The 57,539-nt window shown below is 60.2% G+C and carries 55 protein-coding genes and 2 tRNA genes; 28 read left to right on the plus strand and 29 right to left on the minus strand.

What is annotated here, in order from left to right:
* The 3 genes from Q0025_RS06060 to Q0025_RS06070 form a co-directional block, all read right to left on the minus strand.
* A partial coding sequence (locus Q0025_RS06060; RefSeq protein WP_297297040.1) for an SDR family oxidoreductase occupies positions 1–534 on the minus strand: 534 nt, incomplete at its 3' end.
* Complete coding sequence (locus Q0025_RS06065) at positions 527–1,909, minus strand: AMP-binding protein (RefSeq protein ID WP_297297042.1); 1,383 nt, start codon at positions 1,907–1,909, stop codon at positions 527–529. The genes Q0025_RS06065 and Q0025_RS06060, both read right to left, overlap by 8 nt.
* On the minus strand, positions 1,896–2,141 hold the full coding sequence (locus Q0025_RS06070; RefSeq protein ID WP_297297044.1) for an acyl carrier protein: 246 nt from the start codon (positions 2,139–2,141) through the stop codon (positions 1,896–1,898). Before Q0025_RS06070 ends, Q0025_RS06065 begins: the two co-directional genes overlap by 14 nt.
* Positions 2,142–2,360: 219 nt before the next feature.
* On the opposite strand from Q0025_RS06070, the gene Q0025_RS06075 reads away from it, so the two are divergent.
* Both Q0025_RS06075 and Q0025_RS06080 read left to right on the plus strand, forming a co-directional pair.
* Positions 2,361–3,107 (plus strand): acyl-CoA acyltransferase, encoded by a 747-nt coding sequence (locus Q0025_RS06075; RefSeq protein ID WP_366939408.1) that lies wholly within the window; start codon positions 2,361–2,363, stop codon positions 3,105–3,107.
* A complete protein-coding gene (locus Q0025_RS06080; RefSeq protein WP_297297048.1) occupies positions 3,104–4,762 on the plus strand; it encodes a thiamine pyrophosphate-binding protein in 1,659 nt (552 codons plus the stop codon). Before Q0025_RS06075 ends, Q0025_RS06080 begins: the two co-directional genes overlap by 4 nt.
* Here the strand turns inward: Q0025_RS06080 and Q0025_RS06085 are convergent.
* The gene (locus Q0025_RS06085) at positions 4,759–5,634 is read right to left on the minus strand and encodes a branched-chain amino acid aminotransferase (protein WP_297297050.1); all 876 of its coding nucleotides are present in this window, start codon (positions 5,632–5,634) and stop codon (positions 4,759–4,761) included. The two genes, Q0025_RS06080 and Q0025_RS06085, sit on opposite strands and share 4 nt — an antisense overlap.
* A gap of 104 nt (positions 5,635–5,738) precedes the next feature.
* Here Q0025_RS06085 and Q0025_RS06090 point away from each other — a divergent pair, with 104 nt between their 5' ends.
* Positions 5,739–6,650, plus strand: a complete 912-nt coding sequence (locus tag Q0025_RS06090; protein WP_297297052.1) for an alpha/beta hydrolase — start codon at positions 5,739–5,741, stop codon at positions 6,648–6,650.
* On the opposite strand, the gene Q0025_RS06095 is transcribed toward Q0025_RS06090, so the two are convergent.
* Positions 6,645–8,429 carry a long-chain-acyl-CoA synthetase gene (locus Q0025_RS06095; RefSeq protein ID WP_297297054.1) on the minus strand — a complete coding sequence of 595 codons (1,785 nt, stop codon included), beginning with the start codon at positions 8,427–8,429 and terminating at the stop codon, positions 6,645–6,647. The two genes, Q0025_RS06090 and Q0025_RS06095, sit on opposite strands and share 6 nt — an antisense overlap.
* Positions 8,430–8,648: 219 nt before the next feature.
* On the opposite strand from Q0025_RS06095, the gene Q0025_RS06100 reads away from it, so the two are divergent.
* On the plus strand, positions 8,649–9,950 hold the full coding sequence (locus tag Q0025_RS06100) for an O-acetylhomoserine aminocarboxypropyltransferase/cysteine synthase family protein (protein WP_297297153.1): 1,302 nt from the start codon (positions 8,649–8,651) through the stop codon (positions 9,948–9,950).
* Entirely contained in the window at positions 9,947–10,933 is a 987-nt protein-coding gene (locus Q0025_RS06105) for a homoserine O-succinyltransferase (RefSeq protein WP_297297056.1), read from the plus strand. The genes Q0025_RS06100 and Q0025_RS06105 overlap by 4 nt, the downstream gene beginning before the upstream one ends.
* A 3-nt stretch (positions 10,934–10,936) precedes the next feature.
* Here the strand turns inward: Q0025_RS06105 and Q0025_RS06110 are convergent, their stop codons facing one another.
* Together Q0025_RS06110 and Q0025_RS06115 are read right to left on the minus strand one after the other, a co-directional pair.
* Complete coding sequence (locus tag Q0025_RS06110; RefSeq protein WP_297297058.1) at positions 10,937–11,560, minus strand: MarC family protein; 624 nt, start codon at positions 11,558–11,560, stop codon at positions 10,937–10,939.
* Between the two features lie 93 nt (positions 11,561–11,653).
* Positions 11,654–11,911, minus strand: a complete 258-nt coding sequence (locus Q0025_RS06115) for a GlsB/YeaQ/YmgE family stress response membrane protein (RefSeq protein ID WP_297297060.1) — start codon at positions 11,909–11,911, stop codon at positions 11,654–11,656.
* A gap of 580 nt (positions 11,912–12,491) precedes the next feature.
* Here Q0025_RS06115 and Q0025_RS06120 point away from each other — a divergent pair.
* The 3 genes from Q0025_RS06120 to Q0025_RS06130 all read left to right on the plus strand — a co-directional run bounded on the left by Q0025_RS06120 (position 12,492) and on the right by Q0025_RS06130 (position 16,274).
* A complete protein-coding gene (locus Q0025_RS06120) occupies positions 12,492–13,382 on the plus strand; it encodes a Ku protein (RefSeq protein ID WP_297297062.1) in 891 nt (296 codons plus the stop codon).
* 67 nt (positions 13,383–13,449) lie between these two features.
* Positions 13,450–16,032, plus strand: a complete 2,583-nt coding sequence (ligD, locus tag Q0025_RS06125; RefSeq protein WP_297297064.1) for a DNA ligase D — start codon at positions 13,450–13,452, stop codon at positions 16,030–16,032.
* A gap of 62 nt (positions 16,033–16,094) precedes the next feature.
* Positions 16,095–16,274 carry a hypothetical protein gene (locus tag Q0025_RS06130; RefSeq protein ID WP_297297066.1) on the plus strand — a complete coding sequence of 60 codons (180 nt, stop codon included), beginning with the start codon at positions 16,095–16,097 and terminating at the stop codon, positions 16,272–16,274.
* Positions 16,275–16,306: 32 nt separating this feature from the next.
* On the opposite strand, the gene Q0025_RS06135 is transcribed toward Q0025_RS06130, so the two are convergent.
* Complete coding sequence (locus tag Q0025_RS06135) at positions 16,307–16,444, minus strand: hypothetical protein (protein ID WP_297297068.1); 138 nt, start codon at positions 16,442–16,444, stop codon at positions 16,307–16,309.
* 536 nt (positions 16,445–16,980) lie between these two features.
* Between Q0025_RS06135 and Q0025_RS06140 the strand changes: the two genes are divergently transcribed.
* From Q0025_RS06140 to Q0025_RS06195, 12 genes are all read left to right on the plus strand, one after another.
* Complete coding sequence (locus tag Q0025_RS06140) at positions 16,981–17,973, plus strand: hypothetical protein (RefSeq protein WP_297297070.1); 993 nt, start codon at positions 16,981–16,983, stop codon at positions 17,971–17,973.
* Between the two features lie 173 nt (positions 17,974–18,146).
* Positions 18,147–19,706 (plus strand): glucose-6-phosphate dehydrogenase, encoded by a 1,560-nt coding sequence (gene zwf / locus Q0025_RS06145; protein WP_297297072.1) that lies wholly within the window; start codon positions 18,147–18,149, stop codon positions 19,704–19,706.
* Positions 19,707–19,720: 14 nt separating this feature from the next.
* Entirely contained in the window at positions 19,721–20,818 is a 1,098-nt protein-coding gene (gene tal, locus Q0025_RS06150; protein WP_297297074.1) for a transaldolase, read from the plus strand.
* Between the two features lie 85 nt (positions 20,819–20,903).
* On the plus strand, positions 20,904–23,252 hold the full coding sequence (gene pgi, locus Q0025_RS06155) for a glucose-6-phosphate isomerase (RefSeq protein ID WP_297297155.1): 2,349 nt from the start codon (positions 20,904–20,906) through the stop codon (positions 23,250–23,252).
* Positions 23,249–23,917: a ribulose-phosphate 3-epimerase gene (gene rpe / locus Q0025_RS06160; protein WP_297297076.1), complete on the plus strand. Its 669-nt coding sequence runs from the start codon at positions 23,249–23,251 to the stop codon at positions 23,915–23,917. The genes pgi and rpe overlap by 4 nt, the downstream gene beginning before the upstream one ends.
* Before the next feature lie 50 nt (positions 23,918–23,967).
* Entirely contained in the window at positions 23,968–24,984 is a 1,017-nt protein-coding gene (gene gnd / locus Q0025_RS06165) for a phosphogluconate dehydrogenase (NAD(+)-dependent, decarboxylating) (RefSeq protein ID WP_297297078.1), read from the plus strand.
* Positions 24,985–24,987: 3 nt separating this feature from the next.
* Positions 24,988–25,701, plus strand: a complete 714-nt coding sequence (gene pgl / locus Q0025_RS06170) for a 6-phosphogluconolactonase (protein WP_297297080.1) — start codon at positions 24,988–24,990, stop codon at positions 25,699–25,701.
* A 1-nt stretch (position 25,702) separates the two neighbouring features.
* Positions 25,703–27,796 carry a transketolase gene (gene tkt, locus Q0025_RS06175; RefSeq protein WP_297297082.1) on the plus strand — a complete coding sequence of 698 codons (2,094 nt, stop codon included), beginning with the start codon at positions 25,703–25,705 and terminating at the stop codon, positions 27,794–27,796.
* 38 nt (positions 27,797–27,834) lie between these two features.
* Positions 27,835–28,506, plus strand: coding sequence for an HAD family hydrolase (locus Q0025_RS06180; RefSeq protein WP_297297084.1), 672 nt, complete (start codon positions 27,835–27,837; stop codon positions 28,504–28,506).
* 55 nt (positions 28,507–28,561) lie between these two features.
* Positions 28,562–30,349 carry a glycoside hydrolase family 15 protein gene (locus Q0025_RS06185; protein WP_297297086.1) on the plus strand — a complete coding sequence of 596 codons (1,788 nt, stop codon included), beginning with the start codon at positions 28,562–28,564 and terminating at the stop codon, positions 30,347–30,349.
* Between the two features lie 164 nt (positions 30,350–30,513).
* Positions 30,514–31,062 carry a formaldehyde-activating enzyme gene (gene fae, locus Q0025_RS06190; RefSeq protein ID WP_297297087.1) on the plus strand — a complete coding sequence of 183 codons (549 nt, stop codon included), beginning with the start codon at positions 30,514–30,516 and terminating at the stop codon, positions 31,060–31,062.
* A 135-nt stretch (positions 31,063–31,197) separates the two neighbouring features.
* On the plus strand, positions 31,198–31,920 hold the full coding sequence (locus tag Q0025_RS06195) for a hypothetical protein (protein WP_297297089.1): 723 nt from the start codon (positions 31,198–31,200) through the stop codon (positions 31,918–31,920).
* Between the two features lie 45 nt (positions 31,921–31,965).
* Here the strand turns inward: Q0025_RS06195 and Q0025_RS06200 are convergent, their stop codons facing one another.
* From Q0025_RS06200 to mnmA, 10 genes are all read right to left on the minus strand, one after another.
* Positions 31,966–32,316, minus strand: a complete 351-nt coding sequence (locus Q0025_RS06200) for a hypothetical protein (RefSeq protein WP_297297091.1) — start codon at positions 32,314–32,316, stop codon at positions 31,966–31,968.
* A gap of 241 nt (positions 32,317–32,557) precedes the next feature.
* A complete protein-coding gene (locus tag Q0025_RS06205; RefSeq protein WP_366939409.1) occupies positions 32,558–33,424 on the minus strand; it encodes a lytic transglycosylase domain-containing protein in 867 nt (288 codons plus the stop codon).
* A 148-nt stretch (positions 33,425–33,572) separates the two neighbouring features.
* Positions 33,573–34,184 (minus strand): c-type cytochrome, encoded by a 612-nt coding sequence (locus Q0025_RS06210; protein ID WP_297297093.1) that lies wholly within the window; start codon positions 34,182–34,184, stop codon positions 33,573–33,575.
* Positions 34,185–34,230: 46 nt separating this feature from the next.
* Positions 34,231–34,971: a c-type cytochrome gene (locus tag Q0025_RS06215; RefSeq protein ID WP_297297095.1), complete on the minus strand. Its 741-nt coding sequence runs from the start codon at positions 34,969–34,971 to the stop codon at positions 34,231–34,233.
* A 5-nt stretch (positions 34,972–34,976) separates the two neighbouring features.
* A complete protein-coding gene (locus Q0025_RS06220) occupies positions 34,977–35,624 on the minus strand; it encodes a c-type cytochrome (RefSeq protein ID WP_297297096.1) in 648 nt (215 codons plus the stop codon).
* 54 nt (positions 35,625–35,678) lie between these two features.
* A complete protein-coding gene (locus tag Q0025_RS06225) occupies positions 35,679–36,794 on the minus strand; it encodes a cytochrome C (RefSeq protein WP_297297099.1) in 1,116 nt (371 codons plus the stop codon).
* A 561-nt stretch (positions 36,795–37,355) separates the two neighbouring features.
* Positions 37,356–37,432, minus strand: a tRNA-Met gene (locus Q0025_RS06230).
* A gap of 129 nt (positions 37,433–37,561) precedes the next feature.
* On the minus strand, positions 37,562–39,184 hold the full coding sequence (locus tag Q0025_RS06235) for an L-lactate permease (protein WP_297297101.1): 1,623 nt from the start codon (positions 39,182–39,184) through the stop codon (positions 37,562–37,564).
* 154 nt (positions 39,185–39,338) lie between these two features.
* On the minus strand, positions 39,339–40,076 hold the full coding sequence (locus Q0025_RS06240; protein WP_297297103.1) for a class I SAM-dependent methyltransferase: 738 nt from the start codon (positions 40,074–40,076) through the stop codon (positions 39,339–39,341).
* The gene (mnmA, locus tag Q0025_RS06245; protein ID WP_297297105.1) at positions 40,076–41,290 is read right to left on the minus strand and encodes a tRNA 2-thiouridine(34) synthase MnmA; all 1,215 of its coding nucleotides are present in this window, start codon (positions 41,288–41,290) and stop codon (positions 40,076–40,078) included. The genes Q0025_RS06240 and mnmA overlap by 1 nt, the downstream gene beginning before the upstream one ends.
* 396 nt (positions 41,291–41,686) lie before the next feature.
* Between mnmA and Q0025_RS06250 the strand changes: the two genes are divergently transcribed.
* Entirely contained in the window at positions 41,687–41,962 is a 276-nt protein-coding gene (locus Q0025_RS06250; protein WP_297297107.1) for a DUF1153 domain-containing protein, read from the plus strand.
* Positions 41,963–41,993: 31 nt separating this feature from the next.
* On the opposite strand, the gene Q0025_RS06255 is transcribed toward Q0025_RS06250, so the two are convergent.
* A complete protein-coding gene (locus tag Q0025_RS06255) occupies positions 41,994–43,046 on the minus strand; it encodes a UPF0104 family protein (protein WP_297297109.1) in 1,053 nt (350 codons plus the stop codon).
* A 204-nt stretch (positions 43,047–43,250) separates the two neighbouring features.
* A complete protein-coding gene (locus tag Q0025_RS06260; RefSeq protein WP_297297111.1) occupies positions 43,251–43,658 on the minus strand; it encodes a flagellar export protein FliJ in 408 nt (135 codons plus the stop codon).
* Between the two features lie 329 nt (positions 43,659–43,987).
* On the opposite strand from Q0025_RS06260, the gene ctrA reads away from it, so the two are divergent.
* On the plus strand, positions 43,988–44,689 hold the full coding sequence (gene ctrA, locus Q0025_RS06265) for a response regulator transcription factor CtrA (protein ID WP_297297112.1): 702 nt from the start codon (positions 43,988–43,990) through the stop codon (positions 44,687–44,689).
* A 52-nt stretch (positions 44,690–44,741) separates the two neighbouring features.
* On the opposite strand, the gene Q0025_RS06270 is transcribed toward ctrA, so the two are convergent.
* The 6 genes from Q0025_RS06270 to chpT all read right to left on the minus strand — a co-directional run bounded on the left by Q0025_RS06270 (position 44,742) and on the right by chpT (position 50,704).
* Positions 44,742–45,593, minus strand: a complete 852-nt coding sequence (locus Q0025_RS06270; RefSeq protein ID WP_297297114.1) for a protein-glutamate O-methyltransferase CheR — start codon at positions 45,591–45,593, stop codon at positions 44,742–44,744.
* Positions 45,590–46,195: a CheB methylesterase domain-containing protein gene (locus Q0025_RS06275; RefSeq protein ID WP_297297116.1), complete on the minus strand. Its 606-nt coding sequence runs from the start codon at positions 46,193–46,195 to the stop codon at positions 45,590–45,592. The genes Q0025_RS06270 and Q0025_RS06275 overlap by 4 nt, the downstream gene beginning before the upstream one ends.
* A gap of 118 nt (positions 46,196–46,313) precedes the next feature.
* The gene (locus Q0025_RS06280; protein WP_297297119.1) at positions 46,314–46,691 is read right to left on the minus strand and encodes a PleD family two-component system response regulator; all 378 of its coding nucleotides are present in this window, start codon (positions 46,689–46,691) and stop codon (positions 46,314–46,316) included.
* 47 nt (positions 46,692–46,738) lie between these two features.
* Positions 46,739–47,230: a chemotaxis protein CheW gene (locus Q0025_RS06285; protein ID WP_297297121.1), complete on the minus strand. Its 492-nt coding sequence runs from the start codon at positions 47,228–47,230 to the stop codon at positions 46,739–46,741.
* On the minus strand, positions 47,227–49,773 hold the full coding sequence (locus tag Q0025_RS06290) for a chemotaxis protein CheW (protein ID WP_297297123.1): 2,547 nt from the start codon (positions 49,771–49,773) through the stop codon (positions 47,227–47,229). The genes Q0025_RS06285 and Q0025_RS06290 overlap by 4 nt, the downstream gene beginning before the upstream one ends.
* Before the next feature lie 259 nt (positions 49,774–50,032).
* Positions 50,033–50,704: a histidine phosphotransferase ChpT gene (gene chpT, locus Q0025_RS06295; RefSeq protein ID WP_297297125.1), complete on the minus strand. Its 672-nt coding sequence runs from the start codon at positions 50,702–50,704 to the stop codon at positions 50,033–50,035.
* Positions 50,705–51,024: 320 nt separating this feature from the next.
* Between chpT and cysQ the strand changes: the two genes are divergently transcribed.
* From cysQ to Q0025_RS06325, 6 genes are all read left to right on the plus strand, one after another.
* Positions 51,025–51,879: a 3'(2'),5'-bisphosphate nucleotidase CysQ gene (cysQ, locus tag Q0025_RS06300; RefSeq protein WP_297297127.1), complete on the plus strand. Its 855-nt coding sequence runs from the start codon at positions 51,025–51,027 to the stop codon at positions 51,877–51,879.
* Between the two features lie 82 nt (positions 51,880–51,961).
* Positions 51,962–52,549, plus strand: a complete 588-nt coding sequence (locus tag Q0025_RS06305) for a DUF1134 domain-containing protein (protein WP_297297129.1) — start codon at positions 51,962–51,964, stop codon at positions 52,547–52,549.
* A 125-nt stretch (positions 52,550–52,674) separates the two neighbouring features.
* The gene (locus Q0025_RS06310) at positions 52,675–53,865 is read left to right on the plus strand and encodes a hypothetical protein (protein WP_297297131.1); all 1,191 of its coding nucleotides are present in this window, start codon (positions 52,675–52,677) and stop codon (positions 53,863–53,865) included.
* A 52-nt stretch (positions 53,866–53,917) separates the two neighbouring features.
* Positions 53,918–53,993, plus strand: a tRNA-Glu gene (locus Q0025_RS06315).
* Positions 53,994–54,115: 122 nt separating this feature from the next.
* Positions 54,116–54,457 carry a PadR family transcriptional regulator gene (locus Q0025_RS06320; RefSeq protein WP_297297133.1) on the plus strand — a complete coding sequence of 114 codons (342 nt, stop codon included), beginning with the start codon at positions 54,116–54,118 and terminating at the stop codon, positions 54,455–54,457.
* Positions 54,457–55,098 carry a hypothetical protein gene (locus Q0025_RS06325; protein ID WP_297297135.1) on the plus strand — a complete coding sequence of 214 codons (642 nt, stop codon included), beginning with the start codon at positions 54,457–54,459 and terminating at the stop codon, positions 55,096–55,098. The genes Q0025_RS06320 and Q0025_RS06325 overlap by 1 nt, the downstream gene beginning before the upstream one ends.
* A gap of 28 nt (positions 55,099–55,126) precedes the next feature.
* On the opposite strand, the gene Q0025_RS06330 is transcribed toward Q0025_RS06325, so the two are convergent.
* The 3 genes from Q0025_RS06330 to Q0025_RS06340 form a co-directional block, all read right to left on the minus strand.
* Positions 55,127–55,537: a hypothetical protein gene (locus Q0025_RS06330; protein ID WP_297297137.1), complete on the minus strand. Its 411-nt coding sequence runs from the start codon at positions 55,535–55,537 to the stop codon at positions 55,127–55,129.
* Positions 55,538–55,755: 218 nt separating this feature from the next.
* On the minus strand, positions 55,756–56,571 hold the full coding sequence (locus Q0025_RS06335) for a TIR domain-containing protein (RefSeq protein WP_297297139.1): 816 nt from the start codon (positions 56,569–56,571) through the stop codon (positions 55,756–55,758).
* Positions 56,571–56,792: a hypothetical protein gene (locus tag Q0025_RS06340; protein WP_297297141.1), complete on the minus strand. Its 222-nt coding sequence runs from the start codon at positions 56,790–56,792 to the stop codon at positions 56,571–56,573. Before Q0025_RS06340 ends, Q0025_RS06335 begins: the two co-directional genes overlap by 1 nt.
* Positions 56,793–57,539: the final 747 nt, after the last annotated feature.

The following is a 57,539-nucleotide window of genomic DNA, read 5'->3' on the forward strand; positions in this document are numbered from 1 at the left end:
ATTCACGGTGATGCCGACGCGGCCCAATTCGCGCGCCAGCGAACGGGTGAATCCGATCAAAGACGCCTTGGTCGCGGCATAGGCCGAGAGCCCGTTGAAGCCGCTGAAACCGACGATCGAAGCGATATTGACGATGCGCCCCGCGCCATCGGCTAGCATGGCGCGGGAGATATATTTGGTCAGTAAAATCGGAGACAGGGTGTTGATGCGGATCAGCCGCTCGATCTCGGAATCCGGCATGATTGCGAGCACGCCGGCGCTGCCGATCCCGGCATTGTTCACCAGCGCGTAGATCGGCCCGAATTCCTTACGTAGCTTCGTCGCCAGCGCGTGGATTTCATCTGTTTCCGCAAGATCGAAAGCCAAAAAGGCGATCTCGCCGACGCCGGATTTCCGGCATTCGGCGATCGCCAGCGCAAGCTCGTCGCTCTCACGGCGGGCGAGCGCGATGACGCGATAGCCGGACTGCGCCAAGCGCCGCGCAATGCCGAGCCCGAGGCCGCGGCTGCCGCCGGTGACGAGCACGTTATGCATTTTGCCGCACAAGCTTTCCAGCCGGCGTCATTTCGAGCGACGGCACGAATTTGACGGCAGCCGGAACTTTGTGCACGGGCAACGCGGCGCGGCAAAAGGCAAGAATGTCCTGCTTTAAGGCATCGCTCGCCTCGCCGAGCAGGGCCGGATCATGCAGAACGACATCGGCCACGACGATCGCCCCTGTGATCGGGTTGCGTCGCGCGCTGACCAAAGACATTTTCACCGCGGCGTGGCGATTGATGACCTGCTCGACCTCCTCGGGATGCACTTTCAGCCCACCGACATTGATGACGCCGCCGCGCCGCCCGACGAAATAACAGCGGCCATTGCGTTCCGTCACGAAGTCGCCGCTGTCGATGAATCCGTCCTCGTCCGTCAGAGCTTGCGACACGCTGCCGAGATAGCGGCTAGCGGTGCGGCGCGAGCGAATCCGTAAAGTGCCGTCGACGACTTTGAAAGCGGGATCTCCGTCACTGCGAAGCAGGGAGGCAGGAAAGCCTTCGAGCCCATCGTTGACCTCGAAACCGACGCCGGCCTCGGTCGAGGCATAGGCATGCCCGATCGCGGCGCGCGGATATTGGCGCTTCAGAGCGTCGAGAATGGTCTGATCGGCAATCTCGCCAGAGAGCCGCACGTAATGCGGCGCAATCGCATTGCAATCCGAGCTCATCAGTGCGCGACGCCAATGCGACGGCGTGCCGGATATGTGTGTCACCCCGCGGGCAGCGAGGCGGTGCAAATGATCGGACACGGGCTCGCCCGTCTCCGATAAAATCATCGAGCCATTGCCGAAGAGCGCACGGAGCAGAATCTGCAGGCCGCCGTAGCGCCGGATGTCATAGAACGTCGCCCAGATGGGCGGCGCGTCGCCGGCCCTCGGCGGTCTGATCGCTCCGGTCAACGCGGCCAGCGAATGCACCACCATTTTCGGCACGCCGGTCGTTCCCGACGTCAGCAAAACCCATTCGGTCACGATTGGCGCGGCCGCCTGGCTTGGCTGGAGCGGGCCTTTGCAAGCCATGCGGGGCGGTAGATCGTGACCCGCGAAATCCGTTTCTTCGCGATCGGTGACAATCGCATCGGCCTCGGCGTCAGCGGCGATTGCGGCGAGATAGGTTAGCGGCAGATCCGGCGGACAGAGAACGATGCGCCGTGCTGTGCCGTCGAGGGCGACAAGCGCCTGCGCCGCGGCAAGCTGATCATGCGTTGTAAGGACAATCGAGCGGCCGGCGATATCGGCTTGATCGAGCACTGTGCCGTCAAGGAGATCCGCCAAAGCGACGGCGTCATTGAGGCCCCACAGCATGCGCCGAGTATCCGCCGCGCCGGCAGCGAGACCCTGTCGCAGCGTCTGCGCTTCAGTGGCTGGCATTCTCGTAGAACCCGACGAAATCGCCCAAGGTCACGGGAAAACTGATATCGCCCGATGTGGCGAAGGGATCATAGCCGAGTTTGTCCTCAAGCCTTGCGACGAGAATGGCGAAGCAGAGCGAGTCGAGCCCGGATTCGGATAGCAAGAGTTCATCGCGCAGCGGCTGTATCTTGATCTTTTGTTCCGCGGCGATCTGCTCGATCAGCGAGAATATCGTTAACCTAATGGGCACAGATGTGACGCCTCCGCTTGGCCGTGGTTCGGCAATACATTAAACTCAAAACTGATACAATTCGCTAGGGACTTCATGGTGAATGCCTTTTCGCCGGCACGACCTGCGGCAATCGATTGTCGAGAGATTGGCGCGGAAGACGTCAACGCGATCGCGGATCTGCTGACGTGCGGCTTCCCTGGGCGGCAAAAATCTTATTGGCTACGCGGATTGGCGCGCATGGAGGCGCTCGGCGTGCCGGACGGCTATCCGCGATTCGGCTATATGATGCTGAGCGCAGGGAAGCCCGTCGGCGTCATCCTGACTCTTTATCGCGCATTCCTGAATAGCCAGGGCGAGTGCTCCGTGCGCTGCAATCTTTCGAGCTGGTATGTCGAGCCGGCGTTCCGCAGCTGTGCGTCGTTGCTGATTTCTCAAGCGCTCAAGCCGCGAGACGTCACCTACATCAATCTCACACCGGCGCCATCAACTTGGCCGATCGTCGAGGCGCAAGGTTTCCGGCGCTTCAGCGAGGGGCAATTCTTTGCGTTTCCGGCGCTGAGCTTCAAAGGCACAGGGTTCGGAGTCAGTACAATCTCCTCTGCCGAGACAGACTTGCCGCAAGCAGAGCGGGCCATTTTGGACGATCATGCGCGCTTCGGGTGCCTGAGCCTTGTATGCCGTACGCCGAAGGACGATGCGCCTTTTGTATTCGCACCCTTCAGCGTCAAAAGCGGACGCCTTTCGCTGCCATTCATGCGGCTCATCTATTGCCGTGATATGGCGAATTTCGTCGCATGCGCCGGTGCGCTCGGCCGCTTTCTGTTGCGGCGGGGGGTCATGTCGGTTTTGCTTGATGTCAAAGATAGCCGGCCGGCACTACCTGGTGTTTATTCGGAGAGATTGGGGCGCAAATATTTCAAAGGACCGAATCCGCCGCGCCTCGGCGATCTGACTTACAGCGAACTCGTCGTGTTCGGGCCATGACCATGCGCAGCGCAGCCAAGGTTTTGGTCGATCAATTGATCGGCAATGGTGTCACGCATGCTTTTTGCGTACCGGGCGAAAGCTTTCTGCCCGTGCTCGATGCTCTTCGCGACAGTCCGGTCGAAGTCATCGTCTGCCGGCAAGAAGGCGGCGCCGCAATGATGGCTGAGGCCGTCGGCAAGGCGACCGGGCGGCCGGGCGTCTGTTTCGTCACGCGCGGGCCCGGCGCGACCAATGCCGCGCATGGCATCCATATCGCGCAGCAAGACTCGACGCCGATGATCGTGTTCGTCGGCCTGGTCGAGCGCCCCGTGCGCGAGCGCGAAGCTTTTCAGGAATTCGATCTTCGCGCCGTCTTCGGCAGCATGACCAAATGGGCGAGCATGATCGACGATGCGCGGCGCGTGCCGGAGCTGGTCTCGCGTGCGTTTTACACTGCGACGAGCGGACGCCCTGGACCAATCGTTCTTGGCCTGCCGCGCGACATGCTGGACGAAGAGGTCGACGTCGTCGACGCGCCGCCGCTCGTCCCGGTCGAGACGGCGCCGGGGGAGGCCGAAGTCGAGCATTTTTATGAGGCGCTGTTGCGCGCCAGGCGGCCGATTTTCATTCTCGGGGGCAGCCGCTGGAACGAGGCTTCGTGGCAGACCATTCAGGATTTCGCGGCGCGCTTCGCGGTCCCGGTGGCGACGAGCTATCGCCGGCTGCCTCTGTTCGATTCGCTGCATCCGAGCTATGCCGGCGATCTCGGCATCGGACCCAATCCCAAGCTCATCGCGGCGATCAAGTCCGCCGACCTCGTCGTCGCGCTCGGCGGCCGGCTCGGCGACATTCCGAGTCAGGGCTATGCGCTTTTCGACATTCCCGCTGCAGAAAACCTCGTCCACGTTCATCCGGGCGCAGAAGAACTCGGCCGCGTCTATCGTCCCCAACTCGCTATTCATGCGACACCGGCGCGTTTCTGCGCAGCGCTCGCCGGGCTTGCGGCACCGAAGTCGATCGCCTGGCGCGGCTTTACGGAAGCCTTGCATCAAAATTATCTTGCCTGGAGCGATGTCGCGACGCCGCAGCCGGGCGGCGTCAATCTCGGCGCAATCATGGTCTGGCTGCGCGAGGCCTTGCCGCCGGACACAATTCTTTGTAATGGCGCCGGCAATTATGCGGCCTGGATTCACCGTTTCTATCGGTTCCGCCGCTTCGGCACGCATGTGGCGCCGGCATCCGGCTCGATGGGTTATGGCGTGCCTGCGGCCGTCGCCATGAAGCTCTTGAGGCCGGATCGGCTTGTTCTGTCGCTCGCCGGCGACGGCGATTTCCTGATGAACGGGCAAGAATTCGCGACTGCCGTGCAATATCACCTGCCGATCGTCTTCATCGTCTGCGACAATGCGAGCTACGGCACGATCCGCATGCATCAGGAGCGTGAATTTCCCGGCCGCATCGTCGGAACCGATCTCAAAAACCCCGATTTCGCCGCTTATGCTCGCGCCTTCGGCGGCTTCGGCGTGACGGTCGAAAAAACCGAACAATTCCCCGAGGCGTTCAATGCGGCGCGGGCGTCAGGCCTGCCGGCGATCGTTCATCTCAAAATTGATGTCCATGCGATCGCGCCGGCGATCAGTTTGAGCGGAATCCGGGAGCGGGCCCGCTCCTAGCCACCGTGTGCGAAGGCCCAATAAAGCGCGCGCGCTTTTTGAAAAAAGGGCCCCGGCCGCAGCAGCCGATCATCGATCTTCGTGATCGGCATGACCTTGGAAAAATTGCCGGTCGAGAAAATTTCGTCGGCCTGCTCAAAGTCCGCGTAGCTCAGCGTTTTTTCGACAACGCTAACACCGGCATCGCGCAGCAAGGCAATCGCACGCTGCCGCGTGATCCCGTCGAGGAAGGTCCCGTTCGGCGCCGGCGTGAAGACAACGCCGTCTTTGGCCATGAAGACGTTGGCGTTGCCGAGTTCGGCAATTGCGCCGAGCATATCGCGCATCAGGCAATTATCGAAGCCGCGCCGGTGCGCCTCGATCAATGCGCGTGCATTGTTGGGATAATTGCAGCTGGCCTTGGCGTCGACCGGCGCGCATTCGAGCGTCGGCCGCCGGAAAGGTGACAGCGTGATTGAGAGGCCGCTTGGCTGCGGCATCGCCGCCTCGTAGAGGCAAAGGCACCAGCGGGTCGATTCAGGATCGAAGCGGACGCCGCCACCGGTCGTGCCGAGCTCAGCCCAATACATTGGCCGGATATAGAGTGCGGCTTTCGCATCGAAGCGTTTCAGCCCATCACGGGCGAGATCGAGCCAAGCCTCGATCGGTACGACAGGCTTCAACAAAAAGCGCCGTGCTGACTCATTGACGCGCACAAAATGCAGATCGAGATCGGGCGTCACGCCTTCGAAGGCCCGCGCCCCGTCGAAGACCACCGAGCCGAGCCAGGCACCGTGCGTGCGCGGCCCCATGATGGCGACATTGCCTTCGTGCCAATCGCCTTCGAAAAAAGTCCAGGTCTTGGTAGGGGCGATGCCAACGTCAGCGGGCACGGGACGATCCTTCAGCTTGAGCCAGCGATTTTCGGCGCGAAGTCTTAAGACAATTCTTATAGTCTTGACGAAGGAAAAATGTCTGCCGGGAGGGATATTCGTTCGTGACGGAGGCGCTCGATCCTCACGCCAAGCGCTTTCTGGACATGCTGACGCTGAAGGGCGGCGACGTCGCACGGCTCGGAATCGCCGAGCGGCGCATGGCCTTCGCCAATCTGATGCGTTTCGGCGCGCCCGGTCTCGAAAACGTTGCGGTCGAGACCCTTCAAGGCGGCCGCCCGATCCGGCTCTATCGGCCGCAGGAGGGGTCCCCAACCGGGATCGTTTTTCTTCACGGCGGCGGCCTTGTCGCCGGCAGTCTCGATACGCATGATCCCTTCTGCCGGACGCTTGCGGCAACAACCCGGTGCAGCGTCTTTGCGGTCGATTACCGACTGGCGCCCGAGCATCCGTTTCCCGCGGCGCTTGAGGATGCCTGCGATGCGCTCGATTGGGTTTTTCGATGGGCGCAAGATTATGACCTCGGCCGTATCGGCATCGGCGGCGATTCCGCCGGCGGGACATTGGCGGCGGTTGCAGCAGCCCAGTGGGGCGCGCGGGAATCCGAGCCGCTGGCATTTCAGCTCCTGCTTTGCCCCATCCTCGATTTTGCCGGCGAGACAAAGTCGCGACGCGTTTTCGCCTCGGCCATTCTCGACCAGGCGACGCTCGACCACGACATTGCGCTTTACACGGCAGGCAAGGTCGAACGCGGCGATCCGCGGATTTCGCCGCTTCGCGCGATGCGATTTTCCGACCTACCGCCGACATTCCTGCACGTGGCGCAATGCGATCCGTTGCGCGATGAAGAGGCTGCCTATGCGGAGAGGTTGCGCGCCGCTGGCGTTGAGCTGCACCAAACCTATCACGCCGGCATGCCGCATCTCTTCTATGCGTTGTCCGGTATCATTCCTGCGGCGAAGGCGGCGGTGACGATGATCGGTACCGGACTCGCGGATTGGCTCGCACAATCATAGGCGCACTTCGCCGGCCTCGATCTGCGCAAAAAGCGTCGCGTCGAGCGGTACATAGGCGTGTCCGTTGTCGAAGTAGAGGGCATCCGCGATCTTATCGGGGTCGAAACCTTCCTGCGCGAGCTGCACCTTCTTCTGCTTGAATGTTTCGGTCGCCGCAATATCCCGGCTCAGGCGTAGGAAGAGCGGCCGCGCATAGGCGGGCAGATGCGCCGCAACGTACTCGTGAAGGAGTTTGAAATCGAAGTCGGCTCCAGTCACGAGCGTCGCCATGCCTGCGCGCCCCTCGGCGCCTGGTATCTGAACGCCATAGGCACTCGCCTCTGCGATGCCGGGGCAGGCGGCGAGCACGTCCGCGACTTCGAAAGTCGAAACATTCTCTCCTTTCCAGCGGAACGTGTCGCCGATCCGGTCGACAAAATAGAAGAAGCCCCTGTCGTCCTGCCGCATCAGATCACCGGTTCTGAACCAGGCATCGCCGGGCGCGAAGACATCGCGCAGCACTTTCGCCTCGCTGTCCTTAGCGCTGGTATAGCCCTCAAAAGGCGCGCCGGCGGCGCCGCCAGCGGCGATTTTGCCGATTGCCTCGCCCACCTCGCCGCGCGCGCAGGCAATGCAGAAGCCCCGCGCATCGCGCACCGGCGTGCCACGCGCCGCGTCGTATTTCACGAGAGCTGACGGAAATCGGTGCGCAAGGAAGGGTGGCACGCGGCCGATGGCGCCCGGCTCGCCCTCGACATTGATCAGCGAAAACGTTCCCTCGCTCGCGGCATAGAATTCGATGATATGCGGAATACGAAAGCGCTCTTGAAAGGCGCGCCAGACGTCAGCGCGCAAGCCATTGCCGAAGGCCAGGCGGAGGTTGTGTGCGTGCTCATTGGCGTTCTGCGGCGCGTTGAGGAGATAGCGGCAAAGCTCGCCGATATATTGAAACAGCGTGCAGTCCCAGCGCACGACATCATCCCAAAAGCGTCGCACTGAGAATTTCTCTTGCAGAACGACCGAACCGCCGCCGACCAGCACGCTGCCGATGGCGACAATGCCGCCGACGCTGTGATACATCGGCAGGCAGTTCATCGTCCGGTCGACAGAGCTTGTGTCCAAAATCCCAGCGAACCAAGAACTCCAGGCCATGATACGACGATGGCTGACATTGGCCGCCTTCGGCAGGCCGGTCGTGCCGGACGTATAAATGCAGAGGGCGCGGTCGCTGAGCCGCACGTCCGGTTGCTCGTCGGATGCCAACGGCGCCGTTGAGAAGGGTTTTATTTCGTCCTCGAAACGCGCCGCCCCAACCCCGCCTCGAACCCAGATTGCCGCCGAAATCCGAGCCTCGGCCAGGGCTTCGCTGAGAACATCCTGCAAATCCATGCCGACGATGATATGCTGGGACTCAACGATCCCGATGCAATGCGCCAGCGCTGCACCGCGCAGGTTCGTGTTGAGCAGCGCCACGATCCCGCCGATACGGGTGATGCCGAGCCAGATCGCCAGATAATCCGGCTGATTGTTCATGAGCAGGCAGGTGGTTTGGCCGGCCAAGCCCCGTGCGCGCGCCCAGCGGGCAATCGCGTTGACGCGTCCTGCGAGTGCGTCGAAGCTCAGGTTGCCGCGATCCGAAAGCAGGGCTGGTGCCGCGCCGAAACGTGTGGCGAGTTCGCCGATCACGACCGGCAGCGTGCGCTGCGGCTCGCGCTCGATCTGCGCCGTGCGTTCAAGTGCGCGGAGCCAGGCCTTGGAAGCAGAAAACGGATTGTGTCGGTCCGGCGCCGGTGCAGCCACGTGCGGTCCTCGGCAAATGATCAAGAAAGGGGCTTGATTATAGCCGACATGTTACGTCAAAGGCTAAACAGTTCTTAGTTTCCGCAGCCTATCGTGACCGGCACGTTTCCTGCGCTGCACCGCGTCGCGGCGACGTGCAGCGCCGATTTGAAACACGCCGGGTCCCGGGCGGGGACGGATGTTCCGATTTGAGTGTGGCGGATGCGTAAATCCAGGACATTGCGGCCAGAGACAATCGCCGTTCATAGCGGCTACACGAGCGAGCCGACGACCAAAGCCGTCGCCGTGCCGATCTATCAGACGGTCGCCTACGAGTTCGATAGTGCCGATCACGGCGCGGCTCTATTCAATCTCGAGGTCGAAGGCTTCCGCTACAGCCGGATCAATAATCCCACCGTCGATGTCCTCGAGAAGCGGGTCGCCGCCCTTGAGGGTGGCGTCGCAGCGCTCGCGGTAGCGAGCGGCCAGGCAGCGCTGCATTATGCGATCGTTAACCTTGCCGACTGCGGCGGCAATATCGTTTCTGTTCCGCAACTCTATGGCACATCGCATACCCTGCTTTTCCATGTCCTGCCGCGGCAGGGCATTCACGTCCGCTTTGCCGAGAGCGATGATCCGGCTGCGATCGAACACCTTATCGACGGCGACACGCGTGCCGTCTTTTGCGAGACCATCGGCAATCCGGCCGGCAATATCTGCGACATCGAAGCCTTGGCGCAGGCCGCGCACCGGCATGGCGTGCCGCTTGTCGTCGACAATACGGTTGCGACACCGATCCTCTGGCGCCCGATCGAGAACGGCGCGGATATTATCGTCCATTCGCTGACGAAATTCATGGGCGGCCACGGCACGACGCTTGGCGGCGCCATTGTCGATTCCGGTCGCTTTCCGTGGAAGGAGCAGGCACGGCGTTTCCCCATGTTCAATGAGGCTGATGTTTCCTATCACGGCCTCGTTTATGCGGATCGTTTTGGCCCGCGCGCCTTCATCGAGCGCTGCCGCAGCGTCTATCAGCGCACAACTGGCGCGGTTCTTTCGGCACACAGCGCCTTTCTGCTGCTTCAGGGCATCGAAACTGTTGCGTTGCGCGTCGAGCGGCATGTCGAGAATGCGCGCAAAGTGGCGGAATTTCTGCGCGACGATTCCCGCGTCGCCTGGGTCAATTATGCCGGTTTTCCGGAAAGCCCCTATTATACGCTGGCGCAAAAATATCTTGGCGGCCGCAGCTCGTCGCTGCTGACCTTCGGTGTCAAGGGCGGCTTCGAAGCGGGCAAGAGCTTTTATGATGCTTTGCGGCTCATCAAGCGCTTGGTCAATATCGGCGACACGAAATCATTGGCCTGTCATCCTGCTTCGACCACGCATCGGCAGATGACGGCCGGGGAACAGCAAAAGGCCGGCGTCAAGCCGGAGATGATCCGCATCAGCGTCGGCATTGAACATGCGAGCGATATTATCGAAGACCTCGATCAGGCTTTGGCGGCTGCGGTCAAGCGCAATGGCAACGAGGCGACCGAGTGACCGATCAGATGCAGAAAGAAGCGGAGGCAGCGCCGGTGAAGGGCGCAAGCGGCGCGCCTTTGCATGGCGGCCGCGGCGCGGCGGAGTACCTCGAAATCGGTATCGTCAACAATATGCCGGATGCGACTCTGGCGGCGACGGAGCGGCAGTTCAAGGATTTGATCGGACAAGCGGCCCTCGACATGCCGGTGCGCCTGCGCTTTTTCGCTCTCGCGGAAATTGCGCGCGGCGAGGGGGCGGCCGAGCATATCGGCATGCACTACGGCGACGTCGAGACGCTTATGCGCGGCAGGCTTCACGGCCTCATCATCACCGGCTGCGAGCCGAAGGCGGCGTCGCTCCAGGACGAGCCCTATTGGCCGAGCCTCGCGCGGATTATCGATTGGGCGGCGCGCAATACGCGCTCGACGATTTTTTCCTGCCTCGCCGCGCATGCAGCGGCGTTGCACCTTGACGGAATCAGGCGTGTCCCGGTCGGGCAGAAATATTCCGGCGTCTTCGATTGCGCGGTGTTGACCGATGATCCGCTCACGCGAGGCCTTGGCCCGGACCTGCGCGTTCCACATTCACGCCTCAACGATCTCGAGACCACGGCGCTGGCTGCCTGCGGCTACGAAATTCTGACCGCTTCGCCGCGCATCGGGGCTGACATTTTCGTCAAGCGGCAAGAAAGCCTCTTCGTCTTCCTCCAGGGGCATCCGGAATATGATGCGGAATCGCTTTTGCGCGAATATCGCCGCGACGTGACGCGGTTTCTCCGTGGCGAGCGGCCGAACTTTCCGGCAATTCCCGAGGATTATTTCGATCCGCTCATCGAAAAGCATCTCGCCGTCTTTGCCGAGCGCGCGGCGGCGGGCAAAAGCCCGCACCCGCACCGCGAACTCGCAAGCCTGCTCGACACCGTGCGTCCTGACAAGACTTGGCGGGCTTCCGCCGCCGGCTTTTATCGCAACTGGCTCGGCCAGCTCACCATCGGCGGCTGAGCCTTACCCGTTGACGGCGCGGATGCCGTCGATGACGAATTGTGCCGCAAGCGCCGCGAGCACGACGCCGAGCATACGGCCGAGAACCAGCGTACCCGTAGTGCCGAAGAGCCGGGAAACGCGTTCCGAAAGCCGGAACACGATATAGCAAAGCAGGACGATGATGGCGACGACCAGAATGAGGCCGGCCTGTTCCTTCCAATTGCCGCCGGCGCGCTCCGCCAGCAGGATGACCGCAGTGATCGAGCCGGGGCCGCTCATTAAAGGTATAGCGAGCGGAAAGGCGGCGAGATTGTCGATATGATCAATAGTCACTGCATCGGCGGCAAGCTCCTTTTTTCGCTGACCGCGTTCGGCGAAAATCATTTGGAAGGCAGTGTAGAAAAGCAGGAGACCGCCGGCGATGCGGAATGCGGGGAGCGAAATACCCAGCGCCGCCATAACAGCCGTGCCGCCGAGCGCGAAGACAAGAAGAATCGTAAAGGCGATGATCGACGCGCGGATCGCCACTTCATGCTTCTCGTCCTTGGTCATGCCCAAGGTCAAGGCGATGAAAATTGGGGCGAGGCCTGGCGGGTCCAAGGTGACGAGAAGTGTGACGAAGGCCGATTGGAAAAAGTCGGGCATATATCGCCTCCACAGGTGGCCGCTTCGCCCGCGCAATTAAAAGCCGCGACGCTTTGATGCGCCGCGGCTGAGAACGGATCAGGCCAATCTATTTCAACGGCGCCGTCGGAACAAGCCCAGGATCAGCAGAAGGACGATCGCCCCGATCGTTGCCGAGATGATCTGACCGAGCAGATGGGCGCCGAAATGGATACCGAGTCGCGGCAAGAGCCAATTGCCGATGAATGCGCCGATGATGCCGATGCAGAGATCCGCGACGAGGCCGAAGCCGGTGCCGCGCAGGATCTGCCCGGCAAGCCAGCCCGCAACGACACCGACAACGAGAATGATCAGGAGATGTTCGCCAGACAAGGCAAGTCCTCATGAGTTGGTTGGACGCGACCTCCTCATTGGCAGGCCGCCGGCAGTGGTGTGCTCCACCACACCGATGATTAACATCATTCCAAACGAATCGCATCTGCAGCTTTTGTTCTTGGCACAGCACGGCATCGACTGAGAGCCGTCTCCGCGGCTCATGCGTGTCGCTTCTAAATTCGGAACCGTGAATGACAGTCGACGTTGGCAAGCTCATCAGATGAGGAGAAAGCCCATGGACGAACCCGTTTAATGCGGAAGCCACAGCCGCTGTCGCAGCGCAGCGTTTTGAGCGAAAGGGAAGCGTTTCTGCACCCGGATCACAGCAGCGATGGCAAGCCTTCGCATGATGTGTGCGAGATGGCTCAACCGGCGGCGGCGAAGCGCACGGGCGACCAACGGCCGAAGCCTGGCCTCGCCAAGCAGGAACATTTCGGTGGCGCCCGAGTTACGCTGGATGGGCGCTGGGCGCCCCTAAATCTGCGTGGCATTGCTTGAGCTTGTGTGGTGTAATGCGTCGCGTGGGGCGTAACCGGGAGCGGCCCTGCCGCCTCCCGGCCAGTTGAGGGTCGAAGCTGTGGCACCGCGTGCAAATTGGAAAGGTTATCTGAAGCTTTCGCTGGTTTCCTGTCCCGTCGCGCTTTTCCCTGCTGTTAGCCGGACGGAACGCATTTCCTTCCATCTCATCAATCGCGAGACCGGTCATCGATTGCGACAGCAATATGTCGATTCGGTCACGGGCGAGATCGTCGAACGCGACGAAATGGTCCGCGGTTACGAGATCGGCAAGAACGATTACATCACGCTCGAAGAAAGCGAGATCGCCGAACAGGCGATGGAGAGCACGCATACCATCGATATCGAAACGTTCGTGCCGCGCGAGGAGATTGACGAAGTCTATCTCGACGGCAGCTATTATCTTGCGCCGGACGACAAAGTGGCAAACGAGCCTTTCGTGGTGATTCGCGATGCGATGCGCAAGAGCAATATGGTGGGACTGGCGCGAGTCGTCCTCGCTGGCCGCGAACGAATCGTCATGATCGAAGCGCGCGATAACGGCCTCCTCGCCACGACGCTGCATTACAAATACGAAGTGCGCGACGAGAAACCCTATTTCGAATCGATCCCGGATCTCAAGCTCTCGAAGGAGATGCTCGACCTCGCTGCACACATTATCGATACGAAGCGCGGCAAGTTCGATCCGACGAAATTCGAGGACCGCTATCAGGATGCGCTCGTCGCTTTGATCCGGGCCAAGCGTGCCGGCAAGCCTATGCCGGCCGCGCCGCAGCCGAAGGCGCCGAGCAATGTCATCAATCTTATGGATGCGCTGCGCCGTAGCGTCGATGCCGAATCGCGGCGAGGTTCAACAGCGCCGCGCAAGGCTCCCTCCAAGACGCAGGCGGCAAAAAAAGCCGCGCCGTCGCGGGCAGCGTCAACGAAGAGGCGCGTTAAAAAGGCAAGTTAGAGCGCATTTGAAAGCGTGCGTAGCGAGCTGGATAAACCAGCGCGATCTTCATCTGAACGAGGCTCCCGTGGCGCTCGAAGCCTATCGCAAGAAGCGCAATTTCGGCGTTACCTCCGAGCCGCGCGGCGTCAAAGGCCGAGGCCGTAAGTCGAGCAATGCGTTCGTTGTGCAAAAGCACGACGCAACGCGCCTCCATTATGATTTCCGACTCGAACTCGACGGCGTTCTCAAAAGCTGGGCGGTGACACGCGGACCGAGCCTCGTGCCGGGTGAGAAGCGCCTCGCTGTTCACGTCGAGGATCATCCGCTTGATTATGGATCGTTCGAGGGCACGATTCCGGAAGGGCAATATGGCGCCGGCACAGTGCTCGTCTGGGATCGCGGCACTTGGACCCCGGACGGCGATCCGCAGGCCGGCTATGCCAAGGGCCATCTCGATTTCACCCTGCATGGCGAAAAGTTGAAAGGGCGCTGGCACCTCGTTCGCATGCATGCCCGGCCCGGCGAAAAGCGCGAGAACTGGCTTCTGATCAAGGGCGACGATGAAGAGGCGCGCCGGCCGAAGGATTCGGATATTTTGACAGAGGCTCCCGATTCGGTTTTGACGGGGCGCTCGATCGAGGACATTGCCGGAGACAAGAAGAGCCGCCGCTGGACCTCGGGCAAAGCTGCGCAGCCACGCATCGAGACGCCGGGTTCGCCGCGCGCGCGAGCCTTAGCGCCTCTTGACAGCGTCGTTAAATCCGATCCGCCCGCGGCGAAGAGGCGGCCCGCACCGCGGACGAAGAGACCTGCCGCTTTTGCCTTCAAACCGCCGCGAGGGGCGAAGCGAAAAGCCCAGCCGGATTTCGTCGCGCCTATGTTGCCGACCCTGGTTGCTGCCCCGCCGGTCGGCGCGCAATGGCTGCATGAGGTGAAATTCGACGGCTACAGGATCGAAGCGGTGGTAAAGAGCGGCAAGGCAAAGCTGCGTACGCGCACGGGCCTCGACTGGACGGACCGCTTTCCGGCGATTGCCGCCGCCGCTGCCGCCTTACCGGTTGCTGATTGTACGATCGACGGCGAGATCATTGTCGAAGAGAAAAATGGCGTCTCGGATTTTTCAGCGCTTCAAAATGCGCTGAGCGCGGGCGATTCGAGCCGTATGGTCTATTATGCCTTCGATCTGCTTCACATCGACGGCTACGATCTCGTCCAAGTGCCGCTTGTGGAACGCAAGGACGTGCTCGCCGCGCTCCTCAAGGCAAAGACGGGCGGCGTCCTCCGCTTCAGCGAGCATTTTGACGAGAAGGGCGATCTGATGCTGCAGCATGTCTGCCGCCTCGGCGCCGAAGGCATCGTCTCCAAAAAGCGCAATAGTCCCTATATCTCGAAGCGCACGACCGAATGGCAAAAGACGAAATGCGCAAACCGGCAGGAGTTCGTCATAGGCGGCTTCGTGCCCTCGACGACGGCGCATAAGACGATCGGGTCGCTCGTCCTCGGCTATTACGAAAAAGGCAAGCTCCTCCACGCCGGGCGCGTCGGCACCGGCTTCTCCAATCAGATGGCCACGGCGCTTTTTGCCGAACTATCGCGCGAACGCATTGTGAAGCCCGCCTTCGATGGACCGCTTTCGACCGAGGCGCGGCGCAATGTCGTCTGGATCAAGCCTGATAAAGTCGCCGAGATCGAGTTTCGCGGCTGGACGGCGGACGCCAATCTACGGCAGGCTTCTTTCAAAGGTCTGCGGGAAGACAAAAATCCCAAAGACATCGTCCGCGAAAGGGCGGCGGCTATGCCTAAGGAGAACGATACGCCTACAGCCTCTATCACGCTCACGCACCGCGATCGGGTGTTCTGGCCCGACGTCGGCGTCACCAAGCAAGGGCTTGTCGATTATTACGCCATGGTCTGGCCGTGGATCGAGAAACATCTGATCGGCCGGCCGCTGGTCTTGTTGCGGTGTCCAAACGGCATCGAGCAAGGCGGCTTCTTCCAAAAGCATCCTTGGGCGGGGCTCGACGAGCATATCCTCAAGATTCACGATCCACATGAAAAGCAGCCGATCCTCGGTATCGATTCCTTCGATGGCCTCGCCGCGCTCGTGCAATCGGCGGCACTTGAAATTCATCCTTGGGGCGCGCGAACCGACGACCTCGACCATCCGGACCGTCTGATCTTCGATCTTGATCCGGGTGAAGGCGTAGACTTCAGCGCCATCGTCATGGCGGCGCGCGACGTGCGCGCGCGTCTGAGCGCGGCGAAACTCAAGAGTTTCGTCAAGACGACGGGTGGCAAGGGGCTGCATGTCGTGGCGCCCTTGAAGCGTGGCGCGACTTGGATTGAGGTTAAAGACTTTTGCCATGGCGTCGCCGAGGCTATGGCGCGGGCCGCGCCGCATCGTTATACGGCGACGGTCACGAAGACGCAGCGCGCCGGGCGGATCTATATCGATTATCTCCGCAATGCCCGCGGCGCGACGGCTGTCGCGGCTTATTCAACGCGAGCGCGGCCCCAGGCGGCCGTATCGACGCCGCTGACCTGGGATGAACTCGATAGCGTGGTCAGCGCAAGCCAGTTCACCATCGGCAACTTCAATAAACGGCTGCAACATCTCACCGAAGACCCCTGGGAGGGGTTCTTCCGGCTACGTCAAAGCCTGCCATAGTGAACTGAGCTGCGCGGAACTCCCGCCGCCGCCTGACGTTGCGGGCATCGAGGGAGGCGCATATGGCCAATAACGAAACGCACTATCGTCCTGCCGAAGAGCGCCCCGCCGAGCTCAAGCCTGATCGTGCCCGTGCCGGGCGCAAGGATGTCGGTATCCTTTACATTCTGCTTTGGAGCACGGCCCTGGCTGTTCTCGTGTTGCTTGGGATCTGGTTCGGTTTCCATGCCATCGTCCACTAGGCACGCGACAAACCCAATCGCAGTGCACGCGGTCACGAGAAACGGAACACGAGTTCGCAGGCGACGCCGATCGCCAGGAGCGTCGCGAAACAGATGCCGAATTCGAAGATAATCTGCTGGCCGACGGTCTCCTCTGCGTTACCGTTCGATTGATGGGAACGATCGATCACGGGCTCACCTCTTCCATGGCTGGACCGGTGGCGAATATGGCGATGTCCGCATATAAACACGATGGGTGTCGTCTACAGCCGATATATAGATGCGAGGGCGCGGGCAATTTGCATGACCCATATTAAGCCTCGCGCCCGCGGGGCGTCGGGGTTGCATGGGTCGCTGTGAAGGCCAAGCTTCGCGACAATTTGGCGAGAGGCGACAATTTTATCTTTCCATGCTAGGTTGGATAGGCGGTAAGGAGGGTTCTGCCATGTCCTTGTTCGCCTTTCTTCATGGACCGAGGGCGTCGCACCGCCCTGATTCCTCGAGCACAAGCCTTGTGGCGCTTTGGGCTGTTCTTCTCGGTTTCTTGCTCCTTGCCGTCACGAGCGGCGCCATTTTGATTTACGGATTTCATAGCGGCATTGTCATTGGATAGTGCGCCTCGTTAATTCAAAAGGTTTCTCGATCGGCTTGGCCAATCTGCCCGGCGGCGGCATACTTGCGTCGTTTGGCGCAGACCAATGCTAGCGGATGTGAGAGCCTTAACCCGATGCGCTCGAGATCCACCTTCCTCCTTGCGGCCTTAACCCTCGTCGCCACACTCGCCGCTTCGGCTCTGTCGCGACCCGCCGCTGCAGAGGGATCGGACATTCCGTCCTGGCTGAGAGCCCATATCGGCGATGGCGAGGGGGAGATTGCAGCGGTCGTTTTACAGAGGGCGCGCGCGCTTTATTTGCAGAAGCTGCGAGACGGCACGGTCAGAAACCCTTGCTATTTCGCCATGGACGCGACGCGCCCCAACGATTCGGGCGGCGGTTCGGGACGCCGGTTTTATGTGATCTGCGAATCGCGCCAGTCGTTCCGCGCGATTCCCGCCGGGCACGGGGGCGGCCGCAATTTGGGAAGCATGGCAGATTTCGCCAACGGCAGACGCTGCGTGAAGAATTTCGGCAATGCACTGGATTCGGACCTCACAGCAGGCGGAGCCTATGTAACCGGCGAGACGAAAACATCATTCAAAGGCTATTATCGCGCGTCCGCGGGCGAAGACGCCGTTTTCACACGTACGTTCGTTCAGTTCGATGGCGAAGGCGAAGCCGCCGACGCGCGGGCGCGGAAGATCGGCGGTCATGCAGCCGCGACGCTTAAAGGGATGTGCCTTCTAAAAGATCCGCACAGTCCTTACGCCAATCCGGATGGATATGTTCCGTTCGGAAAGCTTGTCGAATATTCCGGTGGCCGCAGCGACGGCTGTACCAGCTGGGCGCCATCGGATGCGCGGCAGATCATCGCGATGGTGCGCGGCGATCCGACGACGCTCTACATCTATCCCGCCGCCGCCGACGTCCGCGCGGTTGCGCGCGCGGTGACCTCTGGACGATCGCTGCCAGGCACCGGACTATATTGGAATGCCTCCTGTTTGAGAGACATCGGTGCGCCGAAATACTGGCGAAGGGAAACTCTCGAACCGATCCTTGCGCAATTTGAGCGGGACCACCCGCCGCCGCCGCCAAGGCCGTTGCCGCTTTGCAAGGGACAGTGAAAGCTCGCCTGGTAATAGTCCAGAATGAGCTTCCGAAGAGTGTCGGTTCAGCGCGCATCTGCACGTCATTGTGAACTTAAGCGCGCGCATCCTCGTAACGCCGGATCGAACTTAAACGCGTCGAAAACGTTTTTTTAGCAGGCGATCATTTTCGACATGTTTCAAGCGAGACCGTGGCACCGACTTCTAGGATCACAAACATTCCGAAACGGGGGCCGCGATCGGCGGCCCTTGTGATCTTCGGTGCCGGCGGAGACCTGACGAAGCGGCTCATCGTTCCGGCTCTTTGCCATTTGGCGCAATTCGACAAGTTACCAAGCGAATTTGCGATCATCGGCGTCGATCGACATGACCAAACAGCTGACCAATGGCGCGACGATCTTGCGGCGACGCTGTTCGCATCTCCGTCGGCAGGGATCGATCGACAAGTCTGGGCTCGATTAAGCGCCCGTATGCGTTATCTGCGTGGGGATCTCACAAACGCGGAGACTTTTACGCGGCTCGCGAAGCTCCTGGCCGAGCAATGGGATGAACTCAAGGGCCAAAACACGATATTCTATCTAGCCATCTCGGACCAATTGTTTGGGCCGGTCGTCGAACAACTCGGGCGCGCCGAGCTGACACGCCAATCGAATGAGTCTTGGCGACGCGTCGTCATCGAGAAGCCTTTCGGTCACGATCTCGCATCGGCCCAGGCGCTCAATGCCCAGATATTAAAAATATTGTCCGAAGATCAGATCTACCGGATCGATCATTTTCTCGGAAAAGAGACGGTTCAGAATATCCTGGTCTTGCGTTTCGCGAATGGCATCTTCGAGCCGATCTGGAACCGCGACCACATTGACCACGTGCAGATCACCGCCGCGGAAACCCTTGGAGTCGAGGCGCGCGGCCGCTTCTACGAACGCACGGGCGCCCTGCGCGACATGGTCCCAAATCATCTGTTTCAGCTTCTCGCCATGATCGGCATGGAGCCGCCGATCTCCTTCGATGCCGATGCCGTGCGCGCCAAGAAGACCGAACTCTTTCAGGCGATCCGTCCGATCTCACCCAAGAATGCCGTGCGCGGCCAATATGACGCGGGGATTGTGCTCGGCCGCAATGTTGTCGCCTATCGCGACGAGCCGAATGTCGATCCGCATTCGGTCACCGAGACCTATGCGGCGTTCAAGCTTGGAATCGACAATTGGCGATGGGCGGGAGTGCCGTTTTACCTTCGCACGGGCAAGCGCCTTTCGGCACGCACGACCGAGATTGCGGTGCAGTTCCGGCAAGCGCCTTACGCGCTTTTTCGCGATACGCCGGTCGAGGCTCTTCCCCGCAATATCCTCACCCTTCGCATCCAGCCGGACGAAGGTCTGTCGATCAGTTTCAGCGCGAAACGCCCCGGGTCGGAAATCGAAATCGACGGCGTCGCCATGGATTTTGCCTATCGTGATTATTTCCTGCCGCTGGCGACTGTCGGATATGAGACGCTCATCCATGACTGCCTCGCCGGCGATGCGACATTGTTCCAACGCGCCGATGCGGTCGAGACGTCGTGGCGCGCGGTCCAAGATCTACTCGATTCATGGGCACGCAATCCGGCGGAGGATTTTCCGAATTACGCCGCAGGGAGCGCTGGGCCGGACGCTGCTGAACAGCTCCTGGCGCGCGACGGCCGCGCGTGGCTGCCAATCTCGGCGGAGCATCCGCATACCGTCGTCAGACCGAAGGTCGCGCAGCGAAATTAGCTCGAGGTTCAAAGATGTCGACGCGAGCATTTCACGATCTTGGGCAGAGCCTTTGGCTCGACAATATCACGCGCGACCTGCTGAGAACGGGGACGTTGCGCCGTTACATCGAGGAATGGTCCGTCAGCGGACTGACCTCCAATCCGACGATCTTCGATCACGCCATCAAGAACAGTGGAAGCTATGACGACGCGATCGCGGCCGGGCTTTCGCGCGGGGAGACCGGTGAAGATCTCTTCCTCGAATTGGCGCTCGAAGATCTGTCCAAAGCAGCCGAGCTTTTCCGCCCCATCCATGAGCGGACATGCGGCGTCGATGGCTTTGTATCGCTCGAAGTTTCGCCTCTTCTCGCCCATGATACGACGGCGACGATCGCTGAGGCGAAGCGCCTTTATGAGCGGGCGCAATGTTCCAATCTGTTGATCAAAATCCCGGGCACGCCCGAGGGCTTACCCGCGATTGAAGAGGCGATCTTCGCCGGCGTGCCGATCAACGTAACGCTTCTGTTTTCGGCGGACCAATATCGGGCAGCCGCGAATGCGTTCATGCGCGGCATCGAGCGGCGCATCGATGCAGGACTCAAGCCGGATGTAGCGTCGGTCGCCTCGATTTTCGTCTCGCGGTGGGATGTCGCAATCGCGGATAGGGCTCCGCCGGCGCTGCGCAACAAACTCGGGATCGCAGTCGCCAAAAATGTCTATGAAGCTTATCTCGATTTATTGAGTTCGCCGCGCTGGATGCGTGCCTATAATGCCGGCGCGCGCCCGCAGCGCCTCTTATGGGCCAGTACCGGGACAAAAGATCCCGCCGCGCCCGACGTTCTTTATGTCGGGGCGCTCGCAGCGCCGTTCACCGTGAATACCATGCCGGAGGCGACCCTTAAAGCGATCGTCGATCACGGCAAGATCGCCATGCCGTTGCCTCGCGCCGATGGCGACAACCAAAAGCTTCTCGCGCAATTCGCAGAAGCGGGGATCGATACGCGCGTCCTCGCCGCGCAATTGCAGGCAGACGGCGCGCGCGCCTTTATCGAGTCATGGAACGATCTCATGGCCGTCATTGCGTCCAAGTCGGCGACGTTCCAACAAGGGAGCCGTCGTCATGGACCATGAACTGCCTGCTACCCGTGACGATCCCGCGCAGGAACGTTCGATATCCCGGGGCTCGACACCTTCGCGTTCCTCAAAAAAGGTGTTGGTGCTCGATATAGGCGGCACGCATGTGAAGGCTTTGGTCACCGGCCAAAGCAAGCATCGGTCCTTTGCATCCGGGCCGATGCTTACGCCGAAGCAACTCGTTTCGGACGTGTACAAACTTGTCGAAGGATGGTCTTACGAGGTCATCTCTATCGGATATCCGGGTCCGGTTGTCCATAACCGGCCGATCACGGAGCCTTACAATCTCGGCAAAGGATGGGCAGGCTTCAATTTCGCGCAGGCGTTCGGGCGCCCCGTGAAGGTTGTGAACGATGCCGCGATGCAGGCGCTTGGAAGCTACCGCGGCGGTAAAATGCTCTTCCTCGGACTGGGAACAGGGCTCGGCTCGGCGCTGATCGTCGATGGCATCGTGGAGCCGATGGAGCTCGCGCATCTCCCCTATAGGAAGGCGACCTATGAGGATTATGTCGGCCATGCCGCTTTGCAGGCCGATGGGAAGAAGAAATGGCAGCGCCACGTGGCCGATGTGGTCGCAAAGCTTATTGCCGCGCTGGAACCAGACGATACGGTGATCGGCGGTGGCAACGTCGCCGAGCTCGATGAACTGCCGCCGCATTGTCGCGCCGGCGACAACGCAAATGCGTTTCCCGGTGGATTTCGTCTCTGGGATGACGAGCGCGCCGACACGCATCCGGGCCTTCATCCGCTTCAACCCAATAAAGCCGACGAATCGAATAGCCTAACCAACCAATCGACGAAATCGCGCGGTGGCCCGCGCCCCGTCTGGACCCGATTGTCGGAGCACTACAAAGAAATAAGCCGGCTCCATTTGCGCGATTTGTTCGGTCGCGATCCGAATCGCGGATCGCGAATGACCGTCGAAGCCATGGGCATCCACTTCGACTATTCGAAGAATCGCATAACTGATGAAACGCTCGAATTGCTCGTTTCTCTCGCCGAGCAATCGGGGCTGCGCGGCAAGATCGAGGCGATGTTGAGAGGCGAGACGATCAATGTGACCGAGCATCGCGCAGTTTTGCATGTGGCGCTGCGCGCGCCGAAAGGTGCGTCGATCGTGGTCGACGGAAAAAATGTAGTCCCTGAGGTTCAGGCGGTTCTGACTCGTATGGCGGACGTTGCCGAAGGCATCCGCAGCGGCCGATGGAAGGGTCATACCGGAAAGCCGATAAAGAACGTCGTCAACATTGGGATCGGCGGCTCGGATCTCGGGCCGGTCATGGCCTACGAATCACTCAAATACTACAGCGATCGCGCCATGACGTTTCGCTTCGTCTCCAATGTCGACGCGACTGATTTTGTCGAAGCGGTGCGCGATCTCGATCCGGGCGAAACCCTCTTCATCATTTCCTCGAAAACTTTCACGACGTTGGAAACGATGACCAATGCGCGCAGCGCACGGCAATGGATTCTGCAAGGGCTCGGAAGCGATCCGAAGATAATCGCCAAACATTTCGTCGCCGTCTCGACCAATGCCGAGAAGGTCGAGGAATTCGGGATCGATACGGCGAATATGTTTATCTTCTGGGATTGGGTCGGCGGCCGTTATTCGATGGATTCGGCGATCGGTCTCTCCACGATGATCGCCATCGGCCCGGATCAGTTCGCCGATATGCTCGCCGGCTTTCACGAGGTCGACGAACATTTCCGAACGGCGCCGTTCAGATCAAACATGCCGATTCTACTTGGGCTCCTTGGCATCTGGTATTCGAACTTCTTTGACGCACAGACCGTCGCTGTATTGCCCTATGAGCAATATCTGAAGCGCTTTCCGGCCTATCTCCAGCAACTCACGATGGAGAGCAATGGCAAGCATGTCACATTGGAGGGCCGGCGCGTCGATTGGCAAACGGGCCCGATCTATTGGGGCGAGCCGGGCACAAACGGCCAGCATTCGTTCTATCAACTGCTGCATCAAGGCACACGGCTTGTGCCGTGCGACTTCATCGCTTTCGCTCGGCCGCTCAATCCGCTCGGGCAGCACCACGACATGCTGATCGCCAATGTTTTCGCCCAGGCTGAGGCGCTCGCGCTTGGCAAAACGGCGGATGAGGTCAGGGCCGAAGGCACGCCCGAATGGCTGGTGCCGCACCGGGTCTTCGAGGGCAACCGGCCGTCCAATATGATGCTGCTGGACCGGTTGACTCCGAACGCACTGGGCAAGCTCGTCGCGCTCTACGAGCATAGCGTCTTCACGCAGGGAATTATCTGGAACATCGACTCCTTCGATCAATGGGGCGTCGAACTGGGAAAAGTCTTGGCGCAAAGGCTCATTGCCGAATTGCGCGATACCGCCGTGCCTGGGTCCGGCCACGATAGTTCGACGATCAATCTCATGAAAAATTATCGCCGGTTTAAGAACGCGACATGAGCGGCGGCGTACAATTGGCGCCCTCGATTTTGGCGGCAGATTTTGCCAGGCTCGGCGAGCAGGTAGCCGACGCGGAACGCGCAGGAGTCGATCGGATCCATATCGACGTCATGGACGGGCATTTCGTGCCCAACCTTTCCATGGGGGCGCCGGTCGTCAATTCGCTGCGAAGAGCAACCCGTCTGCCGCTTGAGGTGCATTTGATGATCGAAAATCCGGATCATTTCATCGAGCAGTTTGCGCAAGCCGGAGCCGATTGTCTCATTGTGCATTGGGAGGGCATGAACGACCTTTCACGCACCTTGCGCGGGATCAAGGCTCTGGGTCGGCAAGCGGGCGTTGCACTCAATCCCGCGACGCCCGCGTGGGCGCTCGATGAGGTGTTGGACGATGTCGACCAAGTGCTGGTGATGACGGTGAATCCAGGTTTTTCGCGCCAAGCGTTTCTATCGGCCATGCTCGGCAAAATCGCCCGGATTCGCCGGATGATCGCGCAAAGGAAGGTCGCGTGCCATCTCGAAGTGGATGGCGGAATCGATCACGCCACGGCGCCTTCTGCGGTTGCCGCGGGCGCCGATCTGTTGGTTGCCGGATCCGCCATCTTTAACGAGAGCGACGCCGTAGCCGCCGGGGTCGACCGTCTGCGGAAGGCGACGCGCATTTAGAGGGCTTTCTCGGGGGCGCCGTCGATCCGAATTTTACGTGGAGATTCGTCATGCAGCTCGCAATGATTGGTTTGGGGAGAATGGGCGCCAACATGGTCCGGCGGCTTCTCAACGACGGCCATCAATGCGTGGTCTTTGATAGGTCGCCACGGGCCGTAGAGGATTTGGCGAAAGAGAAAGCGATCGGCGCCACGTCGATCGTCGATCTCGTTCAAAAACTTCAAAAGCCGCGCGTCATATGGCTGATGGTCCCCGCGGCGGCGGTCGGTGATACAATCTCTGAGATTATTCCGCACCTCGATGTCGACGACATTCTTATCGATGGTGGCAATTCCTACTATGTCGATGACATCCGCCGCGCCGCAGTTCTCAAGGAAAAGCGGATTCACTATCTCGACGTCGGCACCAGCGGCGGCGTCTGGGGTCTCGAGCGCGGCTATTGTATGATGATCGGCGGCGCCGATGCCGCCGTCCGACATATCGATCCGATCTTCAAGACGTTGGCGCCGGGTGTCGGAAAAATTGCCCGTACGCCGGGGCGTGAAGCGGTCGGTGGCACCGCGGAAATGGGTTATCTCCACTGCGGCGGTCCCGGCGCCGGTCATTTCGTCAAGATGATTCATAACGGGATCGAATATGGCGTCATGGCCGCCTATGCCGAGGGCATGGCCATTCTGCGCCACGCCGATATCGGTAAGCATCAACACGAGGTCGATGCGGAAACCGCGCCCCTGCGCGACCCAACGCTTTATCAATACGACTTCGATATTCGCGATATCGCGGAAGTCTGGCGCCGCGGAAGCGTCATCGCATCATGGCTGCTGGATCTAACCGCAACGGCGCTCGCCAAAGATCCACAGTTGAGCAATTTTTCTGGAAAAGTCTCGGATTCCGGCGAAGGACGCTGGACGATCAAGGCCGCAATCGACGAGGCGGTTCCGGTGCCGGTGCTGTCGAGCGCCCTTTATGAGCGATTCAGCTCACGTGGCGAGGGAACGTTCGGTGACAAATTACTTTCCGCTATGCGCTACGAATTCGGCGGCCACCTCGAAAAGCCAGGGAGCTGAGCGGTGGAGATCGAGATCTATCCCGACGATCGTGTCGTAAGTCAAAAAGCCGCCGCGATTGTCGCCGCCGAGGCTCGCGAAGCGGCAGCGTCACGCGGGCGCTTCGTCATGGCGGTGAGCGGCGGGCGTACGCCCTGGATGATGCTGCGTCTATTGGCAAAGGCCGAACTTCCGTGGGACAAGGTCCATATCTTTCAAGCCGATGAACGCATCGCGCCGGCCGGTGCCGAGGATCGGAACCTCGCGCATCTTCGCGAGGCCCTTTCAAGCTCTACGCCTTTGCCGGCGGCACATATTTACGCGATGCCCGTCGAGGCACCAGAACCGGTGTTCGCCGCGCAAGATTATGCGCAAACGTTGCGCGCAGTTGCCGGCACGCCGTGCGTGCTCGATCTTGTGCATCTCGGCCTCGGCGCCGACGGCCATACGGCTTCGTTGGTGCCGGGCGATCCGGTGCTCGATATCCAGAATGTCGATGTGGCGACAACGATATATCCCTATCAAGGCCGCCGCCGCATGACTCTGACATTCCCGATCATCAACCGGGCCCAGCACATTCTCTGGCTTGTGACTGGTCGCGAAAAGGCCGATGCCCTTATGCGCTTGCGCGACGGCGATCAGTCGATTCCAGCCGGACGCGTGTTTCGCGATCGAGCCCTGATTCTCGCCGATATCGCTGCGGCGGGACAGCCAGTCGCTGCAAATGGGGAGATTTAAAATGCGGACCGCCACCAGAGAGATTTGCTCCCGGCCGACGACTGAGGCGCAACTGGATCAGCTTTCGATCAACTGCATCCGCACCCTATCCATGGATGCCGTCCAGCAGGCGAAGTCGGGTCATCCGGGAACCCCGATGGCGCTCGCGCCGCTCGTTTACACGCTATGGAATCGCGTGATGCATTTCGATCCGCAAGATCCGATTTGGCCAAACCGAGATCGCTTCGTTCTCTCCAACGGTCACGCCTCGATGTTGCTGTGGTCGGTGCTTCACCTCACGGGAACGCGCGCCGTCAACGCCGATTATGAGCGTCTCGATCAGCCGGCGGTCACGCTCGACGACATCCGCCGTTTCCGTCAGCTCGGCAGCAAGGCGCCGGGGCATCCGGAATATCGTCTGGTCACGGGGGTAGAGGCAACGACCGGACCGTTGGGGCAGGGCGTCGGTATGAGCGTCGGCATGGCGATCGCCGGAAAATGGCTTGCACAGCGCTATAACAAGCCGGATGCGCACATCTTCGATTATAATATCTATGTAACGTGTAGCGACGGCGACATGATGGAGGGCATCAGCTCGGAGGCCGCTTCGCTCGCGGGTCACCTTGCGCTGGATAATCTGTGCTGGATTTACGACAATAATCACATCACGATCGACGGCAAAACCAAGATTGCCTTTACGGAAGATATTGCCCGACGATTCTTGAGCTACGGCTGGAATGTCCTGCACGTCGGCGACGCCAACGACATCGATCTGATCGAGAATGTTTTGGCGGTCTTTCGCAAGACAAAGGACAGGCCAACCTTCATTATCCTGGACAGCCATATCGGCTATGGCGCGCCGGGTAAGCAAGACACCCCGGCGGCCCATGGCGAGCCACTCGGCGAGGATGAAGTTCGCCTCGCCAAACGCGCCTATGGATGGCCTGAAGACGCCAAGTTCCTCGTGCCCAAGGAAGTCCGCACGCATTTTGACGAGGGCATCGGTCGGCGCGGCGCGAAAGCCCGGACGCAATGGGAGACGGAATTTGCGCACTATCGGGCGGCCTATCGGGATCTTGCCGCCGAAATCGATTTGATCGAACGGCGCGCGCTTCCCGAAGGATGGGATAAGGGATTGCCGGTATTTTCAGCGGATGCCGCCGGCATGGCCGGACGCGAGGCATCGGGCAAAGTACTCAATGCGCTGGCGCGGAATATTCCCTGGCTCGTCGGCGGCGCCGCGGATCTCGCCTCCTCGACCAAAACCGCGCTCACGGTCGAAGGCGCCGGCGATTTTGAGCCCGGCTCGTTCGGCGGCAGAAATCTGCATTTCGGCATCCGCGAGCATGCGATGACGGCGATCGTCAACGGGCTTGCCTTGTCGAAGCTGCGGGCCTTTGGCGCGACTTTTCTCATCTTCAGCGATTATGCGCGCCCCGCCATCCGGCTGGCAGCCATTATGGAACTACCCACGATCTTCGTGTTCACGCATGATGCGCTGGGCGATGGCGAAGACGGACCGACGCATCAGCCGATCGAACAATTGGCATCCCTGCGTGCGATTCCGGGCCTCGTCTTGCTGCGACCGGCGGATGCGAACGAGGTTGTTGAATCTTATCGTTACATCATGCAATTGCGTCACGAGCCCGTTGCGCTGGTCTTAACGCGCCAAGCTGTGCCGACATTCGACCGTACGAAATATGCCTCCGCGTCCGGCGTTGCGCGGGGCGCCTACGTTCTGGCCGATCCGCCCGACGGCAAGCCCGACATTATCCTGATTGCTTCTGGCAGCGAGGTCAGCCTTTGTGTCCGGGCGCACGAAACCTTGTCCGGGGAAGGCATCAAGTCGCGCGTTGTCTCGATGCCATCGTGGGATATTTTCGAGCATCAATCGCAAGCCTATCGCGACTCCATTCTGCCGCCTGATGTTACCGCGCGGGTCTCAGTCGAAATGGCGTCGACGCTTGGATGGGAGCGCTATGTCGGCGAGAAAGGCCGCATCATCGGCATGACGACATTCGGCGCCTCGGCGCCGCTCAAAGATCTGCTGCGGAAATTCTGCTTCGAACCGGAGCGGGTCGTCGCGGCCGCGAAAGAATTGCTGCACAAGGCGTGAAGCGCGGTTTTACCGCGCGCGAAAAAGCGGAGCAGCTTATGAAAGCGCATGACATCGTCTTCCTATTCGATGTCGACAATACGCTGCTGGACAATGACCAGGTGCAGGCGGACCTCAAAGCGCATCTGGAAGAAGCGTATGGTGCGGCTGCGCGCGATCGATATTGGGCGATCCTCGAGGAATTGCGCAGCGAACTGGGATACGTCGACTATCTCGGGGCGCTGGAGCGCTTCAGACTCGAAGCGATGCACCGCCCCGAGGTGCTGCGCATGTCGATCTGGCTGGTCGACTATCGCTTCGCGAAGCGCCTTTATCAGGGAGCGGTCGAAGCCGTCAATCACGTCAAGCAATGGGGGACTGCGGTCATTCTTTCCGACGGCGACGCCGTCTTTCAGCCACGCAAGATCGAGCGCTCCGGCCTCTGGAGCTTATTTGAGGATCGCGTTCTCATTTATGTCCATAAGGAGCAGGAGCTTGACGATATCGCGCGCCATTACCCCGCAGATCACTACGTCTTGATTGACGACAAGTTGCGCATACTCGCAGCAGTCAAGAAAATCTGGGGCGATCGGGTCACGACCGTCTTCGTCAGGCAAGGCCATTATGCACACGACCGCATGAGTCTGAATTACCCGCCCGCGGACATCGAGCTCAAGCACATTGGAGATCTGATGAGCTGCCATCTTCCGACTTTTCTCGGTAAGGTTTGAGACGGTGCTGCGGCAGCAGGATGCAGGCGGGTGCGCCAAGCAACCCGAGTCCGCATTGCGCATCGAGGATTATGCACTGATCGGCGATTGCCGCAGCGCCGCCCTCGTCGGCCGCAACGGCTCGATCGACTGGCTGTGCTGGCCGCGTTTCGACAGCGACGCCTGTTTTGCCGCCTTGCTTGGCACATCGGAAAACGGACGATGGCAAATCTGTCCCGTCGATCCGGCGCCGCGCGTCACGCGCGTCTATGCTGGCGATACGATGATTCTGGAGACCCAGTTCGAAACTGCGGAGGGGTCGGTCAACGTGATCGACTTCATGTCGATCGGTTCGCCCGATCCTTCGATTATCCGGCTTGTAAAGGGCGTACGCGGCAAGGTTGCGATGTGCATGCATCTCATCCTGCGCTTCGACTATGGCACCACGGTACCCTGGGTGACGCAGCTCGAAGACGGCTCGGGCCTGAGCGCCATTGCCGGGCCGACCCGCGTCGTGCTGCGGACGCCCATAGCGCTGCGGGGCGAGAGCTTTGCCACCGTTGCGGCGTTCGAAATTAGGGAGGGCGAATGCGTTCCCTTCGTGCTCAGCCACAAAGCGTCGCATCTTTCGCCGCCGGTTGCGGTGAATTGGCGGGCGGCCTTCGACGAGACGGAAGCGTTCTGGCTCAACTGGGCATCCCGCTGCACTTATGTCGGCCGCAGACGCGAATCGGTTCTACGCTCGCTGTTGACGCTGAAGGCCTTGACCTATGGCGAGACCGGCGGAATCGTCGCGGCGCCAACAACGTCGCTGCCGGAATGTCTCGGCGGTGAGCGCAACTGGGACTATCGCTTTTGCTGGTTGCGCGACGCGACCATGACGTTGATGGCCTTATTGTCGGCGGGCTATCGCGACGAGGCGGAGGCGTGGCGCGCCTGGCTTCAACGCAGCGTCGCCGGTCATCCCGACCAGCTTCAAATCATGTATGGATTATCGGGAGAACGGCGGCTTTCCGAATGGGAGGTGCCTTGGCTTCCAGGCTACCAGGGCGCCGCGCCGGTCCGTATCGGCAACGCTGCGTCGGCGCAACTTCAGCTCGATGTCTATGGCGAACTCATCGACGCCGTCTTCCAAGCGCGAAAGCAGGGCCTTGCTCCTGTCGCCTCGGCCTGGGCTCTGCAAGAGACGCTCGTCGAGCATCTGGAGAAGATATGGCAGGATCCCGACGACGGAATTTGGGAAGTGCGAGGACCGCGGCAGCAATTCACGTTTTCCAAGGTCATGGCCTGGGTCGCGCTCGATCGAAGCGTGCGCGATGCCGAACGTTTCGAATTGCAGGCACCGTTGGAGCGCTGGCGGCAGCTAAGGGACCGCATCCATGCGACGGTCTGCGAGCAGGGCTTTGACCCGGGCAAAAACGCCTTCACCCAAAGCTTTGGCAGCCCGGAACTGGATGCGAGCCTGCTTTTGATCCCCGTCGTCGGATTCCTGCCGCCCGACGATCCACGCATCAGCGGAACCGTCGCGGCGATCGAAAAAGAGCTTATGGTGGATGGGCTCGTGCTTAGATATCGGACCAAAACCGGCATCGACGGACTCCCGCCCGGCGAAGGCGTATTTCTCCCTTGCAGTTTCTGGCTCGCTGATAATTACAGCTTGCTGAAGCGCGACCGCGAGGCGGAAATTCTGTTCGACCGGCTTCTTTCGCTTCGCAATGACGTCGGGCTTCTCTCGGAGGAATATGACCCGCAGGCGCGCCGCCTGGCCGGTAATTTCCCGCAGGCATTTTCTCATCTTGCCCTGATCGGCACGGCGCTGAATCTACACGATGTAGGCCCGGCAACGCAGCGGGCGGCCGAGTGACGCGGCCGGCGCGTACCGCCGCATCGGTTTGCGTGTCGATCGCCCCCGGGGCCGGGGCATTCTGGTACTGCAAGGAATATTTGTTTATTTACAAGAAAACAATTCCGCTATAAATCCGAGCATCGGCGCGCCATGGCGCCTTGAAGCATCTTGGGGGATCAAGCATGAGCGCAAAGATCGGAATTCGCGTCGGAGAAGCGCTCGTCGCCGGGGGGCCGCCCGGAACGGCGGCCGAACCGGAGGTCGTGATTGGCGACCTCGACGGCCCGTTTGGATCAGCCTTTGCCAATCTGCTTGGAAATCAGGTCGCAGGCCACACACGAGTGCTGGCCCTGCTCAACACGGACGTCATGGTTCGGCCCGCCACCGTATGCGTGAGTAAGGTGACCGTCAAAGATACGCGTTATACGAATATCCTGATGGGGACCGTCCAATATGCGACCGCTATGGGCGTGCTCGATGCCGTGCGCACAGGCGACATCCCGCGGGTGATCGTCAATGACATCGGCATCATCGTCTCGGTTTGGCTCAATCCCGCCATCGTCGAAGTCGAGAAATTAGACCACAAAATACTCTTCCGCATCCATCGCGAAGCGACGGCGCGCGCTATTCATAAAGCCATGGCGAACGAACCCTCGATCGATTGGCTCCTCGAGAATCAGGAAAAGATTGTTCATAAATATTTTGAGCGCGCCCTGAACGGCGAACTGTAAGTCCGGCATCAATCGCCGCGCCGCTCGACGAATTGCGAAATATCGTTACCTTTACGCCCTGAATTTGTCGCAGTCGGTTTCAACCGTGCTGTTTTCGTCGGGCCGCCCCAAATGGGGGCGTAGGAGAAGGTGCGCGTGCAAAAAATCAAATTTCGAATGGCTGGGGATGACCTCCAGCCGCGGCGGACCCGGATGGAAATTCCCGGCTGGGCCGGGGAGCCCGAGAAGCGGTCGGATGGGTCGCATGAATATGCCTGGCACTGCGTCCCGTTCACGGAAGCTGCCAAATATGGCGTCGAGATTTTTTATCCCTACCAAAACGAATTGCGGGCCAGCACCCGCAACGGGCGGCTGATCCTGGAAGGCGACTTTGGCCCCCCTCCGGCCGAGGGCCGCAGCTGGCCGCCGTTCCGTAACTTCGGAGACAGTTTCTATACCTATCAGCTATTGCTCGACCTGAAGCCCGAGCCCGGCTTCGCGATCAAAGTGGAGACACATCCGAGCTTTTATACGGACATGACCGGCACGGCGCCGATCGCTGTTCCCGCGCTTATTCGCGAATGGTGGCCGATGCTCTACTTCATGGTCTTCAAATCGCCGGCGGAAGGCCAGACCCATATCTTCCGGCCGGGAACGCCGTTGGCGCAGTTTACAATGGTTCCTGCGGAAAGCGAGTTCGTGCTCGAACCGATGGGCTATGATGAAGCAGCGGAGCGTGAACTCAGATCTCGGCGCATCCACGCGAGCCGCGCGACACTTGGGGCGGATTCGCAATGGCTCTCGACGACCGACACCATATTCGATGGAACCTATCGTCGCATGTACGGCGCGGCGCGGACTTCATCCGACAAAGGGTGAACCTGCGCCGTGCCCTTTAGCTAAAAAATAAGCCGTTTCTCGCTGCTACCAACCCCAATGGTGGTGATGATGATGGTGATGGTGGTAATAGCCATAACCGCCCCATCCCCAACCCCAGCGATGATGATGGTGGTGGTGATGGTGATGATGATGGTGATAATATCCATAACCACCATAACCACCATAATATTGGGCGGTCTGAACCATGGGCTTCGCCGGTGCTGGCTTTGACTCCATCTCCTTCAGCAAGGCCGTCGCATTGGGGATCGGTTCGAGCAATTCGGCGTAGGAATGCGGGTTCATGATATCGTCGACGGTTTTTGCGCCGGCTGGCGCGGCCACCGCAAAGGGCAACGCAGAAATTGCGCCGACGAGCGTGACTGTCTTTTTGTCCATATGGCCTCTCTCATCCTCTCCTCTTGGGACCGGGAGCATCCGCTAGCGCGCGTGAACCAAAGCTGAATAAATCGAGCACGGGCGCTGCTGGAGTTCAGTCGATCGGGGATGTTGTCGTCGAACTGAAGTTTGCTCTTCCCGAAGGTGTGCAATGTCATTTCTAAACTGAATTACATCGGAGCTGAAACGGTCCGCGCGTAAGATAGTTTCGCGGAAATCGGAAAGGATTGTGAATTTCTTGCTATGGGCGCGGATTGCGCAGCACCGCGCAGGCGACGCCGACGGCTTCCAATTGGCCGCAAAATAGGTCCGCCTCTCGGCGCGAATCCTTCACGATGCGCACTGCGAAATTCGCCACCCGCACGCCGGGCATGCGGGTGCGAAAAATATATGGCTTTGCCTCGCCGAGGACCGACGGATGCTGGCGCCGGATCCGCTCGAAGCTTGCGAGCAAAAGGCCCAAGTGCCAATTGCCAGCCAATTGAATGCCCCAGGGCTTCCACTCCGGATTTTTCAACGGTGATTCGAACGGCTCCGACGCGAGTCGCGATTTTGTCTTCAGATTTGCGACCAGATCGGCACAGGATTGCTTGCCCGATAAATCAGGGACCGGTTTCGTCGTCCATTCTGCGATCGAATGGCCTGTGACGGCCAAAACATAGTCCGTGGTTTCCGAGGGCAACCCGTCTTTTTCCGCCAGCCAATGCGCCAAGCGGCCGGGGCCCGCATTGTAAGCGGCGGCGGCAAGCCCGAGGTTGCCGAAGCTTTGCAACAGCTCGTGAAGATAGCTTGCCGATTCGCGCAGTGCCTCGATCGGCTCAAATGGGTTGAGCAATCCACGCGAAGAGGCCGTGCTCGGCATAAACTGCGCGACGCCTTGCGCGCCGGCCATGCTTTGCGCATCGGGATCAAACCGGCTTTCTCTCCAGATCAGGCGAGTAAAAAACCCGACGGGCAAACCGTTATCGCGGGCCTCCTGCTCGATGGCAGGGCAGAGGTCGCTTGCGGCGTGAGCGCGCCTCATGAGCGTGAGCGCCAAAGCCAGAAAAATCGCGCTGGCGACCAGAGTCCCTCGACGATGTTTCTTGCGAAGAAGCCGAAGGGTCATCGCGGCCTATCCCACGACCGCGGTGCGGGCGGTGGCTCGTTGTGGGCCTATCTGCCGCAATAGGCGGGTTCAAAAAGCCGCCGCCGACGCCTATCCGCGGCTGCGACGACATAGCCGAACTTCGGAATATGCCGCCCCGATCCTTACTCTATTGCCCCGCACTATATCCGACGAAGCTCAAATATGAAGCCAGCGCCTCGATGTCTTGCCCCGATAGGCTTCGCGCGACCTGAGGCATCGGTACAGCGGCTGAGCTATATCCAGCCACCCATTCGTCAAGCCGCCGCTTCAAGTAGAAATAGGACAGTCCTCCCACGCGCGGAATAGTCCGCACGCCTTCGCCATTTGGCCCGTGACAAACGATGCACGCGGCGACGTTGGCTTCTGGAATCCCAAATTCAAAAATATTCCGCCCCGTTGCGATAAGATTGCGATTTCCATCATCGGCCGCCTCCGGCGGCAGGCTTGCGAAATAGCTCGCGAAGGCCCGCACCATATCCTCGTCCAAATGAGCTACGGCACTCCACATAAAATCCCGCGAGTAGGGGTTGTCACGCAGATGGGTGCGGAAGTTCGTGAGCTGAGCTTCGAGATAAAGCTCCTGTTGGCCAGCCAATCTCGGCGCATTTGAGTAGCCTTGAACCGAAGGGCCATGACACCACGTGCAGTTTTTGAGCGGAATCGTCTCGCTGGCGAGAAGCGGCCTCGCAACACAGGAGACGAGCGCCAGGATCGCCAATTTCGTCGCGATGCGTTTCATGATCTTTGCTCGCACTTCCGGGCCGATTCAAATTCTAAGAGATGCCTCACTTCAAACCGCTAAGATAAGCTGCAAGCGCCTCCACTTGCGCGTGGGTCAAATTATGCGTTGTCGGCAGCATGATCGCCGAAATGTCGGGCGCTCCCTGGCCGCGTTCGGCAGACCAGTTGCTCAAGACTTTGATGATGTACCAATAGAGCTGCCCCGCCAGCCGTGGGATTTGGCCACGCCCCTCCGCCTTCAGGCCGTGACAGGCGAAACAAGCGGGGACGTTGTCTTCAGGCAGGCCTTCTTCGAAAATCTTTTTGCCAAAAGCCGCTCCCGCCCGTGGAGCGCCCCCGTAGGGCGGCGGATTGAGTCTTTCAAAATACGCTGCCAGGCGCGGGATTAATATCGGTCTCAGCGCATGCGCGACGCTGAACATGACCGGATTTCTGCGCCGGCGTTCGGTGAAGGCCCGGAGCTGGTTCTCGATATATTGCGGATGCTGTCCTGCCAGGCGCGGCATAACGAAATAACCGCGAAAACCCTGTGCCGACGGTCCGTGGCAGGTTTCGCAGTAGTTCAACTTCGCTTGGAACTCCTGGTTCGATAATCCATCCGCGGCGCGGCCAGCGTGAAGGAACAGGATTAGGGTCGCTGACATTGCGGCAAATAATGCGAGGTAGAACATCGATGACAGATTACGGACCTTCAGGCGCTGATCTCGAGCGTTCTCTACAGCTTTGCTGTCCTGCGGCGCTTGCTCGATATAACGCTTGTGCGATTGACCAGGGCGAGCGGGCAAAACCGTTACTCCAAATAGCTGAGATAGGCTGCTACGTCGGTAATCTGTTCCGGTTTCAACATATGCGCGATCGGCGCCATGATGGCGGAAGCATCCGGCTCTTTGGGATTCTGACCGCGCTCCTTTTCCCAATTCATCAGCTTGTTGATGATGTAGTCGTTGAGCTGGCCGGCGAGGCGCGGAAATTGATCGGCACCCTTTGCTTGCGGACCGTGACACGAGGCGCATGGCGGCACGTTCTGGCTGGGGATGCCGTTCTCGAAGATCGCCTTTCCCGCTGCTACCAAATCCTTTGGGGCGCCGCCGAGAGGCTTTGGATTCAGCGTCGCGAAATAAGCCGCAAGGCCATCAATCATCGCGGGGCTCAGCACATGCGCGACGCGAAACATCACCGCATTCGTCCGGCGCTTGTCGATAAAGGCGCTTAGCTGGTTCTTGATGTAATGGGGCTTCTGTCCGGCGAGGCGCGGAATGGGAAAAACGCCGCGGAACCCCTGCGCCGCAACTCCATGGCACGTCATGCAATAGGTCCGCTTCGCCACCAGCGCCTGCTTCGAAACAGTCGCCACAGGCACTTCTGCGACGCAGACGGAGGCGGCGAAAACCATGATGAACATCGCGCCTGGCTTAAATGTAGAAGTGAGACGATTCATCATCCAACTCCGCAGCCTCGCGATAAACGCGGCGGATACCAAAACTATGCTTCGTCAAAACATGAGCCATGAATAGACGAGGAGGGTGTTGTTGTCCGATGCATTGTGCCCGGCCCCGTCGAAGTTGGTCGTGCCGCCGTAGAGCGTCAGATATTTCGTGTATGAAACGCCGATGCGTGCATTAGCCCAAGGGAAAGGCCCCGGCATGCCGTGGCTGAACGGCAAATAGGCAATGTCGAATAGGAAGCCGTTTCCATTGGGGCTGTTGGCAACGCTGTTCGCGCCATAGAGGTTGGCGTCAGACGAACCGCTCACATCGAAATAGCCGGCCGTGAAACTGTAGGTGTTATCGTAAACATAATCGACGCTTGTGCGGAAACTGTTCAGGTTATCGCGCAGGTTCGATGTCGCTTGCAACGCGTATGAGGCGTTGTACTGATCCATTTCGTGGATGTTCGACACCTTGGCTTCGAACGCATGCTTGCCGTGGATGAATTGATATTGTGCATCGAATCCAAGGTCGAGAATGCGATCGACTCCGAAGCCAGGATTGGCATAGGGCACTTCGGTCGCATACATGCCGAAGGCACCGATCATGAAACTGTGTTCTCCAATGGTCGGTGCAAACGCCACGCGCCAATACGGTGCGACGCCAGCAATCGACGGAAATGAAGTGGGATCGAGACCGAGCTCCTGCTGCGTCGATGACGACAGGGTCCGGTAGCCCGTGAGTTCGGCGTAGACCATGTTGTTCCACCAGCCATAGACGCCGGCACCCACGACGCCTGCGGCGAAAGTGCCTTCGAGCATTGTCCCCGGCGGGGTAAAGGCGGGGCCGGTTGCCGCCGAAATATAAGGTAGGCTCCAGGCTGGCGTCGTATTCCATACGTCCTGAACGGTCGGGTTGTTATTGACATCGATGCCGACGATGAGATCGGCGCCAAAAACCTTCACGGTCTGCGTATAGCGGATATCGGTGTTATCGATGCTCCAGCTGTGTCCGACGCCGTCATAGGTGCCTTGAACGAAAGCGCCGAGATTGTCGTAGATCTGACCGCCATAGAAAAGGCTGAGCTGGTCCAATACGACATTGTCGTTCGTGTTCGTCGACGATGTCGGTGGCGCATCGAGATTCTTCTGGAAATGCTCGAATTGCGGTCCCTGGATCATTAGCGCAAGCGGCGGGGCCTGCGTGTTTGGAAGGCCACCACCCGCCGTATAGCCGGAGAGTTTGAATAAGCGGCCGAACGGGGTCAGTTCCGGAAACGCAGTGTGGCAAGCCGCGCAAGGCTGGCCGGTTTGCATCGCGAAAGATGGTATCGCCGAAGCTGGCTGCGGCTTGACCAGAAAGCCTAAGACGCTGAGCGCGAGAGCGCCAAAGACAGCGCCGGCCAAAGCGATAAGCATGGGCCGACCGGTCGCGCGAGGTTCGGCGCCACAGTTTAGTCCCGAGCGGGCTTCGGTCGACGCCACCTCCCCGTCCCCCCGAATTGATATATCGACATTCGTTACGTCGAGAAATGAGGGAGCTAACCGCTTTCAATCGTCTTCGAAAATTGACGCGGATCACATGCCGTCGGAGAATTTTTACGTGTTGCGAAATTGCGACAATGGGATGGCGAGCTAAACTCTTGCTCCGACGATGCTCGCGCACATCGGCAAAATCCGAAAGCCAATCGGCGTATTCGTTTTGGCCGGGAAGGACTTAATCTTTTATTTGGCGGCCTTGCTTGGTAGCGGAGGAGGGACTCGAACCCCCGACACAAGGATTATGATTCCTCTGCTCTAGCCGGCTGAGCTACTCCGCCCCGGTGCGATGTGCGCGAAAGCCTGAAAACGGGCGCGCCGCAGCGGCCCGCGGTATAGGCCGGCCCCTGCGGCAAAGTCAAGGCAGCTTGCGGCACGGCGCAGCCCGCCGAACCGCAAAGCCTCGGCGGTCAATGGCCGGCGGGCAAGACCGGAATGATCCACGGGACGACGAATTGCTGGATCGCGACCAGCGCGCCGAGCACGACGGTCAATATGATGCTGTGCCAGAAGGTCCGCGCGAAGACGACGCCCTCCTGGCCCTTGAGCTTGGTGACGGCGACGCCGGTCGCGATATTCTGCGGTGACACCATCTTGCCGATGACGCCGCCGGAGGAGTTCGTCGCCGCAAAAAGGATCGGGTTCAGGTTGAGCTGGCGCGCCGCCACGACTTGCAGATTGCCGAAGAGCGCGTTGCCCGACGTGTCGCTGCCCGAAAGAAGAACCGCGACCCAGCCGAGGAAGGGCGAAAGCCAGACGAAGAGAAGGCCGGTCGAAGCGACCGCCTTGCCAAGCGTATAGGCCATGCCGGAATAATTCATCAGATAGGCGAGCCCGAGAATGAGCATGACGGTGACGACAGCGATCCAGGCCTGCCGGATCGTATGTCCGACGCAGGTGATGAAGCCGCGCGCCGGCAGGCCGATTGTCAGTGCGGTGACGAAGGCGGCAAAAAGGATCGCCGTGCCCGTCGCCAGCGGCTGGAAGGTCCAGACCGCGGCATAGGGCTTGTTGTTGTAAAGGGTGATCGAAATTGCCTTGTCGAGGCCCGGCCAGTGGATCGATTGCTGGCCGATGGTTGCGATGCTGAAATGCGTCCACGCAATCACGACCGCCGAAACGATCAGCCAGGGGATCCAGCCCTGCCATGGCGCGATGGCCTTGGCCCTGGTCGCCTGTTCTTCGGCGGCGTCGGAGATGGCGAATTCGGGATCGGCTTGCGGATGCCAGACCTGCAGGAAAAGCAAGGTGCAAGCGAGCGAGCCGAGCGCCGAGAAGACGTCGGTCAGCGCGTAATCGAGGTAATTCGACGAAATGAATTGCGAGACGGCGAAGCTGCCGCCGGCGACGAGCAGCAGTGGCCACAACGCTTTCAGCGAGCGCAGCCCGCCGTAAAGGGCGATCACATAAAACGGCAGGAGCAGGGCGATCAGCGGCAATTGCCGCCCGACCATGGCGCCGAGCGTATGGGCGGGCAGCCCGGTGACCGCGCCGAGCACCGTGACCGGCACGCCAAGCGCGCCGAAGGCGACCGGTGCCGTATTGAAGATCAGAACGAAGACGAGCGCCTCGAGCGCCGGAAAGCCGACGAGGATCAGCAAGGAACTGGTGATTGCGACCGGCGTGCCGAAGCCGGAGATGCCTTCGAGCAGGCAGCCGAAGCAAAAGCCGATCACGACAAGGACGACGCGGCGATCATGCGGCACATGGTTGATGAGCCAGGCCCGAAACGCGTCGAAGCGGCCGGATTCGACGGCAATATTGTAAAGCAGCAGTGCGTTCAGCACGATCCACATGACCGGCCAGAGCGCGAAGACGGCGCCGTTGAAGACGGCGTCGAGCGCCAGGCGCGCCGGCATCTGCCAAATCGCAATGGCGACGATCAAACCGATGATGAGCCCAGCCGAGGCGGCCTGCCAGCCCGGGCGCCGCAAAAGCCCGAGCAGGACGAGCACGGTGACAACGGGCAGCATTGCGGCGACGAACGATAAGCCGAGGCTCCCCCCCACAGGGGCCAAAAGCTGATGGAACACGGTCGTTTCTCCCTATCGACACTTGTTATTCTGACGTTACGCAGAACTGGCCACAAATATCCTCGGCTATACTGCGAGGCTTTGACCCTATAGTGCTATCAGACGCGCCGCATACGGCGTATGCGAAGCTTCGTCTTTTGCCGGGCCTGCGTGTTCAACGTTTGGTGATGCGGATCAGCGTGAAGAAGCCGAAGGGCGGCAGCGCGCGGCGTTCGACGAGCGCCAAGCCGGCACGGCCGGCGAGCCAGTCAGCCAAAATGCGCCAGGGAAATTCCGGCCGCCAGCCGAGCGCCGCGCTGCGCGCGGCCAATTTGGCTTCGACCCAGGCGAGCGGTCCGCGTGTCGTGCCGATGTGATTGACAAGAACGATCTCGCCGCCGGGTTTCAGCACCCGCACCCATTCGTCGAGGCTTGCTTCGGGCCGCGGCAGCACGGTCAGCACATAGGGCGCGACGATCACGTCGAAGGTCGCATCCGCAAAGGCGAGGTGGCATGCGTCCATCATCGACAGGCCGGCGACATGATGGAGTGCGGACGCCGCAACGCGGCGTGCCGCGCGCCGCAGCATCGGTTCGGAGAGATCGATGCCGACCACACGGCTGGCGGGGTCGAACATCGGCAGTTCCAGGCCGGTGCCGACGCCGACATCGAGGATCAATGCCCCTTTATGACGGCTCGCGACCGCCGCCGCGATCTTGCGGCCGGGGCGCATCGCTTCGGAGAAGGCAAGATCGTAGACCGGCGCCCAGCGCGCATATGCGTTGGCGACGGCGGCATTATCGAAAGCGCGCGGCCGATTGACATGTGGCGACGCGAGGGACTGACCACGCCGCCGAGACGACGCGGACCGAGGTGACCTCAGAGAATGGCGGCTGTCCTCGCGCTCGCTCATCAGCCGTCGGCAGCGGCGAGGGAGGCATCGTGCGGGAGACGTTCGGCGGCGAGGTCGGACGCCGTTTCCGAGATGAAACCGCCGCCGAGCACACGCGCGTCGCTGCGGTCGCTGTCATAGAGCACGCAGGCCTGGCCGGGCGAGACGCCGTCTTCGCTGCTGGCAAAGGCGACGCGGGCTTCGCCGGCATCGACATGCAGAAAGCCCGCGACCGGCGCCTTGGTCGAGCGTACCCGCACGAAGACCTCACGACCCGCGGGGCCGAGGTCCGCTAAAGCGCCGTCGCCGATCCAATTCATCTCGCGCAATTTCACCTGTCGCGTGGCGAGCGCTTCGCGCGGCCCGACAATGACGCGCGCGTGGGCGGCATCGAGACGGACGACATAGAGCGGAACGGCGGTTCCGGCCTCGTTGAAGCTGATGCCGAGACCGCGGCGCTGGCCGACAGTGTAATTGATGACCCCGGCATGGCTGCCGAGCACACGGCCGTCGAGATGGACGATTTCGCCCGGCCGCGCCGCGTCCGGCCGCATCTGTTCGATGAAACTGCTGTATTTGCCGGAATGAATGAAGCAAATGTCCTGGCTATCGGCCTTGTCGGCGACCAATAGGCCGTGCCGGCGCGCGATGGCGCGCACTTGCGGCTTCTCAAGCGCGCCGAGCGGGAAACGCAGATTTTTCAACTGATCCGGGGTCGTCGCGAACAGGAAATAGCTCTGGTCGCGGTTCGCATCCTTGGCGCGATAGAGTGCGCGGCCGCCGGTGCCATCAGGCCGCGAGGCGATATAATGGCCGGTCGCCAGAACATCAGCGCCGAGCTCGCGCGCCGTATCGAGAAAATCGGCGAATTTGATGTCGCTGTTGCAGGCAATGCAGGGAACCGGCGTTTCGCCGTCGGCATAGCTCTGCGCGAAACGGTCGATCACCTTTTCGCGGAAGCGCTGCTCGTAATCGAGGACATAATGCGGAATGTCGAGCCGCGCGGCGACTTGCCGGGCGTCATGAATGTCCTGGCCGGCGCAGCAGGCGCCCTTGCGATGCGCAGCGGCGCCGTGGTCGTAGAGCTGCAGCGTGACGCCGATGACGTCATAGCCCTCTTCCTTGAGCAGGGCCGCGACAACCGAGGAATCGACGCCGCCCGACATGGCGACAACCACCCGCGTCTCGGCGGGGGCTTTCGGCAAATCCAGACTGTTCAGCGGTTCGGTCTTCATCGGATTAATCGGATTGATTCGGCACGTGCGGCGGTCGGGCCGTAGGCTCTATATAGTCGCCCTTTGGCGGCTGACATGCTCGGTTTTGACGCGACGTATGGGTTCGTGCTGCCCTCGCCATTCTAAATCACCCTGGCAGCGCCTTGGCAACGTTCCAAGTGGCGGCGCAGAAAGCTCTGGCGTCGCTGTCCTGGTTTCGGGCAGCCGTTAAGGTTTTGCAAAGAAACCGATCCAGACCGATACGGTTTCGTGAAGATTTTATTATTGTATTCATAGAAATTATACTAATAGATAGCTCTACTTTTAGGCTAGACATGGCTGTGTCGCTTAGGCGAATCTTAAGCTAGCTCGCTTATTCTCAGGAGGTAAGGGTCAGTCAGTATGTGAGTTTTCGATATGGTCGAGTTGCACCGCCCGAGGGTCAAATATGTCATCGGGCCAGACGGGAGCCCCCTGACCGTGGCAGATCTTCCGCCGGTCACGACCAAACGCTGGGTTATCCGGCGCAAGGCTGAAGTCGTTGCGGCTGTGCGCGGCGGCCTTATTTCGCTGGAAGAGGCGTGCAGCCGCTATACGCTGACGGTCGACGAATTCCTGTCCTGGCAGATGTCGATCGATCAATATGGCCTCGCCGGCCTGCGCACGACCCGCATCCAGCAATATCGCATGTGAGTTCATCTGCGGCCGGGGATTGGCCGCACGCTCATGGATCGGCTGGCAGTTTCACAGGGCGCGCCGGCCCGTTCAGCACTTTTCCATCGGGTTTCGGACCCTCGGCCGCGAGTTTCGCGGCCGCATCCGCATGGAGCGCCTCGGCCAGCCGCCGGCGCTCGAAGATCACAACCACGACCGCCGCGAATAACAACGGCAGGACCAAGTAAAGCAGCCGGAACACCAGCAGCGCGGTCAGCACTTTATCATGCGGCATGGCCGGCATGGCTTTGATGAACAAAAGCTCGAAGACGCCGAGGCCCCCTGGCGATTCTGAGACCAGCGCGACCGAAAACGAGGCAATGAAAATCCCGAGAATGACGAGGTAACCGGGATTATGCTCGTGCGGCAGGGCGAAATAAATGATTCCGGCCGCGCCGAGCAATTCCGCCGAGGACGCCGCCAATTGCCGCATAGCGATGTTGAGATGCGGATATTCAATCCGGACGCGGCCGATGATCAAGGGTTTGAGTCGAAGCGCCGAGCCGATCACATAGGCGGCAACGAGACCAAGACAGGCGAGCCCGATGAGCCGCGCCATAGCCGGCTCGGTCAGGACATGCGGCAGGAGCCGGCCAAGCCGGCGCAATTGCACCGGGTCCGCCACCAACACGATACCGCCGAGCAATAATACGCCGAGCCCGAAGGTGAGTGAGCATAGGCCGACGAGCAAGGCGATCTGGGCGGCCGAAAGGCCTTTCGTCGAATAGGCGCGGTAGCGCACCATGGCGCCGGAGACCACCGACGCGCCGATATTGTGGGCTAGCGCATAGGTCGTAAACGAGCATAGGCCGATGAAGGCCCAGGAGATATGTTTGACGCCGAGGTGCATCAGCGCGATGCGGTCGTACCAGGCAAGCGCGGCATAGGCGACGAGCGTCGATAGAATCGCCAAGCCATATTGTTGAAACGAAAGCGTTTTGAGGTCGGCCAGGACTTTCGGGCCAACAGCCTGACCGTGAAACTGCCGATGCAGCAGCCAAATCGACACCGCCAAGGCGACGAGGCCGACCGCGGGCCAGACAAATTCCTTCAGCCGCTTCATAGTTCTCCTGAAATGCCGCCCGGCGACGGCCTCTCGGCATGGGGCACCCGAGTCTGTGCCGGCCTCGCGTCAGCCGGGGAAGACCCAAAAGTATCGGACAATGCAAGCGCTTATTCGCCAAAGACATGGCGATTTGACGCCAGCCGCGTGTCCGACGGTCGGGGCCGCGAAGAGCGCCGGTTGCGCTCAGCTCAGGAGAGTTATTTAGGCGCGCGCTGCGCGCAGGTCAAAATCGGCGATCACCGCGCCGTGGTCGGGCGGCTCATGGCCCCGTTCGGACGCTTTCTCGCGTCCCTCAAGGCTGGTGATTTTATTGAGGTCGGCGAGAGCCTCATCGAGATGCGCTTTGGCCTCCTCGAGCTGATCGCGCAATTCGCCGCTCGAACGCAGCAGATTGTCGCGCCGGCTCCGGGCCGCTCGAGCGTAGGTCGGATAGGCGAAATGCGATGGATCGGAGATTCCGGCGCGCTGTTCCTCAAGCGCGATCTCCCGGTCGAGGTCGGCCGCCATGCGGGCGAATTCGCCGATCATGGCTTCGATCTGCGCCAGCCGGCGGCGGCGCTCTTCAACATGGAAACGCTTGAGACGGATGAGCGAGTCCCGCGACTTCATAACTTGGAAACTCCGAAACGCAGCCGATCCCGAGGTGTTTAGTCAATTTTTCTTCGAGACGACGCTGAAGATGACCTATTAAAGTTTCTGCTTTCTTACTCCGACCGTCGTCCCCACTGGCCGGCGCAGGATCATTGGGTATATTTTGTGTCTGTGCCTGATTCGGACGGGGGTTCTGCGGAGTCCGGAATGATTTTGTTAACCAATGGCCGTTAACTTTAAAAAAGTGGTTCGGCAGGGTCGTTCTCGCTGACGCCCGTTAACGAGGGGCGTCGGAGGAAATACCCGCTTCGCGCGCCGACCGACGAGGGGAAGGCTGAGGGCTCCACATGCGCGTGCTCCTGATAGAAGACGACAGCGCCACCGCGCAAAGCATCGAGCTGATGCTCAAGTCCGAGAACTTCAACGTCTATACGACCGACCTCGGCGAGGAAGGCATCGATCTCGGCAAGCTCTACGACTACGACATCATTCTTCTCGACATCAATCTTCCCGATATGTCGGGCTATGAGGTGCTGCGCACGCTCCGCGTTGCCAAGGTGAAGACGCCGATTCTTATCCTTTCGGGTCTCGCCGGCATCGAAGACAAGGTGAAGGGCCTCGGCTTCGGTGCCGACGATTATCTGACCAAGCCCTTCCATAAAGACGAACTCGTCGCCCGCATTCACGCCATCGTCCGCCGCTCGAAGGGCCATGCCCAATCGGTGATCACGACCGGCGACCTGATCGTCAATCTCGACCAAAAGACCGTTGAGGTCTCGGGCAACCGCGTCCACCTCACCGGCAAGGAATATCAGATGCTGGAGCTGCTTTCCCTGCGCAAGGGAACGACGCTCACCAAAGAGATGTTCCTCAACCATCTCTACGGCGGCATGGACGAGCCCGAACTCAAGATCATCGACGTCTTCATCTGCAAGCTCCGCAAGAAGCTCGCCAACGCGAGCCGCGGCCGCAATTATATCGAGACCGTCTGGGGCCGCGGCTATGTGCTGCGCGAGCCCTCGGAAGACGACGAACTGGTCTCGGCTTAGCCGGCGTCATATCCTGGAAAATGAAAAGCCCCGCAAAAGCGGGGCTTTTCATTTAGCTGGCCACAAGGGCCAAGGCCGGCCGTCCCGGCGGCGTCTCGGGCCGCACGATGCTCACCGAGCGATGCTCGGGGTGCGGTACCAGCGCGTCCGTCAAGCCGATGACCGTTTCCGCCGCACCCATGATGAAGAAGCCATCCGGAGCGAGGATTTTGGCCATTCGGTCAAGCACATCCTTTTTTGTCGGCACGTCGAAATAAATCAGCACATTGCGGCAGAAGATCACATCGAAACGGCCGAGCGGGGCATAATCCGACAACAGGTTGAATTCCTCGAATCGGATGCGTGAGCGAAGATATTCGTTGATGCACCAACGCTCGCCCTCCTGGCGGAAGTAGCGCAGCAATTGCGTGATCGGCAGGCCGCGTTGGATCTCGAATTGCGAATAGATGCCGTTGCGCGCGGTATTGATCACGCCGCGCGAAAGATCCGTGGCGAGAATCTCGATCTTCCAGCCGGCTAGGCGATGCGCCTCTTCGTCGAGCAGCATGGCGAGCGAATAGGGCTCTTGCCCGGTCGAGCAGGCGGCGCACCAGATGCGGATTTGCCGGCTGTCGCGCCGCGCCTGCAGCAAATAGGGGATGATAACCTTGCGGAAATTGTCGAACGGCACGCGATCACGGAAGAAGAAGGTCTCGTTGGTCGTCATCGCTTCGACGACCTCGCGTTCGAGGTCTTCATGGGCGCCGGAGAGCAGCATTTTGACGAGGCCGCCGAGGCCGGAGAGGCCGAGCTGCTGAACGAGCGGTTGCAAGCGGCTCTCCGCCAGATAGGCTTTTTCGGCATCAAGCGAGAGGCCCGAGCGCCGATTGAGCAATTGACGCAGCATCTCAAAATCGGAATTCATGATTTTTTCTCGCGGAACTGTGACTGGCGAACGAGGCGGCAGACCCACGCGCCGATTTCCTTCAGCGGAAGAACGGCCAAAGCCAATCCTTCGGCCGCAACAAGACGCGGCATGCCCCAAACGACGGAGGAGGCGGCGTCTTGCGCAACGACCGCGCCGCCTGCTGCTACGATCGCGCGGGTGCCGGCAAGCCCGTCGCTGCCCATGCCGGTGAGGACGATGCCGATCAGCGTGGCGCCGAATACGTCGGCAGCGGAACGAAACAGGACATCGACAGAGGGCTTGCAGAAATTTTCGGGCGGCGTGTCCAGCAGCCTGATAATCGTCATCTCACCCTTGCGCGCGACGCTAAGATGGCGGTCGCCAGGCGACAGATAGGCATAGCCGGGCAGGATCGTTTCGCCGTCTTCGGCAAGCCGCGTCGGCTGGCCGGTCAGTGTTTCGATCCTCGCGGCGACCGTGCGCGTGAACTCCGGCGGAATATGCAAGGCGATCAAGACCGGCACCTGCGCGATGATCGGCGCCAATCCGTTGAGCACGACAGGCAGCGCCTGAGGGCCGCCCGTGGAGACGCCGATAACGATGGCCGCTGGCCTGGTCATGAGCTCAGGCTCTGCGGGGGGCCGCACGGGTGCCAGGGTCGGCGCCTCATGAGCCGGACCAAGACCGAAATGATCGCCTTGCTGACTCATGCCGAGCGCCAATCAAATCACGTTGCCGTTAGACAGCCGTATCGAGCAAGCCGATCTCTTCCAGCTTGGATTGCAGGATCTGCTTATCGAACGGCTTCATGATATACTCGTCGGCGCCGGAATGGATTGCCCGCGCGATATGGGCGACGTCGTTTTCCGTCGTGCAGAACACGACTTTCGGCTTCAGCCCGTCGGGCATTTTGCGCAGCTCCTGCAGGAATTCGAAGCCGTCCATGACCGGCATGTTCCAGTCGAGCAGGATCGCGTCCGGCATGAAAAAGGCGCAAGCGTTGAGTGCCTTGCGTCCGTCTTCCGCTTCGACGGTCTGAAAATTCATCCCTTCGAGAATGCGGCGCGCGACCTTTCGGATGACGGTCGAATCATCAACGACCAGAATCTGCTTCATCGTCTTGTCCTTGCATCTCTTGCTGTCGGTTGTCGGATAGCCCTGCATTAGATGTGCCGCGGGAAATCGAAAATCGCGCCAACGTCCAGCAATGAGAGAATCCCATTTTCGAGACGGTACGCGGCTTTGGTAAACTTTGCCCTGCGTTCGCCGAGGTGGGGGGGCAATAAAATCCGTGTCTCGGGCTCGAGATGCAGAACATCGCCGACCTCGTCGACGACCAGCGCGAAATTTTCGCCACGATAATCCATGCCGACCGCAAGCATCGAACGCGCCGCTTCCCGATCAGGCAGATTTAGCCGCCTGCGCAGGCTGACGGCGGTGACGATCTTGCCGCGCAGGTTGACGAGGCCGATGATCTCTCTCGGTCCGAGCGGCACCGGCGTTACCGCTTCGATGCCAAAAATCGTCTGCACCGAATCGACCGGCAAGCCGAAGGGTTCGCCGCCGACGAAGACGATGAAGCAATGGACTTGCGCCTTGCCGCTGTTGGCACTCTCCATCGACGGGGTCGGGTGTTGCGTTGCGTCTGTTCTCATGCGGCAAACGATCCGATAACGGTTTCTTCGAGATCAAGCTTGTTGAGTTGACGCACTTCGAGAATCTCGCCGAGCATTTTAATAAGCGCGGTCCGGTCGAACTTGCCGACGGCGCCATACATGCCGCTTTCCTTTGCTGCCTGGAGCACGCTCGGCGCGGCATGGGCCGCCAAGGCGATGACAGGCAGACCCGCGTGCCGCGGCTCGCTTGTCAATTGCCGCGCCAATTCATAGCCGCTCATCTGCGGCATATCGGTATCGGTCACCACCGCGTCGAACTGCGCGCCTTTCTCGAACATCAAAAGCGCTTCGGCGGCGGATGCGGCGGTATTAACACGATAGCCAGCGGCAATGATGAGAGGCGCCAGCATGTCGCGGAAGAACGGCTTGTCGTCGACCAGCAAGACGCGGAATTGATGGGCCACGGCACGCGAGTAAGCAGCCGGGCGGCCAAGTCGCAGGAAATAGGTCGCGTCGAGGACCTCGGCGATCGCGCCGCGAATTTCGGCGGTGCCGATGATGCCTGGCGAAGCGCTGGTGATTTCAATATTGAGCGGCGCCTCGACGACGTCGATGATCTCTTCAATCAGCAGCCCCATGCTCTCGCCGCCGATGCCCAGCACGAGAACCGGATTGATCTCCTGCAAATGGGCTTCGGCGCCGGCGAAGAGCGGCACGAGCGGCATCAATTGCGATTGGTGCTGGACGACGAGGCGGCCGTCCGACGTATGAATGTCGGACGCCCGAATTGATTCAATGCGGACGATCAGCGACAGAGGCAGCGCCTTGGGTGCACCGGGGCCGGCGCGAAACAGCACGAAGCGCGTGGTCTCTTCCGCCGGGACGAAGCTTTCGACGACGCGGCCGACCGTATAGTCATTGGCGCGTTCAAAGCCCATGCGCGCGGCAATGCCGGAGGGATCCAGGATCAGCACGACCGACCCATCGCCGAGGATCGTGTGGCCGGAAAAGACCTGAAGGTCGGATAACGAGCTGCCGAGCGGCTTGACGACGATTTCCTGTACGTCAGCCACCGCATCGACGAGGATTCCAAATGTCTGGTTGTTGACGCGCATGACGATGACAAGATCGTCGGTCGCCGGTTTCGAGGCGTCGGTTTCAAGCTGCAGAATCGATTTCAGCGCCACGACCGGCAGAATGTCCTGGCGCAGGCGAAGAACGAGGCTGCCCTGCAGATCCTCGAGCATATGCGTCTCGGCTTCGCCGACGCCGACCGCCTCGACGACCGAATGCTGCGGCAGGGCGAAGCGATGGCCGCTGGCTTCGACGATCAAGGCCGGGGTAATCGCCAGCGTCAGTGGAATCTTGAGCGTGAAACGCGTGCCTTTGCCGGGCACCGTCGTCAAAGAGATCGCGCCGCCGATCGCCTCGATATTGTCGCGGACGATATCCATGCCGACGCCACGGCCCGAAATGCTGGTGACGGCCGCCGCGGTCGAAAAGTCCGGAGCGAAAATAAAGCGTCCGACATCTTCATCCGACAGCGCCTTCGCTTCGCTTGCCGACACCAGGCCTTTGACCACCGCTTTGTTGCGAATCTTCTGCAGGTCGAGCCCGCGTCCGTCGTCGGAAACATCGATCGTGATATAGCCCGCCTCATGCGTGGCGGTGACGCGGATCGTGCCTTCTTCCGGCTTGCCGCGGGCGAGGCGCTCTTCCGGCGTCTCGATGCCGTGGTCGGCGCAATTGCGCAGAAGGTGGGTCAGCGGATCACGGATGAGCTCAATGAGCTGGCGGTCGAGTTCAGTGTCGGCACCTTCGGTAACGAGATGCAGTTTCTTCTTGAGATCGACCGAAAGCTCGCGCACCAGCCGTGGCAGGCTCGCGAAGAGGCGGCCGACCGATTGCATGCGAGCGCGCATCACTGCGTCCTGCAGGTCGGTGGTCAAGCCCGAGAGCCGCTGCAAAGGCGTCTTGATGACGGCGTCTTCCTGATGCCGCGTGATCTCCAGCAACTGGTTGCGGGTCAGCACCAGTTCGGAAACAAGGATCATGATCCGCTCAAGCGCGCCGACCGAAACACGAATGCTTTCGGCCCGGGCGGATGCGCCGGCAGCGGGCGCCGGCCTGTCCTTGCGGACGGGTTCCGGCTTCGATTCGGCCAGAGGCGCTGCCGCGCTCGCGCCGGTGGCCTGAACGTCGGGTTGCGCTGCGCCGGCATCGGCCTGCAGCGCCGCGATCAAAGCGCTATCGTCGCCTTCCGGCTCCCGTCCGGTTTCGGTAAGGCCGGAGAGAATGGATTTGACCCGATCGACGGCTGCCAACGTCAGCGAGACGGTTTCTGCCGTCGCCGGTGCGCCGCTGCGCAATTTGCTGATCAGCGTTTCGGTTGCGTGCGTGAGGTGCTCAAGCCGTGCGAGACCGAGAAAGCCGCAGGTTCCCTTGATCGTATGGAACAGCCGGAAAATGCGAATAATGGCTTCGCGATCAGAGGGATCGCGTTCAAACAACACGAGCTGTTCGCCGGCGGCGTCGATGTTCTCGCTCGTCTCGACGAGAAAATCGTGGAGCAGGTCGTCCATAGAAGCGCGAAATCTCCGGCCGAGAATAGGCCCGGCAAAGAATTATCGCCTGGAATGGGTTAAAGAGCGTTGAAAAAAGTCGGCTATTTCGTGCCGGATATGGCTAAAAGACGAAGCGATTCAGAACGAAATTTCGCATTGTCCGTGCGGCTCGGCGCGCGAGTCTGCGCAAAGCAAGCGCAATGCTGCCCGACGGCGTAAGCTTATCTTGCACGCGGGCCTATCGCCGCGTGCTATTCTCGCGCTTTGCCAGGACCGGTTACGCAGAGGCGCTCGCTAAAGCCTCGGTCGTGGCGGGAACGGCTTCGATGCGCACCTTCTCGCTCGTCGCTGCGACGGTCAATTGCAACTGCGCCGCGCGGGCGATCAGACCTGTATAGAAAGCCTGAATGCCATGGGCATCGACCTGGTTGTTTTCCGGCATCCCGGCGAGCAGTTGCGGGACGTGGCTGGCGAGGCGAGCGTTGGTGCCGGCCGCTTCGACGTCGATGCGTGGAATCGCTTCGCTCGTGTCGACGTTGACGCTGATCAATCCGCCGCGCGGAATGGCCGCGGCGGCGATCAGGCAAAGGTTAAGGATCAGTTTGACCTTGTCCTTGGCCATCAAGATGCGCGGCACGTTCCACGTGAGTTTGGTGCGGTCGTCTTCGAGCAGGCCGCGCGTGACTTTTTCGGCATCGCCCGTGTCGATCGCCGCCCCCGCGGACCCTGCCGCACCGAAAGCCAGCCGGCAGAATTGCAGCCGCGCCGATGCGGTGTGGGCGCTCTTTTTGACGAGATCGAGCGCGAAGCCGCGCATCTCCGGGTCCTTCTCCTCGTCGAGCATTTCGAGACCGTTGACGATGGCGCCGACGGGGCTGATCACGTCATGGCAGACGCGCGAGCACATGAGAGCGGCGAGGTCGAGGGGGCCGAGCGCGAATTCCGTCATGTTCCGTCCTTTGAATGAAAGAAGGCCCCGGCGCGAGCCTCGCGGAAGGCCATCCCCGCTTCGGGCAATGATCGGCGGTAACCGACCGAATCCATTCTGTTGCGGCGCAGTATATCGGCGCAGACTCTTCGCAGGTGCAAGATAAATCCTGACGCCGCGGCAAGACATCCACGGCGAATCGGCTTGCGCTGCGACGGCTTTTTGTTACATCCGGAAAGAATGTTTGCAACCGTGCGCCGTTGCGCCATCTATAAGCTGCCGCAAAGCTAATATCTCATGCCGTCAGCGGTCATCAGATGCCGCTGACCTTGCAGGACCCGATGTCTGTCCAAACCAGTGCACGACCGCTGAGCCTGAATTACCAGGCGATTGCGGAAGATTTCGCCGAGCTTGCGGTCGCCGCCGGCGCAGCCATCATGCTCTTCTACAATGCCGACAGCCATGCTCGGGAAAAGGGCGACACGAGTCCGGTCTGCGACGCCGATCTCGCCGGCGAAGCGGTGATCCTCGCGGGCCTCGCAGCGCGGTTGCCCGACCTGCCGGTCGTCTCCGAAGAAGCGGCGGCCGCGGGCGCCAAATCGATCGGCGGCGACGCCTTCATTCTTGTCGATCCGGTCGATGGCACGCGCGAGTTTCTTGCCGGCAAGGGCGAATTCACCGTGAATATCGGGCTCGTCGTTCATGGTGAGCCCAAGGTCGGTGCAGTCTATGCGCCGGCGCTCGAACAAATGTGGTTGGCCGGCGATCATGCCGTCACGTTTCCGGTCGCACCGGGCGGGGCGTTACCGCCGGCGGCTGAACGCGCCCGCATCCAGGCGCGGCGCCAGACGCAAGACGGCCTCGTCGCCTTGACAAGCTGGTCGCATACCGATCCGCGCACCTCGGCATTTCTCGAAAATCTGCCGGTCAAGGAGCGGCGCATGATCGGTTCGTCGCTGAAATTCTGCGCGCTCGCGGATGGCTCCGGCGATATCTATCCGCGTTTCGGCGCGACCATGGAATGGGACACCGCCGCAGGCGATGCCATCCTGCGCGCCGCCGGCGGCATCGTGCTCGACCGCGACGGCCTGCCGCTGCGTTACGGGAAAGCGGCGACAAAATTCATGAACGGCTCTTTCGTCGCTTGGGCGGACCCGGACGCCATTCCCGCGGCGCTTGGCGCAAGAAGGGCGTAATCTTTCATTAACCATGCTCGCGGAGAGTCGGGGCGCGATTCGTAGCCTTTCGGATCAGCGCGGCCTCATTCGGGAGATGACCATGCGCTCCACTTCGCGGCGGGAATTTTCGGCATTGATCGCGGCCTCGGGCTTGACCTTAGGCTTGCCTAAGCCGGCGCTGGCTGTGAGTGAGGACGACCGGCCGGGCGAATTCACTGGCGACGAATTGCTTCAGGCTGGCCATCACTTCTTCGGCACGCTGTCGCGCGGCCTGGCACAAGTCGTCGAAGAAGCGACGCGGCGCTGGGGCCGGCCAAACGGCTATATCCTCGGTCAAGAGGCGGGCGGTGCGTTCATCGGCGGGCTTCGCTATGGCGAGGGCCTCATGTACACGCGCAATGCCGGCGACTTGAAAGTGTTCTGGCAGGGGCCCTCGCTCGGTTTCGATGCCGGCGCCGACGGCGATCGGACTATGATGCTGGTCTATGGCCTGCCGGCGGTGCGCGCGGTGTTTCAGCGCTTTGCCGGCGTCGATGGCTCGGCCTATCTCGTTGGCGGTTTCGGTATGACGGCGCTGACAGCCAATAATGTCGTCGTCGTTCCGGTCCGCACGGGCCTCGGCGCGCGGCTCGGCCTTAATCTCGGCTATCTGAAGTTCACCGCCTATCCGACCTGGAACCCCTTCTGAGCCGCGAGCGCGGCTTGCGCGGGCCCGATTTGCGCCCAAGTGTTCGATTTTGATTCCCCTGGTTAGAGGTGTCATAGTCCGGTTCATCGAAATCCGGCGGGCGAAGCTGCGTGATCGAACAAGCCATGATTTTTGCGCTTGGGTTCCTGGTTGCGGGACTCATCGCCCTTGCCTTCGCGCCGGTCTTCTGGAGCCGGGCGCTGCGCCTGACGCGCCGCCGGCTTGAGACACAAGTTCCTCTTTCTGTTGAAGAAATTCTCGCCGACCGAGATCACCTACGGGCCGAATTCGCGGTCGAGCAGCGGCGCCTCGAAATGCGCCTTGCCGCGGCGACGCAGGCCCATGCTGCCGATCGCAGCGAGCTCGGCCGCCGCGCTGCGGAGTTTTTGGCAATGCAGCAAAAGGTGGCGGATCAAAGCGAGCAGATTCGCGTCACCGTCGAGGCCCTCTCCAAGGCGGAGCATGAGATCGCCGGCTTCGCCAGCGAGCACGGCGCCCTCGCCTCGGCGCTTTATGACGCCGATGGCCTCTATAAGACCAAGCAAGAGGAGCTGGCGAAGCTCAGCCAGGCGCATCAGATGCTTTCGGCTGTCGCCGACGAGCGGCTCGCAAGCCACGCCTCGGCGGACGCACGCGCCGCCGGCCTTGAACTGCGGCTCGGCGATGTCAGCCGGACCTTGGTCGAGGCGGAAAAGCGTTTTACCGAACGCACCGCCCATGCCGCGAGGTTGAACGATGCGCTCGTCGTGGCGCGCAGCAACCTTGAGGTGCTCGAGGGCAATTACGCAGTGCTGCAAAAGAAGTTCGATGCCGAAAGCGCCCGCGTGGCGCAGCTTGGCAAGGAACTCGACGACTTGCGCCAGCAGCGTGATGCCGATCAGGGCAAGCTGCGGGCAGCGAACATCAAGATCGGCGTGCTGGAAGCCGGGCTTGAAGACGCCAAGCAGCGCGAGGCGCAAATCCTGACGCAACGCGATCAGCAGATGGAAAAAATCCGTACCTCCGAGCGCGCCCTGAACGAGAAATATGACGCTCTGCGTTCGGACTTCGCGGCCCAGGAGGGGGCGCTCGAGGCCGCGCGGCGGCGCTGCGAGACGCTCGAATCCGAGCTTTCGCAAGCCCGCGTTGCGCGCGGTAAACATCAGCCGGGCTCCGAGGCAGAACAAAATGCCTCGCTGCGGCAGGAGGTGAGCGAGGTCGGAGCGGCCATCGTCCGCTTGGCGAAGGCGGCGAGTGAAGCGCCGCCCAATCTCGCCGCGCCGGACGAAGAGCCGCGCGACGCCAGCCTCGAAATGACGAACGGGACAGGCCGCTGAGGTCTGCGGCCCTTGCAGTGGCGCAGATCGCGCGATAGAAGCGCTGTCTTCCGCTCCCTTCGTCTAGCGGTCTAGGACGTCGCCCTCTCACGGCGAAAACAGGGGTTCGAGTCCCCTAGGGAGCGCCAAGGATTTCAATATCTTAGCCTAAGACGGCCGTAGCCGAAGGCCCTTCCGAGAAGGAATCGCTAGACAAATGATTGGCATCGCCATATGTAATACGAGAATAACTGATATCAGAGATTAGGATATGGCCGAACTCGGCAAGTTTGAGCTTCCCGTCCTCGCAGCGGTCGCTCGTCTACAAGGAAATGCATATGGCATTTCGGTAATGGACGAGGTGAGCAAGCGGGCAGGTCGCGAGATCGGCTACGGGACAATCCACGTCACGCTGTCCCGGCTCGAACGAAAAGGATTTTTGTCCTCAAAGATGGGCGAACCATCGGCGGAAAGGGGCGGACGGCGCAAGCGTTTCTATGAGGTCACAGGCGAAGGCCGACTTGCGCTTGCCGAGTCATTAAATCGCAGTCGTGCGACTTTTGCAGGGCTTGGCAAGCTTTTGCCGAAGGCAGCAGGGGAAGGGCAACTATAATGTCCGACAAGAATCGCCCTGAGCCTCCGCAGCACATCTCTATCAAAACGGTCACCCAGACGACTCCGGTTTGGATTCCTCCGGCTCTCGGCATGACGGAGACTTCGATTCCCCCTACTGTCAGCATTATAGGAGGCTCTTCAATTTCTCCTACAGTAAGCATGTCAGAAGGGTCTTCGTTTCCGAGCTTCAATAGGAGTTTTGCGGAGTCGCCGGTCGGAGAAGGCGCCTATGGTCAGGGCACCTATGGACAAGGCGCGTTCGGAGGATCGACATTTGGAGAATCGACATTCGGCGGGGTTGTGGATCCACCCACCGACCCGGTAGACCTCGACTTTGAGGAAATGGAGCCGGGTAGCTTCGACGATGAGCCTGCAATGGGGACGTTCATTGAAACCGAAAAGCTCGTCTTGCACCGTTCAAACACCCCGATTCCTCCGCCCGGGTGGGCTGAAGAGCTAATCGATAATGCACTGCCGATAGACGAAGCGGAGGAGGTGCTTGGGGATTTGGCTGAAGCTTATCAACATCGCGCCTTAAAGAATCCGGCGCGTGCGGTCCGCTGGTATTGCGCACAGGCTATTCGCATCGTCCTCGAACGCTATATTCGGATGTTATTTCCGATCAAAGAGAAAGCCTGATTATAAAAAAATCTCGCGGTGCGAGGACCTACTCATCAGCCTCGGACCACAAGGCCAATTCTAATGGCTTCGGCACGATAAGCATCGCAGGCAACGACTCTGTGTAAGGCCAGTAGACGGCGTTTATCTTGTGACGTGGTACGCCTTCGTGCCTTAGATAGATGCTAAGATCGGCGCATTGTACGACTCCCGCTCGCACCTTTTCGGCTATGTCGCGAATCTCCTGTAACGTAAGCTTGATATAGCCGTATTTTGACGATCCTTTGCGCTTCCGCTTCGTTAGGTACATCGTATCCTTCTCATGAAAGAGCGCGGGATACTTCGCCGCATGAAGCAATTGATTCCGGCAATTCTGGCACCAATCGAAATAGTCTACAAGATTGTCCATCGACGCGATAACATCGTCGCGCTTGTGATGCGCAGCGACAAAACTTTTCATCGCACTAATTTTCTTCTTTTTAGACAGAGCCGAAAAACTCGGCGCGCTCGAATCCGCGTTCTTGCGCTTCGCGACGCTGAAAATCAAACCCTCTAGACTAGACTCAGAGCCGCGAAAGTGACGGCGATAACACCCAGGGCGTGGAGATGAAGTCGCGGGCCAGGATTATAGTGTGACAGAGGCCAGTTGTCCGCTTCATCCATTGCGCCGCGCTTTGTTTATCGGTCGAAGTTGCCTTGCGTAAGCCAATGGCCGCCGGATAAATCGACATTGAACTTCAACTTCGATTTCAGTCGATGAGCGAGTTCTTTGCGATCTTCGGGATCGTTTGAGAGGCTCACGAGGTGCTTACCAGCGATATCGCTTATTTCCCTGACCTCACCGACCTGGACCAGAATCGTCTTTTCAGAATGTGCGCCGAGCGCTAAGCCCGCCTCGAAAATGACGTTCGGGCGTGACTGACCTTGCAAGTTTCCAACTCCTTTTCGAAGGTCCGCACCACTACAAAATTTCTTCTTGAGCTTCGCTTCTTCGTCAGGAGAAAACAACACCAACACACCCCGCACCGTCTCCATTGATTTCTTTATGATGTCATCAACATGAGGATTAGCACCTTTGGCAGCCCTTGTAGCCTGACTCCACTCCAGGGGATGCAAGCCGATTGCGCGGAGGAAGGCAAATAAATCGGCGGCTAGGTCCGAGTCGCGGCCGTGCACAACGAAGATTGAATTGTTATCAGGCGCTATTTGCTTCTTCGCAGCAGGAGCTTTTCGCGATGGTGCCCTTACAGCGTCTTTCGGAGTGGAAGCGGGCGGCGGCGCAGGCGACGGCGCAACGCGCAATGCTTCCATTTGTTCTCTGGTGGCGTAACGCGAGTAACTGATACCATGTTCGCCGGCAAGTAATAATGCACCCAGGTCATTGGTTACACGGTTGGCAACCGCGGTCCGTTGTATTGCTGCGTAGACCGTGCGGAGCTTGGCCCCCATCCGCTTTTGCAAAAGGACCAGTAAAGCTGGTGAGATTTTTGCCATCAGCCGCTAGCCTTAGCCTTGGTTTTTGGCGCACGTGATTTGGCGACGTTAGCGAAGTTCGCGCTCAGGCCGAGTAATTCGCCGATTTGTTTTGCGTCGAAACCCACCGCGAGAAGCCGTCGCGCCGCCTCTGCATTGTCTAACTCTTTCGTGGCGATGATCGCTAGCAGACGAGCGATTCGTTCCAATGGGTCCGGAACTGCACTACTTTTTGCGGCCACGCTTAGCCCCCTTTTTCCGGCGCTTCATCTCTCGGATCGACGCTAAAGTGCTACCAACCGTTACCGCTGCTTCGGCTTCCGGCACCCCAAGGTTTTCAAGAAATATCGCTTTCTCAAGGACAGTTTGCTCAGTGTGCGCCACTTGCTGCATGCACAAAAAAGCTAGCGCCCGCCCGATCACAGGAAGCCAAATTGCATTGGAATCTTCTGAGCTGGACATGATGGATTGCCCATAACAAAACCGCGCTCGTTGGCGCGGTTACTTCAACAACTGCAAGAACAACGCAATAATTAGTATCACTCAATACGTCGATGCACGAAATCTGTTGATAAGCCTCCTACCAAGCTTTCTTTGGACGAAACAAAACTACACGCGGTGGCAAATCGGGCGGCGGTCTTCCTGGTCCAAGTTCGATAACATCCCTTGTGATAGGGATGAAGCGGGTGCCACCATTTGCAGTCGGCGGCCAGGTATTCGAGAAGGTCCCGCATATCGATATCGCCCACGACGTGAGCACATGCAGGCAAGCCGGTGACATAAGGATAGGTCGCGAGGTTATCGCCACTAATTGAGCTTCCCCCGCGCATAGCCATGCGACAAGCGCTATAGCCCGGTCCCGCGCCGTCTCCAGATAGGAGACGGGCCTGCAATAGGGATCGGATCGCCGCCCGGCGTCGCCGCCGTGCTCGGCTAGGATTTCCCTTCGCGAAGCAAAGCCTCGTCAGGTTCCCCAAAATCCTTCTCCT

Origin of the sequence: uncultured Methylovirgula sp. (assembly GCF_947646745.1) — a bacterium.
In the GTDB taxonomy this organism is placed as follows: Bacteria; Pseudomonadota; Alphaproteobacteria; order Rhizobiales; family Beijerinckiaceae; genus Methylovirgula.

What these genes read in the sequence shown, in the direction of transcription:
- fae (WP_297297087.1), top strand. Translation starts at nt 30,514, where the DNA reads ATGAGCGCAAAGATCGGAATTCGCGTCGGAGAAGCGCTCGTCGCCGGG.
- gnd (WP_297297078.1), top strand. Translation starts at nt 23,968, where the DNA reads ATGCAGCTCGCAATGATTGGTTTGGGGAGAATGGGCGCCAACATGGTC.
- Q0025_RS06140 (WP_297297070.1), top strand. Translation starts at nt 16,981, where the DNA reads ATGCGCTCGAGATCCACCTTCCTCCTTGCGGCCTTAACCCTCGTCGCC.
- Q0025_RS06270 (WP_297297114.1), bottom strand. Translation starts at nt 45,593, where the DNA reads ATGAATTCCGATTTTGAGATGCTGCGTCAATTGCTCAATCGGCGCTCG.
- Q0025_RS06320 (WP_297297133.1), top strand. Translation starts at nt 54,116, where the DNA reads ATGGCCGAACTCGGCAAGTTTGAGCTTCCCGTCCTCGCAGCGGTCGCT.
- Q0025_RS06210 (WP_297297093.1), bottom strand. Translation starts at nt 34,184, where the DNA reads ATGAAACGCATCGCGACGAAATTGGCGATCCTGGCGCTCGTCTCCTGT.
- cysQ (WP_297297127.1), top strand. Translation starts at nt 51,025, where the DNA reads ATGTCTGTCCAAACCAGTGCACGACCGCTGAGCCTGAATTACCAGGCG.
- Q0025_RS06250 (WP_297297107.1), top strand. Translation starts at nt 41,687, where the DNA reads ATGGTCGAGTTGCACCGCCCGAGGGTCAAATATGTCATCGGGCCAGAC.
- rpe (WP_297297076.1), top strand. Translation starts at nt 23,249, where the DNA reads ATGAGCGGCGGCGTACAATTGGCGCCCTCGATTTTGGCGGCAGATTTT.
- Q0025_RS06310 (WP_297297131.1), top strand. Translation starts at nt 52,675, where the DNA reads ATGATTTTTGCGCTTGGGTTCCTGGTTGCGGGACTCATCGCCCTTGCC.
- Q0025_RS06280 (WP_297297119.1), bottom strand. Translation starts at nt 46,691, where the DNA reads ATGAAGCAGATTCTGGTCGTTGATGATTCGACCGTCATCCGAAAGGTC.
- chpT (WP_297297125.1), bottom strand. Translation starts at nt 50,704, where the DNA reads ATGACGGAATTCGCGCTCGGCCCCCTCGACCTCGCCGCTCTCATGTGC.
- Q0025_RS06255 (WP_297297109.1), bottom strand. Translation starts at nt 43,046, where the DNA reads ATGAAGCGGCTGAAGGAATTTGTCTGGCCCGCGGTCGGCCTCGTCGCC.
- Q0025_RS06180 (WP_297297084.1), top strand. Translation starts at nt 27,835, where the DNA reads ATGAAAGCGCATGACATCGTCTTCCTATTCGATGTCGACAATACGCTG.
- Q0025_RS06305 (WP_297297129.1), top strand. Translation starts at nt 51,962, where the DNA reads ATGCGCTCCACTTCGCGGCGGGAATTTTCGGCATTGATCGCGGCCTCG.
- Q0025_RS06080 (WP_297297048.1), top strand. Translation starts at nt 3,104, where the DNA reads ATGACCATGCGCAGCGCAGCCAAGGTTTTGGTCGATCAATTGATCGGC.
- Q0025_RS06285 (WP_297297121.1), bottom strand. Translation starts at nt 47,230, where the DNA reads ATGAGAACAGACGCAACGCAACACCCGACCCCGTCGATGGAGAGTGCC.
- Q0025_RS06130 (WP_297297066.1), top strand. Translation starts at nt 16,095, where the DNA reads ATGGCCAATAACGAAACGCACTATCGTCCTGCCGAAGAGCGCCCCGCC.
- tkt (WP_297297082.1), top strand. Translation starts at nt 25,703, where the DNA reads ATGCGGACCGCCACCAGAGAGATTTGCTCCCGGCCGACGACTGAGGCG.
- Q0025_RS06275 (WP_297297116.1), bottom strand. Translation starts at nt 46,195, where the DNA reads ATGACCAGGCCAGCGGCCATCGTTATCGGCGTCTCCACGGGCGGCCCT.
- Q0025_RS06220 (WP_297297096.1), bottom strand. Translation starts at nt 35,624, where the DNA reads ATGAATCGTCTCACTTCTACATTTAAGCCAGGCGCGATGTTCATCATG.
- Q0025_RS06260 (WP_297297111.1), bottom strand. Translation starts at nt 43,658, where the DNA reads ATGAAGTCGCGGGACTCGCTCATCCGTCTCAAGCGTTTCCATGTTGAA.
- tal (WP_297297074.1), top strand. Translation starts at nt 19,721, where the DNA reads ATGTCGACGCGAGCATTTCACGATCTTGGGCAGAGCCTTTGGCTCGAC.
- Q0025_RS06240 (WP_297297103.1), bottom strand. Translation starts at nt 40,076, where the DNA reads ATGAGCGAGCGCGAGGACAGCCGCCATTCTCTGAGGTCACCTCGGTCC.
- Q0025_RS06225 (WP_297297099.1), bottom strand. Translation starts at nt 36,794, where the DNA reads ATGATCCAGGGACCGCAATTCGAGCATTTCCAGAAGAATCTCGATGCG.
- Q0025_RS06075 (WP_366939408.1), top strand. Translation starts at nt 2,361, where the DNA reads ATGGAGGCGCTCGGCGTGCCGGACGGCTATCCGCGATTCGGCTATATG.
- Q0025_RS06330 (WP_297297137.1), bottom strand. Translation starts at nt 55,537, where the DNA reads ATGAAAAGTTTTGTCGCTGCGCATCACAAGCGCGACGATGTTATCGCG.
- Q0025_RS06110 (WP_297297058.1), bottom strand. Translation starts at nt 11,560, where the DNA reads ATGCCCGACTTTTTCCAATCGGCCTTCGTCACACTTCTCGTCACCTTG.
- ctrA (WP_297297112.1), top strand. Translation starts at nt 43,988, where the DNA reads ATGCGCGTGCTCCTGATAGAAGACGACAGCGCCACCGCGCAAAGCATC.
- Q0025_RS06065 (WP_297297042.1), bottom strand. Translation starts at nt 1,909, where the DNA reads ATGCCAGCCACTGAAGCGCAGACGCTGCGACAGGGTCTCGCTGCCGGC.
- Q0025_RS06200 (WP_297297091.1), bottom strand. Translation starts at nt 32,316, where the DNA reads ATGGACAAAAAGACAGTCACGCTCGTCGGCGCAATTTCTGCGTTGCCC.
- Q0025_RS06335 (WP_297297139.1), bottom strand. Translation starts at nt 56,571, where the DNA reads ATGGCAAAAATCTCACCAGCTTTACTGGTCCTTTTGCAAAAGCGGATG.
- mnmA (WP_297297105.1), bottom strand. Translation starts at nt 41,290, where the DNA reads ATGAAGACCGAACCGCTGAACAGTCTGGATTTGCCGAAAGCCCCCGCC.
- Q0025_RS06290 (WP_297297123.1), bottom strand. Translation starts at nt 49,773, where the DNA reads ATGGACGACCTGCTCCACGATTTTCTCGTCGAGACGAGCGAGAACATC.
- Q0025_RS06325 (WP_297297135.1), top strand. Translation starts at nt 54,457, where the DNA reads ATGTCCGACAAGAATCGCCCTGAGCCTCCGCAGCACATCTCTATCAAA.
- Q0025_RS06205 (WP_366939409.1), bottom strand. Translation starts at nt 33,424, where the DNA reads ATGACCCTTCGGCTTCTTCGCAAGAAACATCGTCGAGGGACTCTGGTC.